At 65.2% G+C, this 53,859-nt stretch carries 63 protein-coding genes and 1 pseudogene (1 of these 64 only partly in view); 37 read left to right on the forward strand and 27 right to left on the reverse strand.

Features of this window, described 5'->3' with window-relative positions:
- The 7 genes from VJV41_RS19100 to VJV41_RS19130 all read left to right on the forward strand — a co-directional run.
- Window positions 1-426 (forward strand): SH3-like domain-containing protein (locus tag VJV41_RS19100; protein ID WP_325336511.1); only part of this gene is annotated, 426 nt, incomplete at its 5' end.
- A 21-nt stretch (window positions 427-447) separates the two neighbouring features.
- Window positions 448-1,155 (forward strand): thiocyanate hydrolase subunit gamma, encoded by a 708-nt coding sequence (scnC, locus tag VJV41_RS19105; protein ID WP_325336513.1) that lies wholly within the window; start codon window positions 448-450, stop codon window positions 1,153-1,155.
- A complete protein-coding gene (locus VJV41_RS19110; RefSeq protein WP_325336515.1) occupies window positions 1,152-1,493 on the forward strand; it encodes a thiocyanate hydrolase in 342 nt (113 codons plus the stop codon). The genes scnC and VJV41_RS19110 overlap by 4 nt, the downstream gene beginning before the upstream one ends.
- 10 nt (window positions 1,494-1,503) lie before the next feature.
- Window positions 1,504-2,214, forward strand: a complete 711-nt coding sequence (locus VJV41_RS19115; RefSeq protein WP_325336517.1) for a hypothetical protein — start codon at window positions 1,504-1,506, stop codon at window positions 2,212-2,214.
- Window positions 2,211-2,654 (forward strand): TIGR03618 family F420-dependent PPOX class oxidoreductase, encoded by a 444-nt coding sequence (locus VJV41_RS19120; RefSeq protein WP_325336519.1) that lies wholly within the window; start codon window positions 2,211-2,213, stop codon window positions 2,652-2,654. The genes VJV41_RS19115 and VJV41_RS19120 overlap by 4 nt, the downstream gene beginning before the upstream one ends.
- Before the next feature lie 16 nt (window positions 2,655-2,670).
- On the forward strand, window positions 2,671-3,432 hold the full coding sequence (locus VJV41_RS19125) for an enoyl-CoA hydratase/isomerase family protein (protein ID WP_325336521.1): 762 nt from the start codon (window positions 2,671-2,673) through the stop codon (window positions 3,430-3,432).
- Window position 3,433: 1 nt separating this feature from the next.
- The gene (locus VJV41_RS19130) at window positions 3,434-4,513 is read left to right on the forward strand and encodes a phosphotransferase family protein (RefSeq protein WP_325336523.1); all 1,080 of its coding nucleotides are present in this window, start codon (window positions 3,434-3,436) and stop codon (window positions 4,511-4,513) included.
- Here VJV41_RS19130 and VJV41_RS19135 read toward each other — a convergent pair.
- Together VJV41_RS19135 and VJV41_RS19140 are read right to left on the reverse strand one after the other, a co-directional pair.
- Window positions 4,510-4,707 (reverse strand): (2Fe-2S)-binding protein, encoded by a 198-nt coding sequence (locus tag VJV41_RS19135; RefSeq protein WP_325336525.1) that lies wholly within the window; start codon window positions 4,705-4,707, stop codon window positions 4,510-4,512. The genes VJV41_RS19130 and VJV41_RS19135 overlap by 4 nt on opposite strands.
- Before the next feature lie 2 nt (window positions 4,708-4,709).
- Entirely contained in the window at window positions 4,710-5,342 is a 633-nt protein-coding gene (locus tag VJV41_RS19140; RefSeq protein ID WP_325336527.1) for a fatty-acid--CoA ligase, read from the reverse strand.
- A gap of 242 nt (window positions 5,343-5,584) precedes the next feature.
- On the opposite strand from VJV41_RS19140, the gene bfr reads away from it, so the two are divergent.
- The 5 genes from bfr (at window position 5,585) to VJV41_RS19165 (ending at window position 11,276) form a co-directional block, all read left to right on the forward strand.
- Complete coding sequence (gene bfr / locus VJV41_RS19145) at window positions 5,585-6,070, forward strand: bacterioferritin (protein WP_325336529.1); 486 nt, start codon at window positions 5,585-5,587, stop codon at window positions 6,068-6,070.
- 121 nt (window positions 6,071-6,191) lie between these two features.
- Window positions 6,192-8,246: an MDR family MFS transporter gene (locus VJV41_RS19150; RefSeq protein ID WP_325336531.1), complete on the forward strand. Its 2,055-nt coding sequence runs from the start codon at window positions 6,192-6,194 to the stop codon at window positions 8,244-8,246.
- 58 nt (window positions 8,247-8,304) lie between these two features.
- Window positions 8,305-8,787, forward strand: a complete 483-nt coding sequence (locus tag VJV41_RS19155) for a carboxymuconolactone decarboxylase family protein (RefSeq protein WP_325336533.1) — start codon at window positions 8,305-8,307, stop codon at window positions 8,785-8,787.
- Window positions 8,788-8,796: 9 nt separating this feature from the next.
- Window positions 8,797-10,167, forward strand: a complete 1,371-nt coding sequence (locus VJV41_RS19160) for a glutamine synthetase family protein (protein WP_325336535.1) — start codon at window positions 8,797-8,799, stop codon at window positions 10,165-10,167.
- Window positions 10,164-11,276: an amidohydrolase family protein gene (locus VJV41_RS19165; protein WP_325336537.1), complete on the forward strand. Its 1,113-nt coding sequence runs from the start codon at window positions 10,164-10,166 to the stop codon at window positions 11,274-11,276. Before VJV41_RS19160 ends, VJV41_RS19165 begins: the two co-directional genes overlap by 4 nt.
- On the opposite strand, the gene VJV41_RS19170 is transcribed toward VJV41_RS19165, so the two are convergent.
- The 4 genes from VJV41_RS19170 to VJV41_RS19185 form a co-directional block, all read right to left on the reverse strand.
- A complete protein-coding gene (locus VJV41_RS19170; protein WP_325336539.1) occupies window positions 11,277-13,040 on the reverse strand; it encodes an N-acyl-D-amino-acid deacylase family protein in 1,764 nt (587 codons plus the stop codon).
- 18 nt (window positions 13,041-13,058) lie between these two features.
- A complete protein-coding gene (locus VJV41_RS19175; RefSeq protein WP_325336541.1) occupies window positions 13,059-13,502 on the reverse strand; it encodes a nuclear transport factor 2 family protein in 444 nt (147 codons plus the stop codon).
- Window positions 13,492-15,282: an N-acyl-D-amino-acid deacylase family protein gene (locus tag VJV41_RS19180; protein ID WP_325336635.1), complete on the reverse strand. Its 1,791-nt coding sequence runs from the start codon at window positions 15,280-15,282 to the stop codon at window positions 13,492-13,494. Before VJV41_RS19180 ends, VJV41_RS19175 begins: the two co-directional genes overlap by 11 nt.
- An 89-nt stretch (window positions 15,283-15,371) precedes the next feature.
- Entirely contained in the window at window positions 15,372-16,295 is a 924-nt protein-coding gene (locus VJV41_RS19185) for an SDR family oxidoreductase (RefSeq protein ID WP_325336543.1), read from the reverse strand.
- Window positions 16,296-16,362: 67 nt separating this feature from the next.
- On the opposite strand from VJV41_RS19185, the gene VJV41_RS19190 reads away from it, so the two are divergent.
- The 4 genes from VJV41_RS19190 to VJV41_RS19205 all read left to right on the forward strand — a co-directional run bounded on the left by VJV41_RS19190 (window position 16,363) and on the right by VJV41_RS19205 (window position 19,646).
- Entirely contained in the window at window positions 16,363-17,283 is a 921-nt protein-coding gene (locus VJV41_RS19190) for a dienelactone hydrolase family protein (RefSeq protein ID WP_325336545.1), read from the forward strand.
- Window positions 17,284-17,436: 153 nt separating this feature from the next.
- On the forward strand, window positions 17,437-18,543 hold the full coding sequence (locus VJV41_RS19195; RefSeq protein ID WP_325336546.1) for a glycosyltransferase: 1,107 nt from the start codon (window positions 17,437-17,439) through the stop codon (window positions 18,541-18,543).
- Between the two features lie 21 nt (window positions 18,544-18,564).
- A complete protein-coding gene (locus VJV41_RS19200) occupies window positions 18,565-19,236 on the forward strand; it encodes a YoaK family protein (RefSeq protein ID WP_325336548.1) in 672 nt (223 codons plus the stop codon).
- 14 nt (window positions 19,237-19,250) lie between these two features.
- The gene (locus VJV41_RS19205; protein ID WP_325336550.1) at window positions 19,251-19,646 is read left to right on the forward strand and encodes a hypothetical protein; all 396 of its coding nucleotides are present in this window, start codon (window positions 19,251-19,253) and stop codon (window positions 19,644-19,646) included.
- A 3-nt stretch (window positions 19,647-19,649) separates the two neighbouring features.
- Here the strand turns inward: VJV41_RS19205 and VJV41_RS19210 are convergent, their stop codons facing one another.
- On the reverse strand, window positions 19,650-20,165 hold the full coding sequence (locus VJV41_RS19210) for a winged helix-turn-helix domain-containing protein (protein ID WP_325336551.1): 516 nt from the start codon (window positions 20,163-20,165) through the stop codon (window positions 19,650-19,652).
- Window positions 20,166-20,261: 96 nt separating this feature from the next.
- A complete protein-coding gene (locus tag VJV41_RS19215) occupies window positions 20,262-21,014 on the reverse strand; it encodes a MetQ/NlpA family ABC transporter substrate-binding protein (protein ID WP_325336553.1) in 753 nt (250 codons plus the stop codon).
- Window positions 21,015-21,186: 172 nt separating this feature from the next.
- On the opposite strand from VJV41_RS19215, the gene VJV41_RS19220 reads away from it, so the two are divergent.
- From VJV41_RS19220 to VJV41_RS19240, 5 genes are all read left to right on the forward strand, one after another.
- On the forward strand, window positions 21,187-22,626 hold the full coding sequence (locus tag VJV41_RS19220; protein WP_325336555.1) for an APC family permease: 1,440 nt from the start codon (window positions 21,187-21,189) through the stop codon (window positions 22,624-22,626).
- Complete coding sequence (locus tag VJV41_RS19225; RefSeq protein ID WP_325336557.1) at window positions 22,623-23,954, forward strand: glutamine synthetase family protein; 1,332 nt, start codon at window positions 22,623-22,625, stop codon at window positions 23,952-23,954. Before VJV41_RS19220 ends, VJV41_RS19225 begins: the two co-directional genes overlap by 4 nt.
- Entirely contained in the window at window positions 23,951-24,967 is a 1,017-nt protein-coding gene (locus tag VJV41_RS19230) for an LLM class flavin-dependent oxidoreductase (RefSeq protein WP_325336558.1), read from the forward strand. The genes VJV41_RS19225 and VJV41_RS19230 overlap by 4 nt, the downstream gene beginning before the upstream one ends.
- Before the next feature lie 14 nt (window positions 24,968-24,981).
- Window positions 24,982-26,211 (forward strand): acyl-CoA dehydrogenase family protein, encoded by a 1,230-nt coding sequence (locus VJV41_RS19235; RefSeq protein WP_325336560.1) that lies wholly within the window; start codon window positions 24,982-24,984, stop codon window positions 26,209-26,211.
- Between the two features lie 101 nt (window positions 26,212-26,312).
- Window positions 26,313-26,729, forward strand: coding sequence for a cupredoxin domain-containing protein (locus VJV41_RS19240; protein ID WP_325336561.1), 417 nt, complete (start codon window positions 26,313-26,315; stop codon window positions 26,727-26,729).
- Here VJV41_RS19240 and VJV41_RS19245 read toward each other — a convergent pair.
- The gene (locus VJV41_RS19245; protein ID WP_325336563.1) at window positions 26,722-27,084 is read right to left on the reverse strand and encodes a ClpX C4-type zinc finger protein; all 363 of its coding nucleotides are present in this window, start codon (window positions 27,082-27,084) and stop codon (window positions 26,722-26,724) included. The two genes, VJV41_RS19240 and VJV41_RS19245, sit on opposite strands and share 8 nt — an antisense overlap.
- A 160-nt stretch (window positions 27,085-27,244) precedes the next feature.
- Here VJV41_RS19245 and VJV41_RS19250 point away from each other — a divergent pair, with 160 nt between their 5' ends.
- Together VJV41_RS19250 and VJV41_RS19255 are read left to right on the forward strand one after the other, a co-directional pair.
- Entirely contained in the window at window positions 27,245-27,679 is a 435-nt protein-coding gene (locus VJV41_RS19250) for a hypothetical protein (protein ID WP_325336565.1), read from the forward strand.
- A pseudogene (locus tag VJV41_RS19255) lies at window positions 27,676-28,350 on the forward strand (HAD family hydrolase); the annotation flags it as partial. The gene VJV41_RS19250 and the pseudogene VJV41_RS19255, both read left to right, overlap by 4 nt.
- A gap of 92 nt (window positions 28,351-28,442) precedes the next feature.
- Here VJV41_RS19255 and VJV41_RS19260 read toward each other — a convergent pair.
- Window positions 28,443-29,726 carry a cytochrome P450 gene (locus VJV41_RS19260; RefSeq protein WP_325336567.1) on the reverse strand — a complete coding sequence of 428 codons (1,284 nt, stop codon included), beginning with the start codon at window positions 29,724-29,726 and terminating at the stop codon, window positions 28,443-28,445.
- Window positions 29,727-29,813: 87 nt separating this feature from the next.
- Between VJV41_RS19260 and VJV41_RS19265 the strand changes: the two genes are divergently transcribed.
- A complete protein-coding gene (locus VJV41_RS19265; protein ID WP_325336569.1) occupies window positions 29,814-31,727 on the forward strand; it encodes an NAD(P)/FAD-dependent oxidoreductase in 1,914 nt (637 codons plus the stop codon).
- Between the two features lie 81 nt (window positions 31,728-31,808).
- Here the strand turns inward: VJV41_RS19265 and VJV41_RS19270 are convergent, their stop codons facing one another.
- Together VJV41_RS19270 and VJV41_RS19275 are read right to left on the reverse strand one after the other, a co-directional pair.
- A complete protein-coding gene (locus tag VJV41_RS19270; RefSeq protein WP_325336571.1) occupies window positions 31,809-32,312 on the reverse strand; it encodes a nuclear transport factor 2 family protein in 504 nt (167 codons plus the stop codon).
- Between the two features lie 72 nt (window positions 32,313-32,384).
- A complete protein-coding gene (locus VJV41_RS19275; protein ID WP_325336573.1) occupies window positions 32,385-33,842 on the reverse strand; it encodes a glycosyltransferase family 39 protein in 1,458 nt (485 codons plus the stop codon).
- A 25-nt stretch (window positions 33,843-33,867) separates the two neighbouring features.
- Here VJV41_RS19275 and VJV41_RS19280 point away from each other — a divergent pair, with 25 nt between their 5' ends.
- Window positions 33,868-34,827: an alpha/beta hydrolase gene (locus VJV41_RS19280; RefSeq protein WP_325336575.1), complete on the forward strand. Its 960-nt coding sequence runs from the start codon at window positions 33,868-33,870 to the stop codon at window positions 34,825-34,827.
- Window positions 34,828-34,994: 167 nt separating this feature from the next.
- A complete protein-coding gene (locus VJV41_RS19285; RefSeq protein WP_325336577.1) occupies window positions 34,995-35,444 on the forward strand; it encodes a hypothetical protein in 450 nt (149 codons plus the stop codon).
- Here VJV41_RS19285 and VJV41_RS19290 read toward each other — a convergent pair.
- Together VJV41_RS19290 and VJV41_RS19295 are read right to left on the reverse strand one after the other, a co-directional pair.
- Window positions 35,441-35,902: an SRPBCC family protein gene (locus tag VJV41_RS19290; RefSeq protein ID WP_325336579.1), complete on the reverse strand. Its 462-nt coding sequence runs from the start codon at window positions 35,900-35,902 to the stop codon at window positions 35,441-35,443. The two genes, VJV41_RS19285 and VJV41_RS19290, sit on opposite strands and share 4 nt — an antisense overlap.
- Before the next feature lie 91 nt (window positions 35,903-35,993).
- Window positions 35,994-37,229: a serine hydrolase domain-containing protein gene (locus tag VJV41_RS19295; RefSeq protein ID WP_325336581.1), complete on the reverse strand. Its 1,236-nt coding sequence runs from the start codon at window positions 37,227-37,229 to the stop codon at window positions 35,994-35,996.
- A 62-nt stretch (window positions 37,230-37,291) separates the two neighbouring features.
- Here VJV41_RS19295 and VJV41_RS19300 point away from each other — a divergent pair, with 62 nt between their 5' ends.
- Entirely contained in the window at window positions 37,292-38,062 is a 771-nt protein-coding gene (locus VJV41_RS19300; RefSeq protein ID WP_325336583.1) for a class I SAM-dependent methyltransferase, read from the forward strand.
- On the opposite strand, the gene VJV41_RS19305 is transcribed toward VJV41_RS19300, so the two are convergent.
- Complete coding sequence (locus VJV41_RS19305; protein ID WP_325336585.1) at window positions 38,059-38,472, reverse strand: DUF6188 family protein; 414 nt, start codon at window positions 38,470-38,472, stop codon at window positions 38,059-38,061. The genes VJV41_RS19300 and VJV41_RS19305 overlap by 4 nt on opposite strands.
- 74 nt (window positions 38,473-38,546) lie before the next feature.
- Here VJV41_RS19305 and VJV41_RS19310 point away from each other — a divergent pair, with 74 nt between their 5' ends.
- From VJV41_RS19310 to VJV41_RS19320, 3 genes are all read left to right on the forward strand, one after another.
- Entirely contained in the window at window positions 38,547-39,428 is an 882-nt protein-coding gene (locus VJV41_RS19310; protein ID WP_325336587.1) for a TIGR03854 family LLM class F420-dependent oxidoreductase, read from the forward strand.
- Between the two features lie 120 nt (window positions 39,429-39,548).
- Window positions 39,549-40,052, forward strand: coding sequence for a protein disulfide oxidoreductase (locus VJV41_RS19315; protein ID WP_325336588.1), 504 nt, complete (start codon window positions 39,549-39,551; stop codon window positions 40,050-40,052).
- Window positions 40,053-40,065: 13 nt separating this feature from the next.
- On the forward strand, window positions 40,066-40,953 hold the full coding sequence (locus VJV41_RS19320) for a cytochrome c biogenesis CcdA family protein (RefSeq protein ID WP_325336590.1): 888 nt from the start codon (window positions 40,066-40,068) through the stop codon (window positions 40,951-40,953).
- Here VJV41_RS19320 and VJV41_RS19325 read toward each other — a convergent pair.
- Together VJV41_RS19325 and VJV41_RS19330 are read right to left on the reverse strand one after the other, a co-directional pair.
- On the reverse strand, window positions 40,895-41,212 hold the full coding sequence (locus VJV41_RS19325; RefSeq protein WP_325336592.1) for a hypothetical protein: 318 nt from the start codon (window positions 41,210-41,212) through the stop codon (window positions 40,895-40,897). The two genes, VJV41_RS19320 and VJV41_RS19325, sit on opposite strands and share 59 nt — an antisense overlap.
- Window positions 41,213-41,398: 186 nt before the next feature.
- A complete protein-coding gene (locus tag VJV41_RS19330) occupies window positions 41,399-41,965 on the reverse strand; it encodes a chorismate mutase (RefSeq protein ID WP_325336594.1) in 567 nt (188 codons plus the stop codon).
- 317 nt (window positions 41,966-42,282) lie between these two features.
- Between VJV41_RS19330 and VJV41_RS19335 the strand changes: the two genes are divergently transcribed.
- Window positions 42,283-42,510, forward strand: a complete 228-nt coding sequence (locus VJV41_RS19335) for a hypothetical protein (RefSeq protein ID WP_325336596.1) — start codon at window positions 42,283-42,285, stop codon at window positions 42,508-42,510.
- A gap of 14 nt (window positions 42,511-42,524) precedes the next feature.
- Here VJV41_RS19335 and VJV41_RS19340 read toward each other — a convergent pair whose 3' ends face one another.
- Window positions 42,525-42,731, reverse strand: a complete 207-nt coding sequence (locus tag VJV41_RS19340; RefSeq protein ID WP_325336598.1) for a hypothetical protein — start codon at window positions 42,729-42,731, stop codon at window positions 42,525-42,527.
- 42 nt (window positions 42,732-42,773) lie between these two features.
- Window positions 42,774-42,998 carry a DUF1918 domain-containing protein gene (locus VJV41_RS19345; RefSeq protein WP_325336600.1) on the reverse strand — a complete coding sequence of 75 codons (225 nt, stop codon included), beginning with the start codon at window positions 42,996-42,998 and terminating at the stop codon, window positions 42,774-42,776.
- A 141-nt stretch (window positions 42,999-43,139) separates the two neighbouring features.
- On the opposite strand from VJV41_RS19345, the gene VJV41_RS19350 reads away from it, so the two are divergent.
- On the forward strand, window positions 43,140-44,114 hold the full coding sequence (locus VJV41_RS19350) for an alpha/beta hydrolase family protein (protein WP_325336602.1): 975 nt from the start codon (window positions 43,140-43,142) through the stop codon (window positions 44,112-44,114).
- On the opposite strand, the gene VJV41_RS19355 is transcribed toward VJV41_RS19350, so the two are convergent.
- Window positions 44,111-45,022: a helix-turn-helix domain-containing GNAT family N-acetyltransferase gene (locus tag VJV41_RS19355; protein WP_325336604.1), complete on the reverse strand. Its 912-nt coding sequence runs from the start codon at window positions 45,020-45,022 to the stop codon at window positions 44,111-44,113. The two genes, VJV41_RS19350 and VJV41_RS19355, sit on opposite strands and share 4 nt — an antisense overlap.
- A 158-nt stretch (window positions 45,023-45,180) precedes the next feature.
- Between VJV41_RS19355 and VJV41_RS19360 the strand changes: the two genes are divergently transcribed.
- The gene (locus tag VJV41_RS19360) at window positions 45,181-46,065 is read left to right on the forward strand and encodes a cyclopropane mycolic acid synthase family methyltransferase (RefSeq protein WP_325336606.1); all 885 of its coding nucleotides are present in this window, start codon (window positions 45,181-45,183) and stop codon (window positions 46,063-46,065) included.
- Here the strand turns inward: VJV41_RS19360 and VJV41_RS19365 are convergent.
- Window positions 46,052-46,906, reverse strand: a complete 855-nt coding sequence (locus VJV41_RS19365; protein ID WP_325336608.1) for an alpha/beta hydrolase — start codon at window positions 46,904-46,906, stop codon at window positions 46,052-46,054. The two genes, VJV41_RS19360 and VJV41_RS19365, sit on opposite strands and share 14 nt — an antisense overlap.
- 57 nt (window positions 46,907-46,963) lie before the next feature.
- Here VJV41_RS19365 and VJV41_RS19370 point away from each other — a divergent pair, with 57 nt between their 5' ends.
- Window positions 46,964-47,596 carry a TetR/AcrR family transcriptional regulator gene (locus tag VJV41_RS19370; protein WP_325336610.1) on the forward strand — a complete coding sequence of 211 codons (633 nt, stop codon included), beginning with the start codon at window positions 46,964-46,966 and terminating at the stop codon, window positions 47,594-47,596.
- Here the strand turns inward: VJV41_RS19370 and VJV41_RS19375 are convergent.
- Window positions 47,574-48,638, reverse strand: a complete 1,065-nt coding sequence (locus VJV41_RS19375; RefSeq protein ID WP_325336612.1) for an S-adenosylmethionine:tRNA ribosyltransferase-isomerase — start codon at window positions 48,636-48,638, stop codon at window positions 47,574-47,576. The genes VJV41_RS19370 and VJV41_RS19375 overlap by 23 nt on opposite strands.
- Window positions 48,635-49,354, reverse strand: a complete 720-nt coding sequence (locus VJV41_RS19380; RefSeq protein ID WP_325336614.1) for an SDR family oxidoreductase — start codon at window positions 49,352-49,354, stop codon at window positions 48,635-48,637. Before VJV41_RS19380 ends, VJV41_RS19375 begins: the two co-directional genes overlap by 4 nt.
- Before the next feature lie 48 nt (window positions 49,355-49,402).
- On the opposite strand from VJV41_RS19380, the gene soxR reads away from it, so the two are divergent.
- Window positions 49,403-49,876 (forward strand): redox-sensitive transcriptional activator SoxR, encoded by a 474-nt coding sequence (soxR, locus tag VJV41_RS19385; protein WP_325336616.1) that lies wholly within the window; start codon window positions 49,403-49,405, stop codon window positions 49,874-49,876.
- Window positions 49,877-49,918: 42 nt separating this feature from the next.
- Window positions 49,919-50,470 carry a hypothetical protein gene (locus VJV41_RS19390; RefSeq protein WP_325336618.1) on the forward strand — a complete coding sequence of 184 codons (552 nt, stop codon included), beginning with the start codon at window positions 49,919-49,921 and terminating at the stop codon, window positions 50,468-50,470.
- Window positions 50,471-50,476: 6 nt separating this feature from the next.
- Here the strand turns inward: VJV41_RS19390 and VJV41_RS19395 are convergent, their stop codons facing one another.
- The 4 genes from VJV41_RS19395 to VJV41_RS19410 form a co-directional block, all read right to left on the reverse strand.
- Window positions 50,477-50,989: a GNAT family N-acetyltransferase gene (locus tag VJV41_RS19395; protein WP_325336620.1), complete on the reverse strand. Its 513-nt coding sequence runs from the start codon at window positions 50,987-50,989 to the stop codon at window positions 50,477-50,479.
- A gap of 4 nt (window positions 50,990-50,993) precedes the next feature.
- Complete coding sequence (locus VJV41_RS19400; RefSeq protein ID WP_325336622.1) at window positions 50,994-51,371, reverse strand: DUF393 domain-containing protein; 378 nt, start codon at window positions 51,369-51,371, stop codon at window positions 50,994-50,996.
- A gap of 78 nt (window positions 51,372-51,449) precedes the next feature.
- On the reverse strand, window positions 51,450-52,481 hold the full coding sequence (gene speB, locus VJV41_RS19405; protein WP_325336624.1) for an agmatinase: 1,032 nt from the start codon (window positions 52,479-52,481) through the stop codon (window positions 51,450-51,452).
- Window positions 52,482-52,739: 258 nt separating this feature from the next.
- Window positions 52,740-53,153, reverse strand: a complete 414-nt coding sequence (locus tag VJV41_RS19410; RefSeq protein ID WP_325336626.1) for a thioesterase family protein — start codon at window positions 53,151-53,153, stop codon at window positions 52,740-52,742.
- Between the two features lie 23 nt (window positions 53,154-53,176).
- Between VJV41_RS19410 and VJV41_RS19415 the strand changes: the two genes are divergently transcribed.
- On the forward strand, window positions 53,177-53,859 hold the 5' portion of the coding sequence (locus tag VJV41_RS19415; protein WP_325336628.1) for an aminotransferase class V-fold PLP-dependent enzyme. Its footprint extends 508 nt past the window's final position; only the first 683 of its 1,191 coding nucleotides appear in the window; it begins with the start codon at window positions 53,177-53,179; its stop codon lies off the right edge, out of view.

A 53,859-nucleotide genomic window follows, 5' to 3' on the forward strand; every position in this document is an offset into this window, starting at 1 on the left:
GCGCGCTACGACGGGGGGCTCACCGGAAAGAAGCTCGAGGCTAAGCCGAAGTCCGAGGGTGACGGGTCACAAGTCAAACGCAACGAGCACCACAAGCGCGCAGTCGGCAAGGGCGATCCACAGGTGTACGCCGGTCAGGCCGGACAGCCCAAGTTCAAGGTCGGCGACGCGGTCGTGGTGCGCGAGCTTCCGGTGATCTTCTACACCCGCACACCGGAGTACGTGCGCGGAGCGACGGGTGAAATCGCGGCGGTGGCATACGAAAGCCCAGCCGCCGAGGACGAGACCTGGGACCGTCCCGCGACACCGGAATGGTTCTACGTCGTTCGGTTCAACATGTCTGATCTTTGGTACGGCTACACCGGAACCGCCGACGACGTCGTCCAAACCGAAATCCCCGAACACTGGCTGGAAGCCGCCAAATAGTCTGCCCGGAAAGGATTCTGCATGGCCGATCACGACCACGACCACGACCGCACCGTCAAGCCGATGGTCGACGAAATCACCGACTTCGAAGTGCTAGAGATCGCACTGCGTGAATTGTGTATCGAGAAGGGCATATTCACGGCGGAGGAGCATCGCCTCTTCACCGAGTTCGCCGAACAGATCGGCCCCACGCCGGCAGCACGTCTGGTGGCGAAGGCATGGCTGGACCCGGAATTCAAGCGGCTCGCTCTCGCCGAACCGATGACGGCAAGCAAAGAGGTCGGTGTCGACTGGATGGAGCCCACCGGGTTTGGCACGCCAAGCGACTTCACCGCGTTCCAGATCCTGGAGGACACTCCAACAGTGCACAACGTGATCGTCTGCGCGTTGTGCTCGTGCTACCCGCGGCCGATCCTCGGTAACTCGCCCGAGTGGTATCGCACGCCCAATTACCGCAGGCGCTTGGTCCGCTGGCCGCGCCAGGTGCTCGCCGAGTTCGGGCTCTACCTGCCCGACGAAATCTCGATCCACGTACAGGATTCCAACCAGAAGCACCGGTTCATGGTGATGCCCATGCGCCCGGAGGGAACAGAAGACTGGAGCGAAGCGCAGCTGGTCGAAATCATCACGCGAGACTGTCTGATCGGTGTCGCACTGCCGAAGCCCGGTGTCACCACCAACGTGATTACCGATACCCGTGCGGCTATCCACCCTGGGACCGCCGGATGAGCGAGCGGATCGGGGCCCTCGAAGAAATCGTGGAGCGCAACCAAGTCTGGCCGGTCATGGCCGCCAAGTACGGCGTCGAGAATCCAGTGCCGCCGTGGAAGACCAGCCTCGACGGCCTCTGCGACGCCCTCGACCACGCCGCATGCACCGAGAACGTCCCCGACTTCAAAGAACGGCGTGACGAGGAAGACGCACTGTCGGCAACGGTCTACGCGAGCCTGCCCTATCCGGAGAACCAGCTCGTCGCCCTCGCACATTCCCTCCTGTCTCGCGGCGTCATCGACGAAGCCGAACTCAAACAACGGCTTAACACCATCCGCGAAAGGCTCGAAGCCTAGATTCACAACCGTGGAAAAAGTCATCATCACCCTGCGGGGCGCAGATGCGGACGAAACGTGGTGCGGTCGACTGCGCGACGAGGTTGCCGCCGAAATTCTCGACACAGGTGTAGCCGGGCTTGCGGTCAATGTGCGCGACGAGGCGGTGCGTGACTCACTGATGACCCTGACGACGCTCGACCCGCCGGTGATCGGCTTCGTCACGCTGTGGACCCAGCAGTCCTATGGCGATCAGGTTCGCGCGGCGATACGCCGGCTGGAAAAGGAATCCGATTGCGTCGCGGCCTACCTGGTCACCGAATCCGTGCCGCTGCCGCCTCCGGACACGATCCCTGGGCAGCGCACCGAGGGGCTGGCGAATATCGCGTTGCTGCGCCGGCCGGACGACCTCGATGAAGCGACGTGGCTGACACGGTGGCATATCGACCACACGCCGGTGGCCATCGAAACGCAGTCGACGTTCGGGTACACGCAGAACGTGGTGGTGCGGGCGCTGACGCCCGGCGCGCCCACCATCGCCGCGATCGTCGAGGAACTCTTCCCGATCGAGGCGACATCCGATCTGCACGCCTTCTTCGGCGCCGCCGATGACGACGACCTGCGCGACCGGATGGAGCGCATGGTGGCCAGCACCGCCGCATTCGGCGCCAACCGCGACATCGACACCGTGCCGACGAGTCGCTATGTATTCCGGACGCCCTTCACGGGAGTAATCCGATGACCACGCTCGACGACGCGGTGGCGCTGGCTGCCGGTGAGAGCGGGCTCGCGGTGGTGTCGACCCTGCGCGCCGACGGCACAATTCAGGCCTCGCTGGTCAACGCCGGCGCGCTGCCGCATCCGTCGACCGGGCAGCCGGTTCTGGGGTTCGTCACCTACGGCAGGGTCAAACTGGCGAATCTGCGGGTTCGTCCGCAGCTCGCCGCGACGTTCCGCAAGGGTTGGCAGTGGGCGACGGTCGAGGGGCAGGCCGAACTGGCCGGGCCCGATGATCCGCAACCGTGGCTCGCCGACGCCGAGCAGCTTCGGCTGCTGCTGCGCGAGGTGTTCACCGCCGCGGGCGGCACCCACGACGACTGGGACGAGTACGACCGCGTGATGGCTGAGCAACGTCGCACCGTGGTGCTGGTGGCACCCAGCCGGGTGTACAGCAACGGCTAATGCTTACGCTTCTGCCGTGACCCTTCAGATCAGCGACGACGCCCGGGTACGCACGCTGACACTCAATCGGCTCGACGTGCTCAACGCGTTCAACGAGGAGCTGTACCACGCGACGGCGGTCGCGCTGCGCGATGCGGCCGCCGACCCCGATGTGGCGGTCGTGTTGCTGACCGGTGCGGGACGGGCGTTCAGTGCGGGAAACGACCTCAACGAGATGCAGGCCCGCATCACCGATCCGTCGTTCAATCAGCGGGGAAGCCACTTCACGACGATGATCGACGCGCTGGCCGAACTGCCCAAGCCGCTGATCTGTGCGGTCAATGGCGTCGGAGTGGGCATCGGCGCAACGATTCTCGGCTACGCGGATCTGGTGTTCATGTCGACGGCCGCCCGGCTGAAGACTCCGTTCACCAGCCTGGGCGTAGCCCCCGAGGCGGCGTCGTCATACCTGTTGCCGCGGTTGATGGGCCGGCAGAACGCGGCCTGGCTACTGATGTCCTCGGAGTGGGTCGATGCCGAAGAGGCGCACCGCATGGGGCTGGCGTGGAAGGTGTGCGAGCCGGACGAACTGTTGGCCGAAGCCCGTCGCCACGCTGAAATCCTTGCGTCGCGGCCGATTCCGAGCCTGATGGCGGTGAAGCAGACGATCGTCGAACCGACCCGCGCCGAGATCGCGGCGGCGAGTGCCCGCGAGATCGAACACTTCGCCGTACTGATGGGGGCGGCGGCCAACGCCGAGGCCCTCGCCGCATTCAGCGAAAAACGCACGCCTAACTGACATGGATTCGTCGTCCGCGTCGGCCACGCCAGCCCGTCGCCCAGCGCCGGACGAGATCGCTGCGTTGCTCGAGCCGATCGCGCGAGAGAGAATCCCCGGCGCGAACGATGCCCGCGTCGCCAATTGGCGAGCGGCCGATCGCGGGTTGTCCACGGAGACGTTTCTGTTCGACCTGCAAACCGACGGACTCGACGGCCCAATTATGCTGCAGCAGCTGGTCTTTCGTCGACCACCTGCGGTCAGCCTGTATCCGACCTACGACCTGCTGCGCCAGGTCCTTGTCATGAACCGCCTCCAGAACACGCCGATCACCGTGCCGACCGTGAACTGGCTCGACCGCGATGACCGCCAGCTCGGCACGCCGTATTTCGTGATGGAACAGCTGCCGACCATAGGCAGCCCGGGCGACTGGCCGTCGTATCACACCGACGGCCTCTACTTCGACGCCACACCCGACGAGCGGGCCACCATGTGGTGGGGCTGTGTTCAGGCCATCGCGGACATCCACGCGCTGGACTGGACCACGCTGCGGCTGGACAGCCTGCTCATGCCCGGGCTTGGCGGCCGCCCGCTCGAGCAGGTCGTCAACTTCTGCTCAGAACTGCTCGAGTGGGCATCGGAGGGTAACCCGCGCCAAGAGCTCCTCGCTGCCACGAAGTGGTTGCGAGACAACATTTATGAACCCGAACACCTCGTACTGTGCTGGGGTGACAGCCGGCTCTCCAACATCCTTTACGGCCCGCAGTTCGAGGTCGTCGCGGTGCTCGACTGGGAGCTGGCCTACATCGGCGACCACGAAGCCGACCTGGCCTGGTTGCTGTTCTTGGACTGGGCGTGTTCGGAATACGAAGGCGTGCAGCGGCTGCCCGGGACGCCGACCCGAGAGGAAACGATCGAACGCTACGAGCACATGTCGGGCCGCCCGGTACGCAATCTCCGCTACAACGAAGTGCTCGCGGCGGTCGAGTTGGGCATCCCGATTTCGCGGCTGGAGACCCGGCTACGCACCGAGGGTTTACTCACCGGCGATATGGACCTGATCGGGTTCTGCGTTGAAAGGATCCGACAGCTGATCGACTAGCGGCTGACTGTTTTCGAAGCGCAGCCGTTGACCTGGAAGTGCGCCTCGATCATCGCCCGCAGGGTTCGCCGGCACCTGCCGCAGTCGGCGCCGGCGCCACACGCCTCGGCGATCTGCTTCGACGTTTTGGCGCCGTTGGCCACGACCTCGTTCACGACGTGGCTGGTGGCTCCTGTGCACAGGCAGACGAACATCTTCAGCCCCGTTCGTCGATGGTCATGAGGTGGGCGAACGTGCCGACGAATTGCGTGGGGTAAGCACCGAACCCCGCGGTGGACATCCACTCGGCGGCGGCGTCAGGGTGGTCGATCCACTGCCGCGCGGTGATTTCGTCGGCGACTTCCTGCAGGATCATCACTTCACGTCCGTCGTCGAGGGCCTGGTACACCCAGATCTTTCGGACGCCGCCGCGCTTGAATCGCTCCAGGCCGTCGTGCACCTTGTCCATCAGGGACGGCACGTCGTCGACGGACGACATCACGCCGACGATGACGCGGCCGACATGGTCGTCGGGCGACGGCGCATAGAGGTCGATTTTCTCGACCACCTCCCCGCCGAATACAGGAGGAATATCGTCGGCGCCGGAAATATTGAACCATTCGAATATCGCAGGCGAACGCAATACATTGCGAATTGGGCCGGCCTGGCGAATACCGATCGTCACCAATACACGCCGAGGCTCCCAAATCGAGGTGTACAGCACGACGTGATGAGCGCCGATTGATGCCAGACCGTCGCGATGCTTTTTGAGCCATTTCCACATCCGGTCGACATCGTCGACACGAAAATCGCAGGCGAGAATGAGCGAGTGCAGATCGTACTCACCCATTCACTTTCCCTGTCTGTTCGTGCCGGTCGCCGCTGTTAGCGCAGTCTAACCTTACTTAGTGCAGGCAGTCCAGGCCAGGCGGTTGATCTGCGCACGCCTGATTCGCCGTTCGTTGGCGCAACGGGCGAAAACACGCCTGCCTCAACCGCAAAGAGGCGCTCGTGTGGGTCTGCTGCACTAGATTGGAGCCGCACGGCAGACAGCGACACTTGACCAGCCCTCGAGGGTGCTTAGGAGCGACCATGCAAGGTGATCCGGACGTTCTGAAATTGCTCAACGAGCAGTTGACGAGCGAGCTGACCGCTATCAACCAGTATTTCCTGCATTCCAAGATGCAGGCGAATTGGGGTTTCACCGAGATCGCCGAACATACCCGCAAGGAATCCTTCGAAGAAATGCAGCATGCGGAATCGATCACCGACCGCATCCTCATTTTGGACGGGTTGCCGAATTACCAACGCCTTTTCTCACTGCGGGTCGGTCAGACGCTGCGCGAACAGTTCGAGGCTGATCTCGCGATCGAATACGAGGTGATGGCGCGGCTGAAGCCGGGAATCGTCCTGTGCCGCGAAAAGGAAGACGCCACCACCGCGAACCTGTTCGAGAAGATCCTCGCCGACGAAGAGGAGCACATCGACTACCTGGAGACTCAGCTGCAGCTGATGGACAAGCTCGGCGAGCAGCTCTACCTTGCGCAGTGCGTGGCGCGTCCACCGACGTCGCTTTAGCGGTGTAGTTCGCGGCACACCGTTTCCGCCCGCGCGGGATCGGCAACCCTTACGTCGGCGGTAACTTTTCTAGCCTGTCTAACGATATGGCTATAGAGTTGCTCGCCGACGGAAGGCAGTTATGACAACTCCGGCAGTAACGGCCACTGCCGCGGATCCCGAATCCAGCAGTGCGCTGATCAGCCCACAGCGCCGCAACTTCGTTTTCGTTGCGGTGCTGCTCGGCATGCTCTTGGCGGCGCTCGACCAGACGATCGTCGCGACCGCGCTACCGACAGTGGTCGCCGACCTCGGTGGCGCAGGTCACCAATCCTGGGTCGTCACAAGCTATCTGCTGGCGTCCACCATCGTGACCGCAATCGTGGGCAAGCTCGGCGACCTGTTCGGCCGCAAGGTGGTGTTCGGCGTCGCTGTGCTGTTCTTCCTTGTCGGCTCGGTGCTGTGCGGACTGGCAGGGTCGATGACGATGTTGGTGGCTTCGCGGGCGCTGCAGGGCATCGGCGGCGGCGCGATCATGGTGACGGCCACCGCATTGATCGGCGAGGTCATCCCGCTGCGCGACCGCGGCCGCTATCAGGGCGCACTCGGCGCCGTCTTCGGCGTCACGACCGTGGTCGGCCCGCTGCTCGGCGGATTCTTCACCGACCATCTGAGCTGGCGCTGGGCCTTCTGGATCAACGTGCCTGTCGCGGTGGTGGTGCTGCTAGTGGCGGCCGCCGCTATCCCGGCGCTCGGCAAGGCCGGTCGCCCCGCCATCGACTACGCCGGCATCGTGCTCGTCGGGCTCGGCGCGTCGGGTCTCACGCTGGCCACCAGCTGGGGCGGCGGCGAATACGCCTGGACCTCGCCGGTGATCCTCGGCCTTTTCATCGGCTCCGCAGTGGCTCTGGCCGCCTTCGTGTGGGTGGAAAGCCGTGCGGCAGAACCCATTCTGCCCATCCGTCTGTTCCGCAGCCCGGTGTTCACGGTGTGCTGCGTGCTGTCGTTCGTCGTCGGCTTCGCGATGCTGGGTGCGTTGACATTCCTGCCCACTTTCATGCAGTTCGTCGACGGTGTGTCGGCGACTGTGTCGGGTCTGCGGACGCTGCCGATGGTGGCCGGGCTGCTGTTGACGTCGATGGGCAGCGGCGTCCTTGTAAGCCGCACCGGAAGGTACAAGATCTTCCCGGTCGTCGGCACTGCGGTGATGGTCCTGGGCTTCGTGCTGCTCTCGCGGATGGACGCGTCGACACCGATGCTGATGCAGTCGCTGTACCTATTTATCCTTGGCACCGGAATCGGCATGTGCATGCAGGTTCTGATCCTGATCGTGCAGAACACGTCGAGCTTCGAAGACCTCGGCGTCGCGACGTCAGGCGTCACGTTCTTCCGGACCATCGGAAGCTCGTTCGGCGCAGCGATTTTCGGGTCGCTGTTCACCAACTTCCTTGCGGACAGGATCGGCCCGGCGCTAGCTGCCAGCGGCGCGCCGCCGGCGGCCGCGCAGTCGCCGCAGGTGTTACACCGGTTACCGCATGAGGTCGCCGCGCCGATCGTCAACGCCTACGCCGACTCTCTTGGCCTCGTGTTTCTGTGTGCGGCGCCGGTGGCGTTCGTCGGGTTCCTCGTTGCGTTGACGCTCAAGGAGGTTCCGCTGCGTGAGATGGACGCCGTCAATGCCGTCGATCTCGGCGAGGGGTTCGGAATGCCGAGCGGCGATTCGCCGCAGAAGGTGCTCGAAATCGCGATCGGTCGGATGATGCGGCACTCGCCGGAGATCCGCCTGCGCAGCATCTGCGAGAGGCCCGGCTGCAACCTCGATGTTGCGCGCCTTTGGGCGTTGATCCAGATTTACCGCAACAAGCAGGTATTCGGCACCGCGCGGCTCACCGAGATCGCCGATCGGCTGCGGGTGCCGTGCGAAGTACTCGAGCCGACTTTCGACCGGCTGGTCGAGACCGGCTATGCGCTGCGCACCGGCGATCAGCTGTGGCTCACCCAGACGGGTGCGCGAGAGGTCGATGCCGTCTCGTCGGCGTTGGTCAACCGGATCGTCGACAAGCTGGCCTCGTCGCCCACCTTCGAAGGACGGCCGGACCGCGTCCAGGTGGAGGCGGCGCTGGAGCGGATCGCCCATCGTGTACTGGTGCAGCGCGACTGGGACGAAGAACGGGCACAACTGGCCGCAGCCAGCTGATTTGGGCTCATTTTTAGAACGTGTTCCACTTTTGTCGGCTGCGGCGTACGATGCGGCCATGAGCCGAATTGGAGCTTTTGCCGACGACGACGTCACCGCGTTCGCCGTCAAATCGCCCGAGCTCGGCGCCGCTCTCGCGAACTTCAGCCACGCCGTCTACACGAAAGGCCGGCTACCGTTGCGGGTCCGCGAGGCCGCCCGGATCGTGATTGCCTACGCCAACGAATGCGCGGTGTGCCAGAACACTCGCGACTCTGAAGGCGCCGCGGCGGGCATCGACGAGGAGTTCTACGACCACGCACCAGAATGGCGGACGTGGCCGGGCTACAGCGAAGCCGAGCGCATCGCGATGGAGTTCGCCTACCGGTTCGCCACCGACCACACGGCGTTGCGTGCCGACGACGACTTCTGGGAACGCGCCAGTGAGCACTTCACCGAGGAACTGATGACCGACCTTGCGTTGTCGTGTGCGCTGTGGGTCGGCATGGGCCGCGTGTTGCGCACGCTCGACATCGGCCAAACCTGCAAGATCACGCTCTAGCGTTGGACAATGGCTGCTGTGACATCGCGGGCAGCCAAACCCCTCGCCGCAGCGGCCATCGCCCAACTCGAGGCCGACGGCGTCGCCACGCTGATCGGCACCGTCGTCAACCCGGCGGGACTCATGCACGCCAAGACCGTGCCGCTGCGCAGGATGGGCGCGTTCGCCGATCCGGGCCTCGGCGCCAGCCCGGTCTGGCATGGCTTCACGATCGACCAGACGGGCATCGTGACGGGTGGCGCAATCGGGCCGGTGGGGGATCAGCGGATCCGCATCGACCTGGGCGCGCTGCGCATACTTGGCGACGGATTAGCCTGGGCGCCCGGGGCCTTCTTCGGCCAAGACGGCTCTCCGGACCCGTACTGCAGTCGCGGCGTGCTTCGCAGGATGGAGGGGCGGCTGTCGGATGCCGGCATGGCCGCCATGGTCGGTCACGAGATGGAGTTCATCCTCGTCGGGCCGGACGGTTCCCGGTTGCCGTCGCACCTGTGGGCCCAGTACGGCCTGGCCGGTGTGCTGGAGTTCGAAGGGTTCGTGCGCGATGTCATCAACGCGGCAAGCAGTTCGGGCGTCGCGATCGAACAATTCCACCCGGAGTACGGCCAGAATCAGTTCGAGATATCACTGTCGCCGCAACCGCCGGTCGCTGCGGCCGATCAGTTGGTGCTGATCCGGATCATCGTCAGCAGGGCGGCCCGCCGGCACGGTCTGCGGGTGAGCATGTCGCCGGTACCCTTCGCAGGAAGCGTCGGTTCCGGTGCGCATCAACACTTCTCGCTGACGCGTGGCAAGGCGCCCTTGTTCGCCGACGGGACCGGTGCCGGCGGGATGACACCTGAGGGTGAGTCAGCGGTGGCGGGGCTTTTGGCGGGGCTGCCGGATGCGCAGGGTGTGATGAGCGGTTCGATACTGTCCGGCCTGCGCATACAACCAGGTTTGTGGTCGGGCGCCTATGTGTGCTGGGGGACCGAGAACCGGGAAGCCGCAGTGCGATTCCTGATCGGCGGTCCGAGCAACCCGCATGGCGGCAACGTCGAGGTGAAGGTCGTCGACCCGTCCGCCAATCCGTACTTCGCTACTGCGGCGATTCTCGGACTGGCCCTGGACGGCATCGAGCGAAAGCTACCGCTGCCGCGGGAGACGACGGTCGACCCCGCCACGCTGACAGACAAGCAGCGCGACGACGCAGGGATCATGCTGTTGCCGTCAAAGCAGACCGCCGTCATCGATGCGCTGGACCACTCTTCGCTGCTGCGAGGAATCCTTGGCGACGAGGCGGTCGACGCGGTGGTCGCTGTGCGCCGCTACGAGCAGGAGACCTACGGCGGCCTGAGTCCCGATGAACTGGCCGACAAGTTCCGCCTGGCTTGGAGCGTATGAGCTTGTCCGCGTTGGGCGAGCACATCGAGGCCGCGCAGCTGATCGACCACCACGTGCACGGCTGCTGGGTGCAGCCCGTTGACCGGGGGCGGTTCGAAAACGGTCTGAACGAGGCCAATGTCGAGCCGCTCGCAGATTTCGACTCGGCTTTCGACACGCAACTCGGGTTCGCGGTGCGGGCTCACTGTGCGCCGCTGCTCGGGCAGCCACGTCACGCCGACGCGGATGCCTACTGGGTCCTGCGCGGTGAACTCGCGGTGGCGGAACTCGCCAAGCTGTTTCTGTCCTCGGCTCACGTGTCGGACTGGCTGGTCGACACGGGATTCGCCAGTGGGGTAGCCGATCTCGACGCGTTGGCCGGTCTGTCGGTCGGCCGGGTTCACGAGATCGTCCGCCTGGAGTCGGTGGCAGAGGAGGCGGCGCGCGCACCGGGAGATTACGCGACGGCCTTCGAGGCGATCCTGCACGAGCGGACGAAGTCGGCCGTGGCGACGAAATCGATTCTGGCGTACCGCGGCGGTTTCGCCGGTGATCTCTCTGAGCCGATGCCCGCGGAGGTCGCCGACGCGGCGAGCGGGTGGCGCGACAACGGCGGCACGCGATTGACCGACCGGGTGCTGCTGCGGTTCGGGCTGTATCAGGCGCTGCGGCTGGGTAAGCCGCTGCAGCTTCATGTCGGATTCGGGGACCGCGATTGCGATTTACACACGACGAATCCGCTTCTGCTGCTGGACTTTCTGCGGCGCACCGGCGAGACGCCGATCATGCTGTTGCACTGCTATCCATACGAGCGCGAGGCCGGCTACCTCGCGCAGGCGTTCAACAACGTCTACCTCGACGGCGGCCTGGCCATTCACTTTCTCGGTGCTCGCTCGGCGGCCTTCATCGGCAGACTGCTGGAGATGGCGCCGTTCCGCAAGATCCTGTATTCGTCTGACGGGTTTGGCCCGCCCGAACTGCACTACCTTGGAGCGAGGTTGTGGCGCAACGGGATCCGGGAGACACTCCAGAATTTCGTCGACGCCGGTGAATGGAGCGAACGCGATGCGATTCGAGTGGTCGACCTCATCGCCCACGAGAACGCGCGCCGCGTCTACCGGCTGGGCTGACTAGCGCGCCCCGCGCAGCAGCCGGCCCGGCCTGGCGCCGGTGTCGACCCCGTGGCGGCGGGTCACTGCTCCGCTGACCACGGTGGCGTCGTAGCCCCTGGCGCCCTGGATCAGCCTGCGGCCGCCGGCGGGTAAGTCGTAGACCATCTTCGGCAACTCGAGGGTGAGGGAGTCCATGTCGATTACGTTGAAGTCGGCCTTCTTGCCGACCTGAATGACCCCGCGATCGGAGAGACCGAAAAGCGTTGCGGTGTCCAGGGTCTGCTTGCGCACGACATACTCCAGCGAGAGCTTCGGGCCACGATGACGGTCGCGGGCCCAGTGGGTCAGCAGGAACGTCGGGTAGGAGGCATCGCAGATCAGCTCGCAGTGGGCGCCGCCGTCGGACAGCCCCGACACGGCAGCGGGGTGCGTCAACATCTCACGGATGGCATCGTGGTTGCCCTCTGCGTAGTTGTAGAACGGCAGCATCAACAGCGCTGAGGCGTCGGATTCGAGCATCAGGTCGTACATGGTGGCCAGCGGGTCCTCGCCGCGGCGCTCGGCGATGGCGGCGACGGTGCGCTCGCTGGTCGGTTCGTAGTCGGGCGGATCGCCGATCGCGTAGATTTTGTCGGTGCTGTGCTGGATCAGTCCGTACATGGCGTCGAACAGCACCGCCGGGTCCGGCGGCAGATCCGACTCGGACAAGATCGTCGCGCGCACTCCCGGGTCTGCCAGGCGTCGCGCCAACTCCTCCCGATGCAGTTCGGCCTTCAGCTTGCGGTATGTGGGGCGGTGGGTGAATGCGTGATATCCGGGGAAGCCGAACAACATGCCGAACGGTCGGGCCGCGATCTGCGCGTAGACCTCGATCCCGTTTTCGAGCGCCTTGCCCGCACGCTCCAGCAGCTCTTTCCACAGGTCAGGGGCCCCGGGCGTCTGGATCATGGCGAACGACACGGGCCGTTCGATCTCCGCGGCGAGTTTGGTCATCCACTCGAGTTCGCGGATCGATGCCTCGGCCGGACTTTCTCCGGCGACGCCCTGCGGTGCCACTTCGAAAACGGCGCGACCGCCAGCGGCCATCGCTCGGCCCAGGCCAAATAACTCGCGTTCCGCCGCGTAGGTTCCGGGGACTGTCTCACCGTCGATGGCACGGTGCCCCTCGGTACGTGAGGTGGAGAAGCCGAGCGCCCCAGCCTCGATGGCCTCCTGCACGATTCGGGCCATCGCGGCAATGTCCTCGCCGGTGGCTTCCTCGTTGCGGGCACCGCGGTCGCCCATTGCGTAGCCACGCACCGCGCCATGCGGGATCTGGGTGCCGAAATCGACGGCGAGCGGGCGCTTCTCGACGGCGTCGAGGTATTCGGGGAAGGTTTCCCAGCCCCAGGTGATGCCCTCGGCGAGGGCGCTACCGGGAATGTCCTCGACGCCTTCCATCAGCTCGATGAGCCACTGTTCGCGGCCGGGAGAAACCGGAGCGAACCCCACCCCGCAATTCCCGCCGACCACGGTGGTCACACCATGCAGGCTCGACGGCTCCAACAGTTCGTCCCAGCTGACCTGTCCGTCGTAGTGGGTGTGAATGTCGACGAAGCCCGGCGCCACAATGCGACCCGTCGCGTCAAGGGTCTCCACCGCGTCGCCATCCAGGCCGGCGTCGTCGCCGGTTCGCCTGCGCACCTCGACAATCCGACCGTCCTTGACGCCGATATCGGCGCGGAATCGGTCGGCACCCGTTCCGTCCACGACCGTCCCGCCGGTGATCTTCAGGTCGTACATCGTTGCTCCTTATACGAGTTATACGAGGCCGGTCGCGTCGAACACCCAGGACATGTCGGCGTTCGCGAAGTCATCCATCCAGCTCGGCGGCGCGTTGTTGGCGAGCGCACCCATGTCCCAGTAGTCCTTCCACAGCGTGATCTTGTCGTTCTCCACACGATGCACGCTGACGAACTTCAAGACCGCGGATTCGCCGGTGGGCCAGCGCCATTCCTCGTGATGCTCGTACATGACGTCCGAACCGTTGTCGAGCATCAAGCCGGTGAAATTCTCGTACGACGCGAGTGGCTCGAGGCCGATCTTGAGGCGCTTGACGATGTCTTCGGGCCCCTTGGCCGCAGCGGTTGGACCGACCGGCATGTCCAGATAGATGCAATCATCGGACAAGTAGGTCTTCAGTGCTTCCCAGTCTCGGGCGGACAACGCCTTCCACATGCTCAGGACCGTATCCTCAACCGACATTGGCCAACTCGCCTTCCGAAGCCGCCAAGGCCGGCGTCTTGTGCGCGGCGCGCAGAAACCGTCCGGTGCGCTGCTTGCCGACGAGATCGGTGGGCCTGCCGTCGAGGAAGACCGCACGGCCACCGACGAAAACCGCTTTCACGGTGTCGTCGTTGCGGTTCACCATGCGCGACAGACCGCCGTAGTGGTCGACGGTCTCTTCGGCATATTCGTCCAGCGTGGCGTCCAGGCGCTCGGGGTCGAGGACGATGACGTCGGCGCGGTCGCCGACGCGGAGGAGGCCGGCGTCGATGCGATACCAGTCGGCCAGTTCGCCCGTCAGCCGGTGCACGGCCTGCTCGACGGTCATGAACGGCTTACCGGCCTGCTCGGCATCTTGCACATGGCGCAACAGCCGCAGCCCCATGTTGTAGAACGCCATATTGCGAAGGTGTGCGCCGGCGTCGGAGAAGCCCATCTGTATCCCCGGTTCACGGGCGAGCTTCTTGAGCACTTCGGGCCGGTGATTGGAAATTGTCGTGCGCCAACGCAATGCGCGGCCGTGCTCGAGAACCAAATCCAAGAACGCGTCGACGGGATGCAGGCCGCCGCGCTCCTGGCCGACCTCGCCGAACGACTTGCCGACCAGCGAAGCATCAGGGCAGTCGACGATCTCGGCGTCGAAGAAGTCGCGGTGCCACACCCGAACCCCGAACTTGCTTTCGTACTGTTTGCGGAACCGGCGCCGATAGGACTCGTCGCGCATCAAGTCGTCGCGTTCCACCTCGTCGCGCAGATGCAGCGCCGCCGCGCCCGCGCCGAATTCCTCGAAGACCACCAGATCGATGCCGTCGGCGTAGACCTCGAACGGTACCGGCAGGTGTTGCCACCGGAAATTGCCGCCAAGCCGGTTGATCAACCGCGCGGCGGGCCCCATGCCCCAGATGGCATACGGGTTCGTCTTCACGTCGGCCGCCGACAACAGACTCGTCTTCAGCGGATTACGGAAAATGCCCAGCGACTGGACGAGCTGCGAGCCCAGGTTGAGCGGATTCTGAATGTCGGGGCCGGACTGAAGGATTCGGCCAGCACGCCGCAGCAGTGACTTCAGCCGGCGCAGCTCCCGCGGCTTGGCATAGGTCGACGGCAGTGTGCGTGAGCGGCAGACCTCACCGTCGAGCTTGTCGAAAAGCAATTGCTGCGACGACATTCCGACGAAGCCGGCTCGCAACGCCTCCGAGAGCATGCGCTCCATCTGCGCCTGCTCGCGCTTCGTCGGCTGCACGTCCTTACGTGTGGCCCGATCGAGACCCATGGTGGCTGCGCGCATGTCGGAGTGCCCGATGAAGGCGGCCAGGTTCGGTCCGAGCGGCCGGGCCTCCAATGCCTGGATGTACTCCTCGGCGTTCGTCCACGTCTTGTGCTGGTCCACCGCGGCGATCACATGTTCGCGGGGAATGGCCTCGACCCGACCGAAGATGTCGCCGGCGTCCACACCGTCGACATGGATGGTCGACAGCGAGCACGACCCGAGCATCACGGTGGTCACACCGTGCCGAAGTGACTCCGACAGCGCAGGCCCGTCGAGCACTTCGATGTCGTAGTGCGTGTGGATGTCGAGCATGCCCGGCATCACCCACTTACCGGTCGCGTCGACGACCTGCGGGCAACCCTTGTCGTCGAGCTCGTCAGGCGTGATCTCCACGACGTGGCCGTCGCGGATGCCGATGTTGCGTACCGCGGACGGGGCGCCGGTGCCGTCGAACCAGCGGCCGTTGCGAATGATCGTGTCATACGTCACCAGGTCATAGAACAGTGCGGGCTTGGCGGGTGTCAACGAAATCCGTGAACAGATTTCAAAAAATGTCTACTAGGCCAACTGAACTGCGGTTATGCGCCTGCCCAGCCATCCGGTTGGTGTCCGTCGACGTCGGTGAAGCCGTACTCGCGGGCGAGTTCGGCAGAGGTGACGGATCGCTGATTCCACCGCGACCGGTCCTGGTCGGCGGCGATCGCGGCGATGCCCCGGCCGACATATCGCGGTGTCTCCGACTCGGCGAATCCCGGGGGAGCAGTCGGGCCGTCGGAGCGTCCCGGGTTGAGCGCTGTGCGCCAGTTGTCTTCAGTGACGCCCCAGTTGTCGAGCATCATCTCCGAGCGCAGCCAGCCCGGCGTCACGGCGACCGCGGTGGCGCCGAACGCCTCGAGTTCGTGGCCGTGGCTGTAGGCGAGCCGGTTCACGGCCACCTTGGCCAAGTCGTAGAACACCGAGATTCGGTACGTGTCGTCGTTGTATTCCTTTGTCCCGTCGGTTACTTCGACGAGCAGACCGCCGGGGCGCGTGACCAGCAGGGGCAGCAGGCAATGCGAGGTGATCAGGTGGGTGTCGATGCCGAGCCGAAGTATCCGCAGGCCGTCTTCGAGGTCGTGCTCCCAGATGGGCCGATTCCACGACGGCGGACCACCCTTGAGAACCTCGGCACCCCAGATGTCGTTGACGAGGATGTCGATCGCACCGTGCTCGCTGCGGATTCGCTCGCCAAGGCAACGCACCTGCCCGATGTCGAGGTGGTCGACCTGAATCGGAATGCCTTTGCCGCCGAGCTGGGTGACCAGATCGGCTGTCTGCTCGATGGTTTCCGGGCGGTCGTAGTCGGATTGTCCATTGCCCGTGACGCTGCTGCGGCCGGTGCAGACCACCGTCGCGCCGGCCTCACCCAACGCCGCGGCGATGCCACGCCCCGCGCCGCGGGTGGCGCCTGCAACAACGGCGACGCAACCGCGCAGCGCATCACGGTCGGGTGTCCATGCCATGGCATGAGTATTGCGCGCGCGGACAATCGCCAACGCTGATTCAGATTTCGGGCGCATACTCGCCAAGGTGACACCGTTACAGCGCTATATCGCCGAAGAAATCGCGACCGACCATATCGACGGCTTGCTATCCCGACGCGAAGCTCTGCGCCGCCTTGCGCTCCTCGGGATGGGCACCGCGGCGGCGACGGCCCTGATCGCCGCGTGCAGCCGGGAAAACCAGACCGAGAAGCCCACCGCGAACGCGCCGGTGACCTCGAGCGGGCCCGCGACCTCCAGCGCCGCGCCGCCGGGAACGGAGCACGCCCTTACGGCCACACCGATCACCTGGCCAGGGCCGCAGGGCGAGCTGCAGGCGGCCTGGGCGGAGGCACCGAACGCCAAGGGGGGCGTTCTGGTCATCCACGAGAACAAGGGCCTCAACGACTGGGTGCGTTCGGTGGCGGGCCGCTTCGCCGGGGTCGGCTACTCGGGCCTGGCAATCGATCTGCTGTCGGGCCAGGGCGGCACGGCGAAGTTCACCGACCCCGCGGAGGCGACTGCGGCGTTGGGCAAGATTCCGCCCGCCGAGTTCATCGCCAACCTCAAATCGGGTATCGACGAGTTGCAGCGCCGAGTGCCGGACAAGAAGATCGCGGTCGTCGGATTCTGCATGGGCGGCGGGCTCGTGTGGCAATTGCTCGCCTCGGGTGCGCCACAGTTGGCCGGCGCGATCCCGTTCTATGGACCGGCGCCGGAGAACCCCGACTTTTCCGGTTCCAAAGACGTTGCGGTGCTTGCCTTTTACGGAGAACAAGATCAGCGTGTCAATGCGACCGAACCCGTCGCCAAGGCAGCCCTCGAGAAGGCCGGGCTCGTCCACGAACTGGTCACCGAGCCCAACGCCAACCACGCGTTCTTCAACGACACCGGCGACCGGTACAACGCCGTGGCAGCCGACGACGCGTGGCGCCGCGTGCAGGACTGGCTCACCAAATACGTCGGCTGATCCCGCGAGCGTGCGTGTCTGCGGGCGACACGCGGGTGTCTGAGCCAATTTTGCGCACGCTCGCGGTATACGGGACGCACGTTCACGGGACGTTTTCCTAGCGGCTAACCCGCCGTTGTTGACCGCACACGCGTGCCGGTTCTGATTCACCTCATGCGGGTTGTTCAGGTCGCTAACTTTTACGGCCCGCGCTCGGGGGGCCTGCGCACAGCGGTCGATCGTCTGGGCGCGGAGTACTGCGCCGCCGGGCATGAAGTCTTTCTCGTCGTACCGGGACGGCATTCCGAGTGGCGCGAACTGCCTTCGGGAGTTGTACGTATCTGCCTGCCCGCCAGGTTGATTCCGTTTACCGGCGGCTATCGGGCGGTTCTTCCCCGGCCCGTCACATCGCTGTTGGAACAATTGGCGCCCGACGCGATCGAGGTGTCGGATCGCCTGACGCTGAGGTCACTCGGCGGCTGGGGTCGCAGGCACGATGTCGCCGCGGTCATGATCTCGCACGAGCGCCTCGATCGGCTTGTCGGACAGATACTTCCGGGCCGGGCAGCGCGCTCGATCGCCGACGCTGCCAATCGGCGCACGGCGGCCAGCTACGACGCGGTGGTCTGCACGACGGCGTTTGCCCGCGAAGAGTTCGATCGCATCCAGGCCCCGAACGTCGTCACGGTTCCGCTCGGCGTCGACCTCGACCAATTCCATCCCCGCCGCCGCTCAGTGACGATGCGGCAGCATTGGGCCCACCCTGAACAGACGCTGCTGGTGCACTGCGGCCGGCTATCGGTGGAAAAGCATGCCCATCGAAGCATCGACACCGTTGCCGCGCTACGAGATTCAGGCGTCGACGCGAAGCTGCTCGTCGTCGGGGAGGGTCCCCTGCGAGCCCGGCTCGAGCGACAAGCTGCCCGCCTGCCAGTCGACTTCACCGGCTACATCGGCTGCCGCGACACCGTCGCGACCATCCTCGCGACGGCCGACGTCGCACTCGCGCCCGGGCCGCACGAAACGTTCGGACTGGCAGCCCTCGAGGCGCTCGCGTCCGGTACCCCAGCCGTGGTCTCGCGGACCTCGGCCCTGGCCGAGATCCTGACGGCGGACAGCGGAGCCACCGCCGACAACGACCCCGGTGCAATTGCCCGTGCGGTCACATCGATCATCAGTCGGCCAGAACACCTGCGCCGCAACAGCGCACGCAAGCGCGCCGAGCAGTTCACCTGGCCACGTTCGGCCGCAGGCATGCTCACCGTGCTGGGCGCCGGCTAGGCGCCGCGCTAGTTTGTCCGGGTGGCCGAGGACACCGAACGAACAAGAAGCCTGTGGTTTGCCCTGTTGCTCACACTGGCCAACGGCTTCCTCGACGCGCACACCTATCTGGCCCGCGGCGGCGTGTTCGCCAACGTGCAGACGGCGAACGTGATCTTCGGCGCCATCGACACCTCCGAGCGGAAGTTCGTGTTGGCCTTGGCGCACCTGTGGCCGCTGCTGGCATTCATCGCCGGGGTCGCGCTCGCGTCGCACATCAAGTCCGGCCGCGTCGAGCGCTTCTTGCGCCGCCCGCTGCGCTGGACGATGGCCGTCCAGGCGCTCGCCCTGGCGGTCATCGGATTCGTCCCAGCGTCGGTGCCGCACACCTATGTCACTGTGCCGATCTCATTTCTCGCCGCGATGCAGATCGGGCTGTTCCGCAACATCGGCGACCTCGTGTACCTCCCGGTCGCCACCACCGGAAACCTGATGCGGCTCGTTGAAGCCGGCTACGACGGATTTGTGGAGAGGCGGCCCGCGTCGCGCCGCGCGTTCGGCGTCTACGGCTCGCTGACGCTCGCGTTCGCCTCTGGAGCGCTGATCGGCGCGATCGCCAGTCGAGCGTGGGGCGTGCACGCGATCTGGTTGCCCGCGGGGTTTCTCGCGGTCACTCTGTGTTTGTTCATCATCGATGAGCGCCACCTGAGGTGAACTACCATCCAGGAATGATCCGGTCGCTGATTCTTCTCACCGCCGCGGTGGGGTTGGCAGTGGCCGGAACCGTGCCGGCCGAGGCGGAGCCTGCCCCACCGCCGTGTTCGTACACGCTGTCTGGACCACACGTCGTACAGCTTTCCGGCACCAACGCGGTCACCGCGACGCTGTCACCGGCCGGCTGTGACCGTTCCGTCGCGTATATGACCGTCGTATGCGTGCAATTGCAAGGCAGCGATGGCCCCGGCCAATGCGCGCAGCAGAACGGAATTCTGACGGCGCAGGTGTTCTACCAGCCATACCGGCCAGGAGCGACGTACATCGCCACCGGCAGGGGATGCGCCAACACCGGCAACCCGCCACAGCAGGTCTGTCAACCGATGGGCCCGTTCACCGCAACGCTGTAGACGTCACGCGGGGCGTGCGCCCAGACCTGAGCTGACATAGTGCACGTCGGGCCGGGGATCGAAGCGGTAGCCGCGGCCGCGGACCGTGGTGAGCACGCCGGCATAGCCGTCGAGCTTTGCGCGCAACCTGCGCACGTGGGTGTCCACGGTTCGGAAGGACACCTCGTTGCCTGGGGCGCGGTCATGCCAAACCTCACGCATGAGTTCGGCACGCGATACCGGCCGCCGCGGCACGCCGCCGAGGTAACACAGCAGCTCGAACTCGCGGTACGTCAGGCGTAGTGGTCGGCCGTCGACGCGAACCTCGCGCTTGACGCGATCGATCGTCAAGCCTTCGGCGCGAACCGCGACAGGGGCGAGCGGCGGTCCCGCGGAGATTCGCGCCTTTCGGGCGCGCACCCCTGGAACGGAGTGCGCGACCAGCTGGCCGAACTCGTCAGCGAGTTGCGCTGTGCGTCTTGATAATTCAGGCGTACCTGTCGGAACGTCGAGCACCAGAACCACCCGGACGGTGTCCACCGGTGGCCTCGGTGAACGCGGCGCGGCTTGGTACACCCCATCATTTTTGCGGTCCAGCGATCAGCCCGACAGGGTTTGCCTCCCCGTGAGCCCAACTCAGAACGCCGCCAGTACCTGCCCGGCGTACGTCTCCGTGATGAACTGGCGGGCTGATTCCCCGTTCAGTGCCTCCGCGAGCGCGTCGATGGCGAAGCTGTCGTAGTTGTCGGGCCGCGCGACGAGGTATTCGGCGTAGGCGGGGTTGCCGCGATCACAGTGCAGGGCGCTGCCGATGTCGACGCCCCACTCCATGGCCTGATTGCCGAACAGGAAAACCACGTCGAAATCCGCCCGGACGCTACCCAGCAGCCAACTGGTCAGCTCCTTGAACACCAGGCGGCGTGGATTCGACCGAATGTCATCGATGGCGGCCAGCCGCCGCCGCGCGGGGACGCATTCGATCAGGCCGAGTTGGTTGAGCATCATCAACGACCTGTCCACGTTCACCGGATCGGACGGCAGCGCGACCTCGGCATGGTCGGGGACTGCGTCGAGGTGCGGTATCCAGGTCGAGTACAGCCCGAACGGTTCGATGTGCACTGGCACGACTGGAACCAGCCGATTGCCGGTGCGCCGGTTGAAGTCGTGAAGGAACGGCAGGTACTGAAAGAAGTTCGCATGCAACCGGCCGGCGACCAGTAGATCGTTCGGTTCATCGAAGCTCTCAAAGATCTCGATCTGCAGGTCTATGTCGCGCGCCGCCAACGGCTCACGCACGTAGTCGAGGATCTCGGCGTGCGGCACCGGGGTGGCGCCGACCCGCAGCGGCGACTTGCCCTTGGTGCCGACGGCACGTACCGAACTGCTCACCGACCGAACACTACCGACACCGTCATCTGCCGCAAACCCAGCGCATCTGGCAATTGTGTCCAATTGTTACACCGTATGACTCACGGTGACTCCAGATGTGGTGCCGCACAGCGGCTTACTCCTAACCTCCGATGTAACCATTCCCCACCTTGTCATCCGAAGGCGGTCGCAGATGTCCGAAACCACAACCACCCCAGACACTTTGGGGGAGACGCCCCCGAACCAGGTACGCAAACTGCGCGGTAATCTCGGCGTCGCCTCAATCGTGTTCATGGTCGTCGCGGCGGCGGCGCCGCTGGGCGTCATCGGCGGTGTGGTCCCGCTGGGTATCGCCTCGGGCAACGGTGCAGGCTTTCCTGCGACCTTCATCGTGTCCACGGTGGTCCTGCTGTTCTTTGCGGTCGGCTTCACTGCAATGACGCCGTACGTGGAAGAGGCCGGCGCCTTCTTCTCGTATGTACGCAAATCGCTCGGTTTGCCGGCGGGTATCGGCATCGCGTTTGTGGCCGTTGTCAGCTATCTGGCGATGGAGGCCGGTGTTTACGGCCTGCTCGGGCCAGCGGGCGTGAGCATCGTCGAGTTGTTCGGCGGTCCAACGTTGCCATGGTGGCTCTTCGCGGCGGCGGCGTTCCTGGTGACCACCTACCTCGGTTACCGCCACATCGAGCTCTCCAGCCGCGTGCTGGCAGTCCTGCTGACCGCCGAAATCGCAATTGTGGCCGTGCTGGACCTCGTCATCGTCGAGCAGGGCGGAGATCACGGGCTGTCGACCGGCATCGTCAACCCAAGTGCGATCTTCTCCGGATCGCTGGGCATCGGATTGCTTTTCGCGATCATCAGCTACGTCGGCTTTGAGGCCACGGCCATCTTCCGCGACGAAGCCCGCACTCCGGAGCGCACGATTCCCCGCGCCACCTATCTTGCGCTGATTCTCATCGGCGTGTTCTACGCCGTCACCAGCTGGGCGCTGATCTCGGGATGGGGCGACGAGCAGGCCGTCGCCAAGGCGACGGACTCCGGTTCGACGTTCCTGGGCGATGCCGCGCAGCGCTACCTCGGCACGTTCGGTGCGGACGTCATCACGGTGCTCTACCTAACCAGCTTGTTCGCATGCATCCTGTCCTTCCACAACGTGGTGTCGCGCTACTTGTTCGCGCTGTCGCAGCGCGACGTACTGCCAGAGGCATTGAGCCGTCCGCACGTTCGGCACGGCTCGCCGCACCAGGCATCGTTTTGGATATCTGGTGTTGTCGCGGTGAGCGTGATCCTTGCTGTGGTGTTCAACCTGGATCCGACCGCACAGTTCTACACCTGGTTCGCGGGCGCGACGTCGGTCGGCGTCGTGATCCTGATGCTCGCCACCAGCGTCGCAGTGCTCGTTTACTTCGCCCGTGACCGGCGCGGTCACTCGCATTGGCGGGTTCGCGTCGCGCCGGCCCTCGGTCTGGTCGGCCTGCTCGGGTCCCTGATCTTGATCTTGGCCAACCTCAAGGACTTGGTCGGCGGCTCAAGCATTCTCGCGTGGGTGATCGTCGGGCTGCTCGTCGCGGCCTTCGGAGTCGGCGCGATCATCGGCACTCGGGTTTCGGACAACGCGGCGGCGGCATCATGACTCAGACCGTGGACACGGGCGCGGCGGAGGAGGAACTGCTGCGGGGGATCGCCGACGGCTCACTCACCGAAATCGAGGTGGCGTGGAGCGATCCGTTCGGCCACGCCCAAGGTAAGCGGATACCGGCCGCGCAGTTCCTTGATCGCGCGCGTGGGCACGGATTCGCCTTCTGCGAAGCATCGTTGGGCTGGGACACTGACGGCACAGTCATCGAAGGGTTGAGTCTGACCAATTGGGACAATGGCTATCCCGATGTCTTCGCCGTACCCGACTTCACCACGTTTCGGGTCCTGCCGTGGCGGCAGGGTGTCGGACATGTCATCTCGGATATCGTTGCGCACGACCGCAATCCGTCTCTGCTCGATCCGCGGGCTGTGCTCAAACGGGTGCTCGCCCGGCTCGCGGGCCTCGGCTATACCGCCAAAGTGGGTGTGGAGCTGGAGTTCTACCTGCTCGGCGCTGACGGCTTGGCCCTTCACCACGACATCCACGCGTACTCGCTGGAGAACGCCAATGCCCTTGATCCTCTGCTGACGGATCTCAATGAAACACTGGGAGCTTTCACCAGTTTGGAGGGAATCCAGACGGAGTACGGGCCAGGTCAGGTGGAGACCAACCTGGTGTACACCGACGCGCTGGCGGCCGCCGATGATGCGGCGCGGCTCAAGTATGCCTCAAAGGAGGTCGCTCGCAAGCATGGCAAGCTCGCCAGCTTCATGGCCAAGCCGTTCTCCGAGCATTCCGGCAGTTCACAGCATCTGCATATTTCGTTGTGGCGAGATGGCGCAGCGGCTTTCGCTTCAGACGACGGCGCCGAGAACGAGGTGGCGTTGCACGCCATTGCCGGGCTTCTCGAACACCTGCCGTCGATCACGCTGTTCGGTGCCCACTCGGTCAATGCCTATCGCCGATTTGTCCCTGATTCGTTCGCGCCGGCGACCGTCACCTGGAGCCGCGACAACCGCAGTGCCGCGGTCCGTTCGCTGATCGAGGCCGACCCGTCGGCCACCCGAATCGAGCTGCGTAGCGGCGCTTCCGACGCCAACCCGTATTGGTTGGTCGCATCGGCACTGGCGGCCGTCGTCGCCGGGCTGGAGGCGGGCCGCCGGCCGCCGGAAGCCGAGGGGGGCAATCTGTACGTCACCGGCATTCCGCTCCCCGAGTCACTGGGCATCGCGCTGGCCCTTGCCACACAGGACGACACGATCCTCGACATACTCGGCACCGAGTCCGTGCACGACTTCGCCGCGATCGCTCGCAGCGAATGGGAGCAGTACTCCGTCCATGTCAGCGACTGGGAACGCCAGCGCTACCTGGCGAGTTCATGAGCTCGCCACGCTTCGGCGTATGGGCTCCGGTCTACGGAAACCACGGCGCCCGCAGCCACCCTGCCGACGCGCCTGACGCAAGCTACCGCCGCAACCGGGACGTGATTGTCCGCGCCGAGCAGGCGGGATACGACGCAACGCTGGTGGCACAGCACGTCATTCATCCCAGCAACACCGAGGACGGCGTGCTCGAGACGTGGTCGACGCTGGCGGCGCTGGCCGAGGCGACCAACCGCATCGAGCTGATCGGCGCGATAAAACCGTTGCTGATCAACCCGCTGGTGTTCGCCAAGATTGCCGCCAATATTGCGGATATCTCCCGTGGGCGATTGTCGATCAACGTGGTCAGCGGCTGGTTTCTGCCCGAACTCGAGGCGCTGGGTCTAGATGTGACCGATCACGACGACCGGTACGCGTACACCCGCGTGTGGTTGGAGACGGTGCTCGATCTGTGGACAGGCAAGCACGTCGACATCGGCGCGCGGGACGGTCAGCCGGCGCTTGTGCGCCCGACGCCCGATGAGCCGCCGCCTGTGTACTTCGGCGGCGAGTCCGAGCCGGCCCGCCGGCTCGCCGCACAGCACGCAGACGTGTTCTTCATCAACGGGCGACCGCTGTCCGACACCGTCGACGTGATCGAGGATCTGCGCGCACGCACACGTGACGGAGGCCCAATGCGGTTTGGTTTGTCCGCGTTCGTGATCGCCCGCGCGACCGAGGCCGAAGCGAGCGCCGAGCTGAATCATCTGCAGTCACTCATCGACGCCGAGAAACGGCCGGAAATCTCCTCGGGCACTGACCCGCAGACCCAGATGTACAAGGTGCTGTCGGGGTCCAGCCGGGTGGGATCCAACGGCGGAACCCTCGCCGGCCTGGTGGGCAGTTACGGCCAGGTCGTCGAGCGCATCCAGGCGTTCCATGAGGCCGGTATCGACTTGTTCATGCTTCAGTTCCAGCCGCTGGAAGCCGAGCTGGAACGGTTCGCAGACAAGATAATTCCGCATTTCCGCTGAATGCAGGAGACGACATGACCCTTGATGTGGTGGCCGCGCGCCCGGCCTTTTCCGAAGAGCCGCTGGGCGGCTCCACGGCGCAACGGCTGGCCCGGTTGCCTGCCATCGTCGATGAGTTGCGCCGCGCCGACGCGGCGGCCGAACGCGACCGCGTGCTGCAGTACGGTGCTGTCGCGCGACTTAGGCATGCCGGGTTGTTGGGCCTGCGGGTGCCGGCGCGTTATGGCGGCCCCGGTGCGGGTGCCCGCGATGTACTGGCGATGGTGATTCAGATTGCCCGGGCCAGTTCCAATGTGGCCCAATCGCTACGGGCCCACTTCGGCTTCTCGGAACGCTTGCTGAGCAATCGCGCGACCGAGGCCGAACGGGTGCAATGGTTCCCGTCCGTCAACTCCGGGCGGGTGTTCGGTAACGCGGTCACCGACGCACAGGGCAAGTCACCATCGAGTTCGGACACCACACTGCTCGCGGATTCCGCGGGCGTACTGCGGCTCAACGGCTACAAGTTCTATTCCACCGGAACACTGTTCGCCGACCTCATCGCCGTGTCGGCGATCGATGCCGAAGGCAGGGATCTGCAGGCGATCGTCCCCACGGACCGGCTCGGCGTGGAGCTGTACGACGATTGGGACGGTTTCGGTCAGCGGCTCACCGCAAGTGGCGGCACCCGGTTCACCGATGTGATCGTGCACCCGGTCGAGGTAACCACGGTGTCCGACGGCAAACATCTCGGGCACTCAACCGCGTTCCTGCAGCTGTATTTGGCCGCGGTAGCTGCAGGCATCGCGCACGCCGTATTCGACGATGCTGTTTCGTACGTACGGGATCGGGCACGTCCGGCTTCGCACTCGCTGGCCGACACCGCGTCGGGTGATCCGTTCATCCTTCAGGCGGTGGGGAGTATCGGCGCCGACGCCTCGGCGGCCGAAGCGGTCGTGCTCGCGGCGGCCGATGTGATCGACGCTGTAGTCGATTCGGGCCGTCAGGCCGACGCCGACGCGCTCGCCGAACTGGCGATCACCATCGCCAAGGCCCAGCTGGTGGCCGAACGACTCACCCTGGCGGCCGCCGAGCGGTTGTTCGACACCGGAGGAGCATCGGCTACCGCCCGCAAACTGAATCTGGACCGGCATTGGCGCAACACCCGCACCGTAGCAAGCCATAATCCGTTGGCGTACAAGGCCTATGCGGCTGGCAATTACGCGGTCAACGGGGTGTGGCCGCCTGCCAACGGCTACTTCTGAATCTTCGCGTAGCACCCCCACGTACCGCGAAATTGCTCTTATTTGAACCAATTCGGGCCGATAATCGTGTCTTTCGCAACGGTGCAATCGAAGGGGTCACGATGAAGAAATTGGGTTTGTTCTGTGCGGCTGTGTGCCTGGTCGCGGCGACGGCCACAGCGTGCGGCGGATCGAATACTGCCACGCAGGGACGCGAGACCGGGACGGCGACTCTTACTGCCAGCCCGACGGCGAGCGAAGGGAAGGCCAGCGCTCCGGCCGAGGCGGCCGCCGGTGCCACGCTGACGATCGTGAACATGAGTTTCGGCCAGCCCATCACCGTGTCGCCCGGGGCGCAGGTGACCATCAAGAACGACGACTCCGCCGAGCATTCGGTGACCTCCGATACGGCTGGCAAGTTTGACGTGGAAATCGACGGCAAGGGGCAGGGCACGCTCACCGCGCCGACCGAGCCGGGTGAATACGCCTTCCATTGCAAGTACCACCCGTCGATGCACGGCACTCTGATCGTCAAGTAGTCGCGCGGGAGAAGCGTTCCCACGCCGACTGGCGCGTCATTCCCAGGGCGGCGCCGATGCGCGCCCACGACACGCCGCGCTCCCGCAGTTCGTCAACTCGGTCGCGCAGGCCGGCTTCGACATAGGTCGCCGATTCGGCGATGAATGGAATCCGTTGCAGCAGTTCCTCATCCGATAGCGTCGCCCACTCGGGAACAGATGGCGGTTCGGCCGTCTTGGCCTTGGCGAGCACGCCAACGCACAGGTCCACGCAGGTGTCACAGATGTAGACAGCGGGGCCGGCGACCAGCCTGGCGACCTCGGTGTGGGGTCGGCCGCAGAAAGAACAGCGCCATTCGGCCTTCTTGACGGTCATCGTCGACTCCTCAAGTTGTCAGGTATCTCCTGACACGCGTTTTGTAAGGTAACACCTGACATGGCCGACGGCCAACGTTTAGACGTCGCCACGCGAGGGCACCCGCCTGAATTAGCGGGTTCGTCAATCTGACCGGGCCCGACCGATCGAAGGAATCGACATGACTACCAACACCGTGATCTGGATCGTCGTTGCGGTCGTCGTCGCGATCGTCGTGGTCGCCGTGCTGGCGCTCCTGGCCCGCAACGTCCGCAATCGTCGCCGCCACCTGCATGCGGAGCGCATCCGCGAGGAGGTCGGCCGTGAGACGCAGCGCGTAGAGAAGCGCGAGGCGTTCGCCCAGGAGACCGAGGCCAAGGCGCGGGCCGCCCAGGCCGAGGCCGAGGCCAAGGCTGCGGAAGCGGCCAGACTGCAGGACAAGGCCTCATCGCATCGCGAAGCGGTCACCACATCACGCGAGGAACTGGATGCGCAGCGGGAGCGCGCCGACGCGCTGGATCCAAAGCGACGCGACTCCGAACAAGGCAAGCATGAGCGCATGGCGGAGGGCGCACCTACTCAGAACACGTCCGCCCGCGAGCACCATCAGTCGTGACGATCGGCGGTGACCGCGAACGGGCACCGGCGGTGCTGTTCGACGTCGACGCCACATTGGTCGACTCGAACTATCTCCACGTACACGCCTGGTATCGCGCGTTCGAGGAGGTCGGACACGGAGTCTAGGCGTGGCGCGTCCACCGGTCGATCGGGATGGACGGCTCAACGCTCGTCGCCACGCTCGCCGATCGCGCTGATGACGACGCCCGTTCGCGCGCCAAGGACCTGCACTCGCGCTACTACAAGGAGACCGCGTCGCCGCTGCGCCCGCTACCCGGCGCACGCGAATTGCTTGAACGCGTCAAAGCCCTTGGAATGCAAGTGATTCTCGCGACGTCAGCGCCCGACGATGAACTGGAGATTTTATGCATGGTCTTGGACAGCGACGACCTTGTCGATGCGGTGACGTCGTCGAAGGACGTCGACACCGCCGAGCCGAAACCCGACATCATCGAGGTCGCACTCGACCGCGCGGGTGTGGACGCCGCCCATGCCGTCTTCGTCGGTGACGCGGTGTGGGATGTGGAAGCATGCGAACACGCCGGCGTCCCGGCGATCTGTGTACTCAGCGGCGGTGTATCCCGCGGCGAACTCGAAACCGCCGGCGCGAAAGGCCTTTTCGAGAATGTGCGCGAGCCGTGCGATCGCCTGGATACCACCTCGATCGCCACACCCGCGCGAGCGGTGCAGACTGCCCGCCAGAGAGATCTACGCTCGCGGTTGGCGGGTGCCGGTTCCGGACGGTTCCACCCGCGAGCAGCTCAGTTTGGTGGTGTCCAAGACACCGGCAGCCGCTTGATGCCGTGAATGAACGGCGATAGCAGCCGTGCCGGCTCTTCGGTCGCAGCGATGTCGGGCATCTGGCGGTGCAATTCCTCGAACATGACGCTGATCTCTCGGCGCGCCAGGTTGGCGCCGAGACAGAAGTGCGCGCCGCCACCGCCGAAACCGACATGCGGATTCGGCGTTCGGGCAACGTCGAACGTCCATGGGTCGACGAACTTGTCCTCGTCGCGGTTGGCCGAGCAGTACCACAACGACGCCTTGTCACCGGCAGCCAACTTCACGCCAGAAAGTTCGCAATCCTGCGTCAGGGTGCGGCGCATGTAGATCACCGGCGCGGCCCACCGCACGATCTCTTCGACGGCCGTTGGCGCGATGGTCTCGTAGTCGGCCCACCATTTCGCGCGCTCATCGGGATAGCGGGTCAGCGCCAACACGCCGTGACTGATTGCATTGCGGGTGGTCTCGTTGCCGGCCACCACCAGAAGAATGAAAAACGACGCGATCTCGGCCGACGTCAGGCGCTCGCCGTCGACTTCAGCCCGCACCAGAGCGGTCGTCAGATCCTCGTGCGGATTGTCTCGACGGTCCTCCGCGAGCGCGGTCGCGTATGCGCCGATATCCATCGAGACCTTGACGAACTCCTCGTAGTCGGTGGCGATGTCCTTATCCCCGAAGCCGAGAATCACGTTGGTCCAGTGGAAGATCCGCCGGTGGTCTTCCTCGGGGATGCCCATCATGTCGCAGATCACTTGCAGGGGCAGCGGGCCGGCCAGCTCCTCCACCACCTCGCCGGTGCCGTCTGGATGCTCAGCGATCATCGTTTCCACCAGGCGCCGTGCCCGGTCGCGCACGGAAGCCTCGGTGCGGGCCACCACCTTCGGGGTGAACGCCCTGCTGACGATGTTGCGCAGGCGCAGATGCCGCGGGTCGTCCATGACGATCATCGACCCGAAGAACTCGGACAGCTCGGGGTTCGCATCGTTGATGGTGATACTCGGCCGCGAGCTGAAGATGTGCGGATGGCGGCTGGCGTACCAGATGTCGTCGTATCGAGTCAGCGCCCAGTGTCCCGGTCCTTCTTGGACCCCCGGCGTCTCGAGCGGAGGGTGAAACGAGATCGGCGCCTCGCGGCGCAGCGTCGCAAATGCGCCGTCGCGCAGGTCGTCGTCTTGCACCCAGAACTTCCACGAGCCCAGGTCGACGTCGGACAGGGGCACATCTGGGGGAGCGGCGCCGTTCACCCGCGTGGCGATACCCATATCTGCGAGCGTAGGTTCCGGCCCGGCCGCCGGCACGGATTTCTGAAACATGTTCCAATTCGCAATCCGGCGTGATGCACTTCCATGGTGCGTAACCCACATGCGGGGCAACCCTTTACGACGTCCGATGCCCAGATCGCCGAGGCGTTGCTCGACGTCAGCATTCCGACGTTGATGTTGTCGCTGGTCCACATGTCGGGCGATCCCAGCTTGATCCGTGGCGAGCTCAAGCCCGGCGGCCTGTTCCTCAACGAGGTACAGGGCTACATGTCCGAAGAGGACAAGGCTGCGGTTCGAAAAATCGCCCTGGAGGTCATCGCTGACTACCGCGACCGCGACTGCCCTGAACCCGAGCCGATCGGCCCTGAGCTGCTGCAGGAGATGATGCAGTGGCTGGTCTGCGAACCGGTTCCGCCCGAATACGTGCCCATGCTGCTCGAGGAGATGGAGCTCGACGGCCGCGACGCGCGTGCGGTCCGTGGCACACCTGCCGACCTCCCGGTGGTCGTCATCGGATGCGGCGAGTCCGGCCTGCTGGCCGGTATTCGGCTGAAAGAGGCCGGCATCCCGTTCACCATCGTCGAGAAGAACGCCGGCGTCGGCGGGACGTGGTGGCAGAACTCCTATCCCGGTGCGCGCGTCGACGTCGGCAACCACTTCTACTGCTACAGCTTCGAGCCGACCGACCAGTGGACGCACTTCTTCGCCGAGCAGCCCGAGCTGCAGGCGTACTTCCAGACCGTGATGCACCGCTACGACATCGGCAGGCATGTGCTGTGGGAGACCGAGGTGACCGAGGCTTCCTGGGACGACGACACCGCGACGTGGACCGTCCATGCCCGTGGACGTGGCGGTGAGATGACGACGTTGACGGCGCGAGCGGTGATCAGCGCCGTGGGGCAACTCAACCGTCCGCATCTGCCCGCGATCGACGGCCAGGAGGACTTCGCGGGGCCGTCGTTTCACTCCTCCGAGTGGGACCACTCGGTGGATCTTCGCGGCAAGCGGGTTGCGATGATCGGCGCGGGCGCCAGCGGCTTCCAGATCGCCCCCGCGATCGCCGGCGACGTCGAGCAACTGACGGTGTTCCAGCGGACAGCACAGTGGATGTTCCCGAATCCGAACTACCACGCCGCGGTCGGACCGGGTGTGCAGTGGGCGCTACGGCATCTGCCGTTCTACGGCCGCTGGTACCGCTTCCTGCTGTTCTGGCCGGGCTGCGACAAGGGCCTGGCCGCCGCCTACGTCGACCCTGACTATCCGGATCAGCAGAAGGCGGTCAGCGAGATCAACGAGATCACTCGGATCATGTTCACCGAATGGATCACCAGCCAGATCGGCGACGATCCGGAGCTGCTGGCCAAGGTGGTGCCGGACTACCCGGCCACCGGCAAACGCACCCTGCAGGACAACGGCAGCTGGCTGCGCACGCTCACCCGCAACAACGTCGAACTGGTGCGCACCGGCATAGACCACATCGCACCCGACGCGGTGGTCACCGCCGATGGGAAACGCTACTCGGCCGATATCATCGTGTACGCCACGGGTTTTCAAGCCAATAGGATGCTGTGGCCGATGACCATCATCGGACGAGATGGCGAAATCCTGAGCGAGCGCTGGGGAGAGCGGCCGTCCGCGTATCTGGGTATCACGGTGCCGGGCTATCCGAACTTCTTCTGCATGTACGGTCCTGGCACAAACCTCGCGAGCGGCGGTAGTCTGATTTTCCACTCCGAATGTCAAATGCGCTACATCACACAGTGTTTGGAGCTGCTGATCGAGGGCGGGCAGCGCTGCCTTGAACCGCGCGACGACAAGACCCTCGACTGGCACGACCGCACCCAAGCCGAAATGCGCAGGATGGTGTGGTCACAACCGTCGATCAAGCACTCGTTCTACAAGAACCAGTTCGGCGAAGTGTACGGGCTGAGCCCGTGGCGACTCGTCGACTACTGGAGCTGGACCCGAGAACCTGATCCGGACGATTTCGTAATCCGCTGAGAAATATCTGCGCGAACAGACGCAAAACTGACCCAAAACCACTCAAAAACGGCAGTTTTGCGCCTGCTCGCCCAATAAACGTTAGCCCAGTTCCCAATTCATGCTCTTGGCGAAGGTCCGGGCATCGTCGGAGATGGTCCCTAGCTTGTGGCAGCGCTGGATGTACTCCTGCACCATCGGCATGAAGTTCATCGGGTTGTATGCGTCTTCTTCATAGCTCCAAAGACCGTTGCCGGCGTACTTGAGGATGGTGATGCAGGGCGCCTCGTGAATGCTGCCGTCGCCGGGATCTTTCATCCGATTGAGGACTTCGGAGAAGACCCAGCCTTTCTCCTCGTCGATGGCGTGCCATGTGGTGGGGTAGTAGGGCATCTCACTGCCGGGGAAAGTGTTCATCGTCGACACAATCCACTCGCGGATCGCCTCGCGTCCCTGGAACTTCCCGTAGGTGTGCTCGACGTAACTGGCGTCCTCGGTGAACTCGTCGGCATACCGCGACCAGTCCCAGTTCTCACCGATCTCGACAACCACCTGCTCGTGTTGTTTGAAGGCCTCTTCGAGCTCCTGACGTGACCACTGACCCATCGCAGACCCCTTCGGCTGGCGGCGAAAACTAGAACCTGTTCTACCAAAGCAGGCGCGCGTCGCGGAGCCGATTCAGGAAACCGTCAACGTGCGCAGCTGTGGCCACATCTCGGCCCACGGCTTTCGTTGTCCGGTCAGCAGATACGCGTGCATGTCGTCGCCGATGTCGTCGACCGTCCGGGCATTGGTGAAGTAGGGTCGCAGCGCTTCTGGCGCACGTCCGATATAGAGCACGGTGTCGAAGCCGGGCGGTGGTGCCGGGAAGTAGCCATAGCTGCGGTTGGTGCTGTAGGTCTCGGGCAGGTCGTAACGCTTCGCGTACCCGTCGAGGTAGGCGGCGACGATGTAGGACTCTCCCATGATCACGGTGTGCTCGCGCTGCCCCGTTGGCAAGGCGTGGTAGGCGTCGGCGGCTCGCCGCGCGATCTGCTCGCCGACGTCGGAACGCGCGATCGACACCGAGACCACCAGCGCGCCGACGGCAACCGCCACCGTGAGCAGCCACCCCGGCCAGAGCAACCACCGCCGACGACCGCTGCCCCGCTCACGGCGTCGCTGCAGTCCCAGCGCCCCCGCCGCGGCGAGCGGCGCATACAGCCCGGCGAGGTAGTACGGCCTACCCTGGGTCGCCACGAAGACGAGATACAGCACGACGAAGGTGACGCCGATGAAGCGGTAGTCACGCAGCTCGTCGTCGCGCAAGAACCGCCACCGGCCGTAGACCACCAGCGCCGCCCCCACCACACCGGCGAACACGATCAGCTGGACGGCGATTCCGGGCCGCCCGCCGTACAACGCCTGCGCCTCGCCGGCGACGACGGGCGCCATCCGCAATTGCGGCCAGCCATTGACGTATTGCCACACGACAGTGGGGGAGGCGATCGCCGCCGCGATACCGGCACCGGCCCAAAGCGGGGGGCGGCGTAACAAGTCGCGTGGACCGATACAGGCCGCGGACGCGAGCAGCACCACAAAGAGCAACAGCACCTGGAACTTCGTCAGCGCCGAGATACCCGCTACGGCACCGAGTCCGAGCAGCAGACGGTCGTCGCGCAGGTGCACCCAACGGATCATCAGCCACACCAGCAGCAGCCACTGCACCGGTTCGAAGGTGTAAGGGGTGAGCCAGTGTCCGGTCAATGTTGTCCACACGCCTGTGGCCTGTGCCGCTGCAGTGAAACCCTGTGCGCGGCGGTCACATCCGAGTTCGCGGGCGATCAGCCCGGCGATCATCACAGCAGCGGCGGTGGCGATCACGGCGGGTAGGCGCAGCGCGAAGAGTGAGCCGGGCGCGATTGTGTCCATCAACGCGGCCACGGCAGGGGCAATCGGCGGCTGATCGGCCGATCCCCAATCGAGGTGGTAGCGGCCGATCGCCAGCATGTACACCTCATCGAACCAGTAACCACCACCGAATGTACTTGCCGCACAGTGCAATACGGCTGAAAGCGCGGCGATCGGCACCACGACTCGAGCAGCGAACGGCGCAATGTTCGAACTCGAAGTGGTGTCAGTTTGCGCCGCGGCCATTTACGCCCAGGCTATCGTCAGCGCCGTGGCTCTCGGTATCGACCCGCAAGTGCTCGCGGAACTGGCTCCATTGCTTGAGGCTCTCGGCGCGACCGAACCGCCGCCGGTCGGCGATGTCAAGGCGAGGCGTCTCAACGGGCACCGCATGTTCGACTACGTCGCCACCAGGTGGCAGGCAGCACCCGGCGTCGAGGCCGACCGTCACGCGCTCACCGCCTCCGACGGCGCCGAGCTGGAAGCGCGTTGGTATCGCACTGACGCGGCTCAGCCGGGCAGTGCCGTGCTGTACCTGCACGGCGGCGGCATGATCTTCAGCCTCGAACACCTCGGCCACCTCTACAACCTGGCCGTGCGCGAGTATGTGGCGACGTCGGGCGTGCCGATGTTCGTCGTCGACTACCGCGTCGCGCCCGAGCACCCACACCCCACACCAGTTGAGGACTGCTACTCGGCTCTGCTGTGGTTAGCCGAGAACGCGTCGTCGCTGGATGTCGATCCGGCCCGGATCGCGGTGATGGGCGACAGTGCCGGCGGTGGCCTGGCGGCGGGCCTGTGCTTGCTGGCCCGTGACCGCGGCGGCCCCGCGATAGCCCAGCAGCTACTGATTTACCCGATGCTCGACGACCGCACCCGAACGCCCGATCCGCAGCTGTTGCCGTTCTTGACCTGGACCTATGACGACAACATCACCGGTTGGGAGTCGCTGCTCGGCGACCGCGCGGGCACCGACGCAACCTCGCCCTACGCCGCCCCTGCCCGGGCCGGCGACCTGAGCGGGTTGCCTGACACCTACATCGACGTCGGCGACCTCGATATCTTTCGCGATGAGGACATCACCTATGCGCGGCGCCTGTCGGATGCAGGTGTGCCGACGGAGCTGCACCTGCACTCCGGGTGTCCGCACGCGTTCGAAGCCTTGGCTCGGGGGGCCGCGGTGTCGCGGCGAGCAATCAACGATCGCGTGCGTCGCCTGCGTGCCCTTTAGTCACCGCAAAAGGACGGTGATGGGAGCCAAACGCCTCGACTTAACATGTTCGGCCGCAAGGGTATACGTTTTGTTGGGGGTCAGCGTTTTGCCGTCATTGACGCGGGAATGGATGACGAGGGACCAGCGTCGAATACGACGTCGGGGTCTGAAGGTAGGAGTTAACGATGACGCTGACGAAAATTGTGTCAGCTGCCGTGATTGTCGGAGCGCTTGGATTCGGTGCGATCGGGCCGGGCATGGCCGTGGCGTCGGCCGGTCCTGCTGTGCCCGCGCCGCTGAAGCCTGGACACGGAAACGACGATTGGTGCCCTCCGTGGTGCGGTAACGGCAATGGAAATGGCAACGGGAACGGCCACGGGCCCGACTGGAATCACGGGGACTTCGACAAGGGGCCTTGGTGGGCTAGCAACAACCATGCGTGGTGGGACGACAACAACGGCCCGCCGCCCTGGGGCTGGGGCCCGCCGCCTGCGTATCAATGGGATGGCGGTCCTCCGCGGCCGTTCAACTACTGGGGATACAACGCGAACCCCGTGTGGGATGACGGCTTCCACCAGTGGGGCATCTGGCTGTTCGGCCTCTGGATTCCGGTCTTCGGTATCGGCGTCACCTAAGCCTGGTCTGATTCGACGACGGCCTTGATGCGCTCGAGAGTCTTGCGCATGTCACGGATGTTGCGACGGCGCCGCAGCTGGCCACCCAATACCGAGTAGAGCTTGGTGAAGGCGCTGTCGTTCATCCGGAACGACTCTGTGACATCGGTGCCGTCGTCGGCCGGGCTCAACCGGTAGTGCCAGTTGTTGACCGGCGTGTCGCCGACCAGCACTTCGAAGCCGAACTCGCGGCCCGGTTCACAGGCCGTGACTCGGCATGTGGTCCAGTACACCGGGCCGATCTCGTTGCGCCGCACATGTCCTCGGAACCGCGCACCGAGAGAAGGCCCGGTGGCGCCGTCTATCCATTCGGCCTCGAACGTTTCGGGGGAGAACCGCCCGGTGTTGCGGACGTCGGCGATCAGGTTCCAGATCGCCTCGGCCGGGGCCGCCATCGACACCGTCGCAGAGCCGTCCATGGTCACACCTGCTTTCGTAGTCGGGCGCACGTGACGCGGATAAATCCTCTATTACCAACCACTTTCGAATATCCTCCAGGTGGGCGTGACGTCAGCGTGGCTTTGTCGTCGTTGGCGGTGACGGGGGCGCATCCGGTTCCTGCACTTGCGCGCCGAGTCTGTAGATGTGCTCAGGCGTGAGGACAGTGGTGATTGCCGTAGCCAGCGTGGTGCTCGGCTCGCTGCCCTGATACTCGATGTCGGTGTTGGTGAACATGACGAGCGTCGTTTGCTTCTCCGGCAGATAGACCGCCACGGTCTGGTATCCGGGCAGGCTGCCGTTGTGCCCGATCCAGCCGCCGAGATTGAAGATGCCCAGACCGTATCCGTCCTGTGCGGGCATGCCGGGCGCGCCCACAGTCTGCAGCCGCTGCTTCTGCATCTCCGGAGTCAGCAGCTTCCCGGTCGCCAGTGCCGGCGCCCAGACGTGCATATCGTCAAGCGTCGAGATCATCGCACCCGCCGCCCATGCCCATGACGGGTCCCAATCGGTTGCGGTGGTCTCGCTCCCGTCTGCCGTCGTGTCGGTGTAGCCCTGCGCGTGCGGCTCGGGGAACGCGTTGGTGGTCGGAAAGCTGGTGTGGCCCATGCCAAGTGGCATCAAGATGTGGTCGCGGATGTAATCGTGCAGCGATTGACCGCTGAGCTTTTCCACGACCAGGCCGAGCAGGACGGTATTGGTGTTGCAATAGAGGAATCCCTGCCCGGGCGGGAACACATTGGGCTCGGCGAACGCATAGCCGAGAAGCTGCTGCGGGGTGAAGGGACGCCGCGGATCGGCGACCATCGCGTTCTGGAACGCCGTCGACGCGGAGAAATTGAACAATCCGCTCTGCATTCGAGCCAGCTGCCGCAGGGTGATCTTGTCGCCCCCCGGCACGCCGTCGATGTACTTCGCGATCGGGTCGTCGAGGCCGAGCTTGCCCTGATCCGCAAGTTGCAGGATGCCGGTAACCGTGAATGTCTTTGTCACGCTGCCGATCCGGCTGTAGAAGTCGGTCTTCATCGGCGTCCGAGTGGCCTTGTCCGCGACGCCGAACGTTCGCACGTAGCTGCCGTCGGGACCCCAGATGCCCACGATCACCCCAGGAACATTCGCCGCCGTCATGGCGCCGTTGATGGCGGCGTCGAGCCGCTGTGCCAACGCGTCGTTCACCGGCGCGGCCGTTGGGACCGCAGACGAACTGGCAGTGGTTTGCGATGATTGCGGCGGTGTCTGGTCCGCGCAGCCCGACACCGTCAGCGCCAACACCGTCGCGAGGGCCAGCGCCGTTACCTGTGTACTCATCGGGTGCCACACTATTCGCATTGACGCTGCCGCAAAATGGCGACTGGCGTTAACTGTCTGGTGTGACGGACTGGAGCGGCCGCGACTATGCCGAAGTCAGCAGCCTGCAGAGAACGATGGCAACCGAGGCGCTGACCGCCCTTCGGTTCGCATCGGGCGACCGTGTGCTCGACGTCGGCTGCGGGGACGGCTATCTCACGCGCGCGGTGGCGGGCATGGTGTCCGACGGGTTCGCCGTCGGAGTCGACGCATCGCCCAGGATGATCGAGACCGCGCACGCCGGAGGAAAGCCTGCGGCCGTGGGTCCATGGTTCGTCGTTGCCGACGCACGCGCGCTGCCGTTTTCCGAATTCTTCGATGCGGCGGTGTCGTTCAACGCGCTCCATTGGGTGCCCGAGCAGCGACAGGCACTGTCGCAGATCGCGTCTGTCCTGCGCCCGGGAGGCAAGGCGCTCGTCCAGGTGGTCTGTGCGGGTCCGCGGACCAGTCTGGAGTCGATCGCGATGTCGGTGAGTCGAACTCCTCGCTGGGCGGGGTGGTTCAACGGCTTTGCGGCGCCGTTCATTCACGTCGATCCCGATGAGTACGGCGAGCTGGCCGCGTCGGCAGGGCTGACACTCGAGGATGTGTCGGTGACCGACCGCGAATGGGATTTCGGTTCGCGCGCCGAGTTCGCGCGCTGGTGCTCTGTCGGTTCGGGCGCGTGGACCGACCGACTGCCGGTGCACGACCGCGACGCGTTCATCGCCGACCTGGTCGCCGCCTACGAGCCGATTGCCGGGCGTGCCGGCCTGTTCCGGTTCACCCAGATGCGGGCGCTCCTCCGGCGCTAGCGCTCGGCCGATTCGTCCTCGGGCAGGTCATGCCTGACGACCCGCACCCGACCGCGTGGAAGGCAGGCCGCATATCCGTGCAGTTTCCCGTACAACTCCCAGGCCGTACGGTTTTGGTCGCTGTGGGCATGGATCTCGTGCCCGTCGGAGAACCGCACGTGCAAACTGCCGTCCTCGTCCCAACTTGCGTGCGTGCACGTCGAGCCCGCGAAGTTGAACAGCGCACGCTCTGCGTCCCGTGCAGCGTTCGGGTCGATGGGCACCGCCTCTTCGTCGGCGCGGTCGGTTGCGGGCAGCGTGAAATGGAACGGCACCGAAATGACGAGTTCGTTGTCGTCGAGGTTCAGCACTAGGCCGTCGCGGAACATGATGCGCTGCACCACGCACCCTCGGATCCACGGTTCGGTCACTTTTTCACTCTCGCCGCTCGCGCAATCGCGCACAAGTGTTTCCGTAGCATTGGCCGCGGGGGCTGGAGGTGCACGTGAAGATCCGCTTCGGCGTCGGACTGGGCGCCGACACGGGCCCCGACCAATTGGCAGCCGTCGTCGACCATTTGGAAGCGACCGGCGTTGATTCGCTGTGGTTCTCCGAACTCGTGTATTCCAAGGCCGTCGACCCGTTTGTCGGTATGGCTTTCGCACTGGCCAGGACGACGAACTTGAAGGTGGGCACCTCGGTCGCGGTGCTGCCCGGGCGCCACCCCGTGCTGGTCGCCAAACAGCTGGCGTCGCTGGCCGGTCTCGCACCCCGACGGGTGCTTCCGGTATTCGGCCTGCGCTCGGCGATTCCTGCCGAGCGCGAGATCTTCGTAGTCCCTGACGGCGAGCGCGCTGCGGTTTTCGACGAATCGCTGCGGCTGCTGAGATCTGCCCTGCAAGACGGCGATGTCGCGTTCGCGGGTGACTATTTCGCGGTGAGTTCTGCCGGTGTCCAGCCGCGCCCGACCAAGCCGCTGGACATCTGGCTCGGTGGGTCCGCGCCCGGGGCTTTCCGCCGCATCGGCCAGCTCGCCGACGGCTGGCTGGGGAGCTTCGTCACGCCCGGCGAAGCGCGCCGCGGCCGCGAGCAGATCCAGCGGGTGGCGGCCGCATCGGGCCGCGAAATCGAGCCCGATCACTTCGGCATCAACCTCGCGGTCGGCGACGGCGAGCTGTCGGACGAATTGGTTGCTGCGGTGAAGCGGCGCAGGCCCGACATCGACGCTGCCGACCTCATCGCCGAGGACTGGCCGCAACTTCATCGCCACCTCGATGCATACCTGGCGGCCGGATTGACCAAGTTCGTCATTCGATCCGCGCGACGGACCCCGATCGACGAGTTCATCGACCGATTCGTCGCTGAACTGTTGCCGCGGCAGAACTAGGACGCCCATGCGCTGGGCGTACCCGGCGCCCTGCTGCTTGAACCGCGTGCGTGTAGCCACCGTGTTTAGAAATGTGACCTCCGGTCACTCGCAAAACAGGCTGAGTGAGAGGAGATGGGGATGAGGGCTCGATTCTCACGGTTAACCAGATCGTTCGCGTTGGTGCTGGCGGCCGCCGGACTGGTGCTGGGCGTCGTCAACGCGCCGACCGCGGTCGCCGACGATCGTTTGCAGTTCACCGGCACGACGCTGTCGGGCGCGCCCTTCAACGGGGCGAACTTGGTCGGCAAGCCCGCGGTGCTGTGGTTCTGGACGCCGTGGTGTCCGTTCTGCAACGCCGAAGCGCCCAGCGTCAGCCAGGTGGCGGCCGCCAATCCCAAGGTCACGTTCGTCGGCGTGTCGGCGCGCTCCGATGTGGCGGCCATGCAGGCCTTCGTCTCGAAGTACAACCTCAACTTCACGAACCTCAACGATGCCGACGGTTCGATCTGGGCAAGGTACAACGTCCCGTGGCAGCCGGCCTACGTGTTCTACCGTGCCGACGGTTCGTCGACGTTCGTGAACAACCCGACGGCGGCCATGCCTCTGCAGGAGCTGACCGACCGGGTGGCCGCGCTCACCTAGGCGACGGCGCACCGTGCACCAAGAGCTGGTCGCCTTGGCCTTCGGTGCCGGACTCGTGGCGGCGCTGAATCCGTGCGGTTTCGCGATGTTGCCCGCCTATCTGGCATTGGTGGTGCGCGGTGAACGAGCGGGTCAGCTGGCGGCGGTGGGCCGGGCATTGGCCGCCACCGCGGCAATGGCCGCCGGATTTGTCGCCGTGTTCGGCAGCTTCGGACTGCTGACCGTATCGGCTGCCGCGACGGTGCAGCGCTACCTGCCGTACATCACGGTAGCGATCGGGATTGCGCTTGTGGCCCTTGGCGTTTGGCTGCTGATCGGTAGAGAGTTCATCGTGAGCGCTCCAAAGCCGTCGGCCCGCTGGGCGCCGACCGCGCGGCTTGGCTCGATGTTCACCTACGGGCTGAGTTATGCGGTCGCATCGCTGTCGTGCACGATCGCACCGTTTCTCGCGGTCACTGGAGCCGGGCTGCGCGACGGGTCGGTTGCCGGGACCGTGGCGATCTACCTCGCCTATGCCGCCGGTTTCACGGTAGTGGTCGGCGCGCTTGCGGTCGCCGCGGCTATTACGACGTCGGCGGTCGCCGATCGAATTCGCCGAATTGTGCCGTACGTCAACCGAATAAGTGGCGCTCTTCTGGTCGCGGTCGGACTCTATGTCGGCTATTACGGGCTCTACGAGGTGCGGTTGTTCACCGCCAACGGCAATCCGCGGGACCCGGTGATCGCGGCCGCTGGCCGCATCCAAGGCGTGATCGCCGGTTGGGTCCATCAGCACGGCGGATGGCCCTGGATCGTCGCGCTGGTGGCGTTGCTGGTCGTCGCAACCGTCGCGGTCTGGCGGGCTAGTCGCGCCGCGAGATATCACCGTGCAGATCGGGCCACGGTGGGCGACGAATCATAGCCAGCCCGGCCAATGTTGCCGATACGAGCCCGACCAGGATGCCCATCATCGCGATGCGTTCGGCGTCGACGGCAGGCATCCATGCCACCTTTCCGTCTTTGATCACGAACACGCCAGCCGGCTTGACGCCTCTGCGGACCTTGGTGACCGGGATGACGGTTGTCCCGTCGGCGGTTTCGTGCGGCTGACCGAACACACGTGAGGTGTCGGGGTCGACGTCCAACCCGTCGATGATCGGTCGTGCTTCTCGAAGATTCATGCCATCCTCCGTTGATCGTCGGTGAGTTTCGAACCGTAGCTCAGTCCTATTAGGTGATCGTTTCATCGGATGCCGTAAGGAGGGTCGTGATGGTGATTGTCGCGGGGCACGTCGTGGCCGCCACCGTCTGCGAATACGACGTCAGCGACGAGCGGAAGCTATTTTGACGAGCTGCGGCCGGATCACTCAGGACTGGCAGTACGACCGCGTCACGAACGAAAGCGCCTGTTGATACAGCGGATCCAAGCCGCGAGCGTCGACAACGGCGCTTCTCGCATCGTCGACCCTGCTGGTGCAATCGAGCGAGTGCAGCACGGGCCACACGACAGCGAGCTGTTCGACCATCACCTTGTTCAGCCGGTCGATGGTCGCCCGTGACGCGGATAGATCCGGCGGTGCGACCGGCGCGCTGGCAGGGTCGAACTTCCACTGCGCAAACCTCGTGTATTCGATTGCCTCCGTGGCACTTATCTGATCGGTAAAGATCCGTCTGGCATCCTCGGGGTCGATTCCCCGGCCCGCGGCGTCGGCGCTCACCGCCGTCAGGACTTGCTGCACCCGCTGGGGATCTTCGATCGGGTCGTGGGTCTTCCACTTGGTCGCGGCAACCGGTTCGGCGGTCTGCAACCGTTTCGCGGCAGCGTCGACCAACTCGAAGACGGGGTTGTCGTCGTCTGCGTGCGCCGGCGCTGCGATGGTCATCGCGGCCAGCGCCATCGAAACCCACCACGTCGCCATGACTTGTTTGCTCATTGACCGCACCTTGCCTCCCCGCCACGATCCTGCCATCACCAGGGGAGGTCTCGGTGGGCAAGCCGGACGGGGTGGCCGAGGACGCCGTATTCCGGCACTCTGGCTAACGTCGTTTCGGATACGGGATTCAGCAAGGCGGGCGCCACATTCAGCCTGGAGTACACGGCTGTATGCGCGGTGAGCAGCCATTACCCGGGTTTGTCTCAACCTAGCCGTCACCGCCGCGCAGCTCAGTTAGAGCAAACCGGCATGCGCTATTGTCGCGCGCGTTACATTGAGGTCGTCGGTCACCAAAGTACGACCAACGGGGGATAGCCATGACCGTCTCAATCCCGCATCGAAGAGAGGTCGACGACGAAGCGCAGCCCACCAGCCTGGTGGCGCTGCTCCGCGAACTCGGCCTCAACCGGGCATCGGTCGAAAAACAGAAACCCGCGTTGCGGGCCTGGCTCGCCAGCCATCCGGCGAACAAGATGCTCCGAGTCAGCATGCTGTGCAACGGCTATGGGCTGCTTCTCAAAGAAGATACGGTCGCTCACAACTGATTTCGGCCGGATTCTCAGCGGTCGAAATCCGAATCGTCGCTTGGCGCGGCGATGGCCTGTTCGATCAGGTCGGCCTCATTCGCGTCCGACTCTCGCGCGCTCGTAATCCGCGCTGCGTCCCGCCAGGTGTCTTCGTCGTCGACATCGACGGGGATGAGTTGTTCTGCCGCATCGGCTTCCGGTGCGTCGTCGTCGAATCCGCGCCCGTCCTGTTCGGGCATGATCGGCCTCCGTTCCTTGGCAGAGCGGCCACTGAAGCGCGGTTACCGCTGCTGAGCCCGCGCGTCTGCCGCTTCCTGTTCGGCAGCGGTGACGACGAGTGCGTCCGGGCCTGGGTACACCGTCGCGATGTGATCGGTGCTCAGCCACCGGACCACATACGGCGGTGACCCGTCGGCTGAGCGGACTTCGGTGATCACTCCCCGCTGATCATGTTGTTCGACGGTGGTTCCCTTGACCACAAGGAAGTCGCCCACTTTGGCCTTCATCGCCTGCTCCTCTCTTTTGTCAGCCGGCATCGAACCCCGAGTACGTAGGCAATTGTCCTCCCATCGCGCTCACCGCCAAGGTGTAACCGACAGTTCGTGGCCCGCGATTAATTCCGTATACGCACGACAGGACGAAGGACTATGAACGCTAATCACCAGGCACGCAGGAAGTGGACCCGCCGGATCTCGGCGGCAGCGGTGGCGGCGGCATTGCTGCCCGGACTGATCGGGGTCGTCGGTGGCACACCGACGGCCGGGGCGGCGGTCGAAGTTCTCAGTGTTCCGTCGCCATCGATGGGGCGTGACATCACTGTGCAGTTCCAGGGCGGCGGCCCCAAGGCGGTCTATCTTCTGGACGGGCTGCGGGCGCGCGACGATCGCAACGGCTGGGACATCGAGACCGGAGCGTTTCAATGGTTCGACGGATCCGGGCTGTCCGTCGTCGCACCTGTCGGAGGTATGTCCAGCTTCTACACCGACTGGTATCGGCCGGCCGTGGGCAACGGCACGACCCAGACCTATAAGTGGGAGACCTTCCTGACCTCGGAGCTGCCGGCTTGGCTGGCCGCAAACAAGGGCGTGAGCGCGAGCGGCAACGCCGTCGTCGGATTGTCGATGTCAGGCAGTGCAGCGCTGATTCTGGCCGCTTACCACCCGGGCCAATTCGTCTACGCAGGTTCGCTGTCCGGCTTCCTCAACTTGTCGGCCGGCCTGTGGCCCGTGCTGGTGGGCGTCGCGATGGGCGATGCCGGCGGGTTCAACGCGCTCGACATGTGGGGGCCGTACGGCGGGCCGGCATGGCAGCGCAACGACCCCATGCTGCGCATCGGGAATCTGGTCGGCAACGGCACCCGCATCTGGGTGTACAGCGGGAACGGGAACCCGACGGATCTCGATGCCGGGCTGGGTAACGCACAGATACCCGCACAGTTCCTGGAGGGCCTGACGATCCGGACGAACAAGGATTTCCAGGCCGCCTACACGCGCGCCGGTGGACGCAACGGGGTGTTCAACTTCCCGCCCAACGGCACGCACAGCTGGGGCTACTGGGGTGGCCAGTTGCAGGCCATGAAGCCGGATATCCAGCGGGTGCTTGGCGCCGGGCCTGCGGCTTAGAGGTCTCGCGACCAGTATTCGCCGACGAGGTCGTGGCCAAAGCTGTGGTGCGGTTCACGGCGATCACACTGAAAGCCGGCCCGCTCGTAGATTCGGCGTACGGCGAGTAGAACGTCGTTGGTCCACAACGTGATTCGTTTGTAGCCCGCCCTGCGGGCGAATCGCAGGCATTCGTCGACCAGGCGGGTGCCCACACCGCTGCCACGGGTCGACGGCTCGACCAGCAGCAGTCGCAGCTGAGCTGTGTCGGCATCGGCCGCGGTGCAGAACACGCAGCCGACCCGTTCGCCGTCCAGTTCGGCGATCCACGCAGCCTCGCGTTTGGTGGCGTGGCGTTCGGCGAAGTCTGCGACGATGCGGGCGACCAACGTCTCGAATGTGGTGTCCCAGCCGTATTCGGCGGCGTAGCGCGCACCGTGGCGTTCGACCACCCAACCGAGATCACCCGGTGCGGGCGGGCGAAGGACCAGAGCGCTCGACGATGGTTCGTCGCCCAGTGTGCGGCGGATGCGGCCCATGGCGGTGACGAGCTCGGCGCGTTGAGCATCGTCCAACGGCGTCAGCAGGGAGTCGATCGCGTCGGCCTGCAAGCGGTCGAGGTCCGCGAACGCCTTGTGACCCTCGGCTGTGAGCCGGACGACCTGGCGGCGCCCGTCGGTCGCCGACTGCTCGCGGGCAACGAGGCCGGATTCGGTGAACCCGGAGAGGATGCGGCTCAGATACCCGCCATCCAGGTCGAGATGGCGGCGCAGGTCCGAGACGGATACGTCGTCGCCATGCGCCAACTCGAAGAGCACGCGTGCCTCAGTGAGTCCGAACGCTGACCCGACGAGATTGGGCCGCAATAAGCCCAGCACCCGGGAGTAGAACCGGTTGAATCCGCGAACGTCATCGGCGACGGTGGCCATAGTTGACATCGTCAACGGATTCGATGACTTTGTCAACGAGCTTTGGGGCTGGGATCTGTCCTCGGCTACTGTGCGTAAACTGCGCAGACGACGGGGGAGGCTCTCGAACCGCGGGGGGCCTTCAAACAAATCCAAAACCACACGTCAAAGGCTGCACCGTGCCAGAAAAAACGAGCGACACCCAAGGCTTGAAGCCGCACTTCGACGACGTGCAGGCGCACTACGACCTGTCCGACGACTTTTTCCGGCTCTTCCTCGACCCCACGCAGACCTACAGCTGCGCGTATTTCGAGCGCGATGACATGACGCTCGAGGAGGCGCAGATCGCCAAGATCGATCTGTCGCTGGGCAAACTGGACCTCAAGCCAGGCATGACGCTGCTCGATGTCGGTTGCGGCTGGGGCGCGACCATGATGCGGGCAATCGAGAAATACGACGTCAACGTCGTCGGTCTGACGCTGAGCAAAAACCAACAGGCCTATGTCGAGGAGCGGTTCGCCGAGTCTGACAGCCCGCGCACAAAGCGGGTACTGCTCGAGGGCTGGGAGCAGTTCCACGAGCCGGTCGACCGGATCGTGTCGATCGGCGCGTTCGAGCACTTCGGCGCCGACCGCTACGACGACTTCTTCAAGAAGACCTATCAGGCGCTTCCTACCGACGGCAGAATGCTGTTGCACACGATTTGCAAGCCGAGTGACCAGGAATTCGTTGGGCGCGGGTTGAAGCTGACGATGCGGCTTGTCCGCTTTATCAAATTCATCATGGACGAGATCTTCCCCGGCGGCGAGCTGCCGAAGGTGGCAGTGGTCGAGGAGCATGCGACCAAGGTCGGCTTCGAGGTGAGCCGGGTCCAGTCACTACGGCTGCACTACGCGAAGACGTTGGACATCTGGGCCACAGCGCTCGAGGCCCGCAAGGACGAGGCGATCGCGATCCAGTCCGAAGAGATCTACGAGCGCTACATGAAGTACCTGACCGGTTGCGCCGATCTGTTCCGCGACGGCTATACCGACGTGTGCCAGTTCACGCTCACGAAGAGCTAGGGGAGTTCTTCGCGCCGACGGTCGCGACTGCGTCGATCACCGCACCCGGGTTGTCCAGTGAGACAAAGGTTCTCGCGTCCGGCACCTCGATCAGGGTCGAGTTGGGAAACACCGCCGCCAGCCGGCGGCCCAGCGCAGGGGTGAAGCAACGGTCGCGCTGACCCCACACGATCGTCACCGGTTTGGTGAATCGTCCCAATCGGGTGGACACATCGGTCAGGTCGGTCTTGGCCACTTGGCGCAGCAGCCTGGCGAGGTCGCGTCGGATCCGCACGTCGGTACGGCCGGGTTCGAGCCAAGATCTCGTCAACTGGGGATCGGGCCGGAACAGCAGCCCGAAGCCGAGAGGTGAGTGACGCAGAGGTGTCAGCCTCATCTGTTCGAACAACGCCTTGATCGAGACCGGCCCCCGCAGCAGCGCGAAGACGAGAGTGAACGGGAACGGCGGGAACTTGTCGAACGCATCGCAGTTGGTCAGCACCAGGCGGCCGACGTGCTCAGGGTGGGCGTCCACCACCAACTGGCACAGGCCACCGCCGGTGTCGTTGCCGACGAGCGTCACATCCGAAAGACCGAGGGCGGCTACGAAGTCACGGATCATCGTCGCGACGCCGCGCGGCGAGAGCGCCGCTGGGACGTCGACTGGGATCGTGTGCGAACCCAGCGGCCAGTTCGGCAGGTAGCAGCGGAACCCCTGACGGGCCAGGCCTTCGGCCACCCGGTCCCACAGCCGGCTGTCCACCAGGATCCCGTGCACAAACACCACGGGTGGATGAGGCGAGTCCTCCGGACCCAACACGCGGTAGTCGATCGTTGCCTGATCCAGCCTCACTTGCGGCATCTTCGCTATCCTTCCAGTACTTACAAACACTCGGTATGAAAGTTACGTGCAGGTTGTATGAAAGTCAATGACGATGTGGCCGCCGCGGCCTCCGGTCGGCGCACGCAGGCCGAGCGGACGGCGGCAACGCGCGCCCTGTTGGTCGGCGTCGCGCGAAAGTTGTTTGCGGAGAAGGGCTTTACCGAAGTCTCCACGCAGGCGATCGTCGCGGCGGCGGGCGTCACTCGCGGCGCGTTGTATCACCAGTTCGACGACAAGGCGGGGCTGTTCGCCGCCGTCTACGAGGAAGTCGAACGTGACCTCGTCACCGATATCGCGCGCCAGATCGCCGACGACCAGCCGGCCGACCCGTTAGAGGCGATGCGGGTCGGGGCTCGGCTGTTTCTGGATCGCTGTTCGGCACCCGACGTGCAGCAGATCGTGCTGATCGACGCGCCCGCGGTGCTCGGCTGGGATCAATGGCGCGCGGTCGGTCTGAAATACGGACTCGGCGTGATCGAGGGGATGCTCGCACACGCGATCGCCGAGGGCGCCATACCCGAACAGCCGCTGCGACCGACCGCGCATGTGCTACTCGGTGCGCTCGACGAGGCGGCCTTGTTCGTATCCCGCGCAACGAACCGCGACCAGGCACGCACGGAGATGGACGCCGTATGCGATCGGCTGATCAGCGGGATCGCCGGGCGGTAGGCAGCAGCAGCGCGCTGTCGCCGAACTCGTGCCACAGGTAGCCATGGGTGATCGCTTCGCGATACGCAGCGCTCACCAAGTCGGGGCCCGCGACGGCCTCGAGCAGCAGCAGATGAGACGCACCCGCGTCGTGCCAGCCGGTGATCAGGCCGTCGACCACGCGCACCGCTCGGTTGGGCCCGAGCACCAAGTCGGTCCAACCCGTCGCGGCGCCGACCCGACCGTCGGCCGTCGCCGCGGACTCGAGCGCTCGGGTCACCGTCGTCCCGACCGCGATCACAAGCCCGCCTCCCGCGCGTGTCATGTTGACCAGCCGGGCCGTTGCGGGCGGGACCTCGAAGGGCTCCGGGATGGGCGGCTCACCGGGGCCCGCGGACGAGACGCCGGCGTGCAAAGTGATCGGCGCGATCGTGATTCCGGCCGAGATCAGCTCGGTCACCAGCGTGGTGCTGAAGGGCCTTGCCGCACTGGCTATCTCGGCGCTGCCTGGCCGCCGCGCGAACACCGTCTGGTAGCTGGCCAGTGGCCAGCGCTGCGGCACGTAGCTGTAGCGAATCGGACGTCCGTGGCGGTTCAGGTAGGACATGACGTCCCCCTCGATCGCCAACCGCGACGTCCACAAGCGGCTGCCTGCCACGCCACGCCTGGGATAGGACGCCATCACGACGAGCGCCGCACCGTCGGGGAGCCCGATGCGTTCGCCGGGCTCGACGTCGGGCAGAGGGCCTGTGGCGTCGGCGGCAGGCCGCAACTCGACTACCCACACGTGATCGTCGAGCACGGTGGAGAAGTGCGCCGCGATCGGGGTGTCGCCACGGGTGGCGTCGACTGCGGCCGGCAAGGTGGCGGAATTGTTCACGACGAGCAGATCGCCGGGCCGCAGGTGGTTGGCGATATCGGCGAACCGGTCGTGCATGACGACGTTCGGCTTGGCAACAAGTAGTTTGACGCCATCGCGGGCGACGCCGTGCGCCTCCGGCGGTTCTACGGCGTCAGATCCCGGCGGACGGGTGAAGCCCGTGTGCGGGACTGCGAGGGTCATGCGTCGGCTCCGACCACCAGCAGGTCCGATGCCCGGTAGCGGCCGGCCTGCGGCCGCGTGTCGAGCAGCCGCAGCAGCGCCGGTACGACCGACTCAGGTTCTGCGCGGTCGGAGATGTCCTCGCCAGGAAACGCCGCCTGGTGCATCTCGGTGCGCATGTCGCCCGGGTCGAACGCATAGACGCCGATGCCGGGATTCTCGGCAGCGAGGATCGCGGTGAGGTGGTCGAGCGCCGCCTTCGAGGACCCGTAGCCGCCCCAACCTTCATAGGGCTCAACGGCCGCGTCCGAGGTCAGGTTGACTACGACGCCCTCGTTGGCCGTCAACGTCGGCAACGCGGCCTGGATCAGGGCCAGCGGAGCGAAGACGTTTGCGGTGTACACGGCCCGCAGTTCGGCGGCCAGGTAGTCGGCGAGCGGTGGTTGCGGGCTCGGGCCGAGGCGGCTGGCGTTGTTCACTAGTAGCCGCAGTGGTCCCGCGTCGACGGCGGCGACGATCAGTGCGGCGCGGTGTGCCGGGTCGGTGACGTCGCCGGGCACGGTGATCAGCCGCGGGGAGTTCAGCGCGGCGGCGGTGGCCGCCAGATCGGTGGCGCGTCTGGCGTCGGCCACCACCGTCCAGCCGCGGCCAAGTAGGGCCTGCGCCAGTGCACGGCCGAAGCCCTTGGAGCCGCCGGTGACGATCGCGACGGGAGAGATGTTCTGGAAAGTTGTCATACCAGGCATACTGGTAGTTGAAGTTAACTTTAAGTCAAGGGAGACCATATGGAAAGCCGAGACGTGTTGACGGTCAGCGAGGTCGCCGATCGCAGCGGCTTTGCGCCGTCGGCGATCCGCTTCTACGACAAGGAAGGGCTGATCACCGCCACTCGAACCAGCGGCGGACAGCGGCGATTCGAGCGAAACATGTTGCGCCGGTTGGCATTCATCCGCGCTGCCCGCAACGTCGGGTTGACGCTGGATGAGATCGCCGCAGCGCTGGAAACGTTGCCCGACAGCCGCACGCCGACGCGGGCCGATTGGACGCGGTTGTCGAAGGAGTGGCGCGAACGCCTTGATGGTCAGATCGCGGGGTTGATGGCGCTGCGCGACAGCCTGGACTCGTGTATCGGATGCGGATGCCTGTCGTTGAAGAGGTGTGCGATCTCGAACCCCGCTGATAGCGCTGCGCTGGCTGGACCCGGTGCGGTGTACCTGCCGAAGTCCTTGCGCCGCGCGCCTATTGGCCGACCGGCGTAGATTGGCGTCAGGCAGCTGTCGTCTTCACCGGTGGAGGCGTCGATGAACAGCAGGAGAGCTGACTGGCTTCGTTCGCCATGGTCCATGGTGTTGCTGCTCGCCGCGCTGGTGATGTCGCTGGTGCTGGGAACCGCCTGTGTGGTGATCGACAATCGGGCCGCCGACGCGGTGAGCGACGGGGGAGGGCTAACCGACCCGCAGGCCGTTGCCCAGATCGTGGACTCGGCCAAGCAGATCGTGCGCGTGGCGCAGTTGCGGGAAGTCGCCGGTGGCTACGCGTTCGTGTCGTGCCGAAATTCGAGCGAGCCGCCGTACCAGGTCGCCCTCTACATGAACTTCCGCCTACCGCAAGGCGATTCGGTCAAATATCTGCGTGATGTGGCGGCGGCGATGACCGCCAGCGGCTGGTCTGTCGCTCCGTCGACGGCCGAGCATTTCGGCTACAAGTTGACCAGGAACGGCGTCACATCGATCTTTCACCGCGATCCCAACGACGCGAACTCGGGCAATATGCGCCTCTACGGTGAGTGTCGCATCACCGCCGACCACCGCCACGACAACCCGGTGTGGACCGAGGTCACGCAGCTGGGCTGACCGCGATCAACCGCCGAGGCTTCGTTGCAGGAGCACGGTGTCCAGCCAGCGCCCATGCTTGAATCCCACTGCTTTGAGCCGCCCAGCGTCGGCGAATCCGCGGCTGCGATGCAGTGCGAGCGAAGCGTCACCATCCGTGTCGGCAATTACGGCGACGACCTCCCGGATGCCCGCGCGGGCGCAGTCGTCCAGAAGCCTGTCGAGTAGCCGGCCGCCGATGCCGCGTCCGAGGGCATGCGGGGCCAGATAGACGGAGTCCTCGACGGTGTGCCGGTAGGCGGGTCGGGTTTTCCATGGCGTGCAGTAGGCGTATCCGGCTACCTCGCCGTCGAGCGTCGCGGACAGAAAGGGCAAGCCGCCGGCCTTCACCGCGTCGAATCGTCGGCGCAGTTCCGGCACGTCGGGCGCATCGAGCTCGAACGTGGCCACTCCGGTGCGGACGTGGTGTGCGTAGATGTCGGCTATCGCGTCGAGGTCGTCGGACTTGGTGGGGCGAATAGTCAGATCCGGTCCAGACACGACGTCAGCAGGCGACCGGGTGCGACTCGCAGTACGGCGTCGTTCCGCGGAACCGGTAGCGGTGGTCGGCGACCCAGCGATACACGGCTTCCTGCGCCGTGCGGATACCCGGGATGCGGTAGATCAGCAGCGGCAGCCGGGTGCCCAGTGCCGCCGACAACGCCGCGTTTATCGCCTCTGCGCCGCCGTACACCTCACCCGAGTCGTCCAGCCACCACGACATCTCGAACATCCGTGACTCAGGAACGCCGAGGCGTTCGGCAGAGCCGGGCGCCTGGAACGTCTGCGTACGCACACCGCCCGTCCTGTCATGCCGCACGAGGAAATTGCGCGCCCGCGTGCACACTCCGCAGACCCCGTCGAAGAAGAAGACTCCGGACATACCTCCATTGTTCACCCGGGCGTGAGGGCTGCGACAGCCTGACGGGCCGAGATCACAGATGTGAGCCGCAGCGCGGCGTCAGCGCGCGGGCGGTCCCGGTTTGGCATTGGCGGCGTCGCGGCGACGGGCGGCCATGCCGGCCAATGACTCGAACACCACGCGGTGCGCAGCGTTGACGGTCAGCTCGGCGTGGTCGTAGGCGGGCGCCACCTCGACCACGTCGACACCGGCGACGTCGTGTTCGTAGCAGAGTTGACGCACCATCCGCAGCAGGTCGGCGCTGGTGATGCCGCCAGGCTCCGGAGTGCCGGTGCCCGGCGCGTGCGCGGGGTCGAGCACGTCGATATCGACCGATACGTACAACTTGTCGGCCTTGGCCAGCGCCTCGCTGACGGCGTCGCGCATCACGTCTTTGAAGCCGCGCTCCCAAATTTCCTGCATCGTGTGCCATGTCATGCCCTGCTCGAGCATCCACTCGAAGGTGTCCTGCGGCGGCCAGTAGCCGCGAAGGCCGACCTGCACGAAGTGGGTGCCCGGCACCGCACCCGATTCGATGAGCCGGCGCATCGGCGTGCCATGGCTGGCCAGGTTGCCCTCGATCTCGTCGGCGGTGTCGGCATGCGCGTCGAAATGGACGATGCCGACGTTGCCGTAACCGTGCACGTCGGCTACTGCGGTGGCTGCAGGCCAGGTGATCGAGTGATCGCCGCCCAGGATGACGGGCACGATGCCCCGCGATGCGATGGCGTGCACGCGCTCGCGAATGTTGGTGTGCGAGACCTCTGTCTGGCCGTGCGGGCAGTAAGCATCGCCGAAGTCCACGACCTCGAGCCAATCGAAAATCTCCAGGCCCAGATCCATGTGGTACGTGCCAGGCTCGTAAGCGGTGGCCCGAATGGCGCGCGGACCGAATCTCGCCCCCGGTCGGTTGGTCGTCGAAATGTCGAACGGCGCACCGACGATGGCCACATCCGGTCGCCACGACTCGAGTTGTTCGACCTCGGTCAAAAACGGCCGGTGCCCGAATGACACCACGCCGGCGTGGGGCAGCCCGAGTTGCTCGGCCATACCCGGCGGAAGGTCTCGCTGATGGTCATGATCGTGGCCCATTTGACGACGGTACCGCCCCGCGAGCCGGCATGTAGCTGCGCCGGCTGCCGAACTCGATGTCGGCGATCGGTTCGCGGCGGGCCTAACGTCTACCGCCTCGAACGTTCCTTACCGCTCGACATTCCGGCGATTTTTCGTGCGGTAACGAACGTTCGCCGCATGGGCCGGATGGCCTGGGCCGCAACCGATGTCAGCGATCTGTCTGGGTGGCCTACGTCGAGGCGACGGAGTCGTAGCCGGACCGGACGTGGTCCTCACTCATAGCACGGAGAGTGCGTCCCGCAAGTCAACTGGAATCGGCCGCTTGGCCCAGTCGTCGGTGGAAACCACCACGTAGACGTTGCGGCCGCGGACAGCGGCCTGCTCCTGGGTGTCCGCGTTGTGCCGCAGCACGGTGAACGCGAGGGTGAAGCTCGTGGACCCGATCCGCTCGCACTGCACAGCCACACGCACCGAATTGCGCCATCGGACCGGCGCCAGGTAATCGATCTCGCTGTGCACGACCTGGACGTCGTGGCCGGTAGCGATCAGGCCCGGGTACGTCACGCCGACGTGGTCCAAGAACCCTGTGCATGCCTCGTCGAACCAGGTGAGGTAGTGGCCGTTGAACACCACACCCTGCTGATCGACCTCCGCATAGCGCGGCACGACCGGCAGCGTAAACGCGTTCACGGCACCACAGTAATGTCCGGCTTGTGTCTGACATCGACATCGAGGCACTGCGCGCGAACACGCCGGGATGCGCACACCGCAATCACTTGAACAACGCGGGGGCCGCGCTGCTGAGCGCCACGACAATCAGCGCGATGGCCGACTATCTGGAGCGCGAAGCGCTGATCGGCGGGTATGAGGCCGCCGAGGAAGCCACCGCCCAGATCGGTGACGTTTACGCGTCGCTGGCCGAACTGATCGGCGCATCGCCGGAGCAGATCGCCCTGTTCGACAACTCCACCCACGCCTGGAACGCGGCGTTCTACTCGGTCCCGCTTCGCGCCGGCGACCGGATCTTGACCGGCCGTAGTGAGTACGGCAGCAGCGTGCTGGCCTACCTGCAGACCGCACAGCGCACCGGGGCCGAAATCGTGGTCGTGCCCAATGACGACAGCGGCCAGATCGACTTGGATGCCCTGGTGACGCTGATCGACGAGCGCACCAAGCTGATTGGCCTGACCTGGGTGCCGACCTCCGGCGGGCTGGTCAACCCGGCCGCGGAGGTCGGCCGCCTCGCACGCGCGGCAGATGTGCTGTACCTGCTGGACGCCACCCAGACCGTCGGCCAGTTCCCGATCGACGTGACGGCCGTCGGCTGCGACATGCTGACAGGCACCGGTCGCAAGTTTCTGCGCGGCCCGCGCGGCACCGGCTTTCTCTACGTCGC

The organism is Mycobacterium sp., from assembly GCF_035274705.1.
In the GTDB taxonomy this organism is placed as follows: domain Bacteria; phylum Actinomycetota; class Actinomycetes; order Mycobacteriales; family Mycobacteriaceae; genus Mycobacterium.

Excerpts from the sequence above, each read along its gene's own strand:
- scnC (WP_325336513.1), top strand. The coding sequence starts at position 448 with ATGGCCGATCACGACCACGACCACGACCGCACCGTCAAGCCGATGGTC.
- VJV41_RS19110 (WP_325336515.1), top strand. The coding sequence starts at position 1,152 with ATGAGCGAGCGGATCGGGGCCCTCGAAGAAATCGTGGAGCGCAACCAA.
- VJV41_RS19120 (WP_325336519.1), top strand. The coding sequence starts at position 2,211 with ATGACCACGCTCGACGACGCGGTGGCGCTGGCTGCCGGTGAGAGCGGG.
- VJV41_RS19130 (WP_325336523.1), top strand. The coding sequence starts at position 3,434 with ATGGATTCGTCGTCCGCGTCGGCCACGCCAGCCCGTCGCCCAGCGCCG.
- VJV41_RS19135 (WP_325336525.1), bottom strand. The coding sequence starts at position 4,707 with ATGTTCGTCTGCCTGTGCACAGGAGCCACCAGCCACGTCGTGAACGAG.
- VJV41_RS19140 (WP_325336527.1), bottom strand. The coding sequence starts at position 5,342 with ATGGGTGAGTACGATCTGCACTCGCTCATTCTCGCCTGCGATTTTCGT.
- bfr (WP_325336529.1), top strand. The coding sequence starts at position 5,585 with ATGCAAGGTGATCCGGACGTTCTGAAATTGCTCAACGAGCAGTTGACG.
- VJV41_RS19150 (WP_325336531.1), top strand. The coding sequence starts at position 6,192 with ATGACAACTCCGGCAGTAACGGCCACTGCCGCGGATCCCGAATCCAGC.
- VJV41_RS19155 (WP_325336533.1), top strand. The coding sequence starts at position 8,305 with ATGAGCCGAATTGGAGCTTTTGCCGACGACGACGTCACCGCGTTCGCC.
- VJV41_RS19160 (WP_325336535.1), top strand. The coding sequence starts at position 8,797 with ATGGCTGCTGTGACATCGCGGGCAGCCAAACCCCTCGCCGCAGCGGCC.
- VJV41_RS19165 (WP_325336537.1), top strand. The coding sequence starts at position 10,164 with ATGAGCTTGTCCGCGTTGGGCGAGCACATCGAGGCCGCGCAGCTGATC.
- VJV41_RS19170 (WP_325336539.1), bottom strand. The coding sequence starts at position 13,040 with ATGTACGACCTGAAGATCACCGGCGGGACGGTCGTGGACGGAACGGGT.
- VJV41_RS19175 (WP_325336541.1), bottom strand. The coding sequence starts at position 13,502 with ATGTCGGTTGAGGATACGGTCCTGAGCATGTGGAAGGCGTTGTCCGCC.
- VJV41_RS19185 (WP_325336543.1), bottom strand. The coding sequence starts at position 16,295 with ATGGCATGGACACCCGACCGTGATGCGCTGCGCGGTTGCGTCGCCGTT.
- VJV41_RS19195 (WP_325336546.1), top strand. The coding sequence starts at position 17,437 with ATGCGGGTTGTTCAGGTCGCTAACTTTTACGGCCCGCGCTCGGGGGGC.
- VJV41_RS19205 (WP_325336550.1), top strand. The coding sequence starts at position 19,251 with ATGATCCGGTCGCTGATTCTTCTCACCGCCGCGGTGGGGTTGGCAGTG.
- VJV41_RS19220 (WP_325336555.1), top strand. The coding sequence starts at position 21,187 with ATGTCCGAAACCACAACCACCCCAGACACTTTGGGGGAGACGCCCCCG.
- VJV41_RS19225 (WP_325336557.1), top strand. The coding sequence starts at position 22,623 with ATGACTCAGACCGTGGACACGGGCGCGGCGGAGGAGGAACTGCTGCGG.
- VJV41_RS19230 (WP_325336558.1), top strand. The coding sequence starts at position 23,951 with ATGAGCTCGCCACGCTTCGGCGTATGGGCTCCGGTCTACGGAAACCAC.
- VJV41_RS19235 (WP_325336560.1), top strand. The coding sequence starts at position 24,982 with ATGACCCTTGATGTGGTGGCCGCGCGCCCGGCCTTTTCCGAAGAGCCG.
- VJV41_RS19240 (WP_325336561.1), top strand. The coding sequence starts at position 26,313 with ATGAAGAAATTGGGTTTGTTCTGTGCGGCTGTGTGCCTGGTCGCGGCG.
- VJV41_RS19245 (WP_325336563.1), bottom strand. The coding sequence starts at position 27,084 with ATGACCGTCAAGAAGGCCGAATGGCGCTGTTCTTTCTGCGGCCGACCC.
- VJV41_RS19250 (WP_325336565.1), top strand. The coding sequence starts at position 27,245 with ATGACTACCAACACCGTGATCTGGATCGTCGTTGCGGTCGTCGTCGCG.
- VJV41_RS19260 (WP_325336567.1), bottom strand. The coding sequence starts at position 29,726 with ATGGGTATCGCCACGCGGGTGAACGGCGCCGCTCCCCCAGATGTGCCC.
- VJV41_RS19270 (WP_325336571.1), bottom strand. The coding sequence starts at position 32,312 with ATGGGTCAGTGGTCACGTCAGGAGCTCGAAGAGGCCTTCAAACAACAC.
- VJV41_RS19275 (WP_325336573.1), bottom strand. The coding sequence starts at position 33,842 with ATGGCCGCGGCGCAAACTGACACCACTTCGAGTTCGAACATTGCGCCG.
- VJV41_RS19285 (WP_325336577.1), top strand. The coding sequence starts at position 34,995 with ATGACGCTGACGAAAATTGTGTCAGCTGCCGTGATTGTCGGAGCGCTT.
- VJV41_RS19290 (WP_325336579.1), bottom strand. The coding sequence starts at position 35,902 with ATGGACGGCTCTGCGACGGTGTCGATGGCGGCCCCGGCCGAGGCGATC.
- VJV41_RS19295 (WP_325336581.1), bottom strand. The coding sequence starts at position 37,229 with ATGAGTACACAGGTAACGGCGCTGGCCCTCGCGACGGTGTTGGCGCTG.
- VJV41_RS19315 (WP_325336588.1), top strand. The coding sequence starts at position 39,549 with ATGAGGGCTCGATTCTCACGGTTAACCAGATCGTTCGCGTTGGTGCTG.
- VJV41_RS19325 (WP_325336592.1), bottom strand. The coding sequence starts at position 41,212 with ATGAATCTTCGAGAAGCACGACCGATCATCGACGGGTTGGACGTCGAC.
- VJV41_RS19330 (WP_325336594.1), bottom strand. The coding sequence starts at position 41,965 with ATGAGCAAACAAGTCATGGCGACGTGGTGGGTTTCGATGGCGCTGGCC.
- VJV41_RS19335 (WP_325336596.1), top strand. The coding sequence starts at position 42,283 with ATGACCGTCTCAATCCCGCATCGAAGAGAGGTCGACGACGAAGCGCAG.
- VJV41_RS19340 (WP_325336598.1), bottom strand. The coding sequence starts at position 42,731 with ATGCCCGAACAGGACGGGCGCGGATTCGACGACGACGCACCGGAAGCC.
- VJV41_RS19345 (WP_325336600.1), bottom strand. The coding sequence starts at position 42,998 with ATGAAGGCCAAAGTGGGCGACTTCCTTGTGGTCAAGGGAACCACCGTC.
- VJV41_RS19350 (WP_325336602.1), top strand. The coding sequence starts at position 43,140 with ATGAACGCTAATCACCAGGCACGCAGGAAGTGGACCCGCCGGATCTCG.
- VJV41_RS19355 (WP_325336604.1), bottom strand. The coding sequence starts at position 45,022 with ATGGCCACCGTCGCCGATGACGTTCGCGGATTCAACCGGTTCTACTCC.
- VJV41_RS19365 (WP_325336608.1), bottom strand. The coding sequence starts at position 46,906 with ATGCCGCAAGTGAGGCTGGATCAGGCAACGATCGACTACCGCGTGTTG.
- VJV41_RS19370 (WP_325336610.1), top strand. The coding sequence starts at position 46,964 with ATGAAAGTCAATGACGATGTGGCCGCCGCGGCCTCCGGTCGGCGCACG.
- VJV41_RS19375 (WP_325336612.1), bottom strand. The coding sequence starts at position 48,638 with ATGACCCTCGCAGTCCCGCACACGGGCTTCACCCGTCCGCCGGGATCT.
- VJV41_RS19380 (WP_325336614.1), bottom strand. The coding sequence starts at position 49,354 with ATGACAACTTTCCAGAACATCTCTCCCGTCGCGATCGTCACCGGCGGC.
- soxR (WP_325336616.1), top strand. The coding sequence starts at position 49,403 with ATGGAAAGCCGAGACGTGTTGACGGTCAGCGAGGTCGCCGATCGCAGC.
- VJV41_RS19390 (WP_325336618.1), top strand. The coding sequence starts at position 49,919 with ATGAACAGCAGGAGAGCTGACTGGCTTCGTTCGCCATGGTCCATGGTG.
- VJV41_RS19400 (WP_325336622.1), bottom strand. The coding sequence starts at position 51,371 with ATGTCCGGAGTCTTCTTCTTCGACGGGGTCTGCGGAGTGTGCACGCGG.
- speB (WP_325336624.1), bottom strand. The coding sequence starts at position 52,481 with ATGGGCCACGATCATGACCATCAGCGAGACCTTCCGCCGGGTATGGCC.